A 56,017-nucleotide genomic window follows, 5' to 3' on the forward strand; every position below is an offset into this window, starting at 1 on the left:
TGGCGTCGCTGATCTCCGCGACGCTGGCATCGACCTCGTCGCTGGCGGTATCGACGCGCTCGGCGAACGCGACGACGTCACCGAGCGTCTCCGCGAGCGTCGTGACCAGCGCGTTGTAGTTGTCGACGACGTCCCGGTAGGCGTCGTCTTCGAGCTGGAGGGCGGCTTCGTCGATCGTCGCGGTCAGATCGCCGTCACGGGCACGCTCGGCGGCGTCGCCGAACGCCGAGACGAGGTCGTCGAGTCGATCCGAGCGCCGCTCCAGGCGCTCGGTCATCTCCTGAAGCTCCGTCGTGTACTCGGTGAGGCTGTCGTTCATCTCCCGGAGCGACGCGCCGAAATCGCCGGGCACGTCCCGATCGAGCACCTCGGCGTCGAACTCCTGGCGAGCGAGGGCGTCGGCCTGGTCCGCGACGACGTGCAGGTACGCCTGCATCTCGGCGAACTCGTCAGTGAGATCGCCGAGTTCGTCGTCCTGCTCGAGTCGCCGGACGTCCGTCGAGAAGTCGCCCTCCGCGATGGCGGTCGCGTGTTCTTCGAGACGCTCGATCGGTTCGATCATGTCCCAGCGCGTGATGATGACCGTGTTGATAAACGCCACGACAGCCACACCCAGGAGGACGAGCGCCAGCCCGATCCGGACCACACCACTGAAAAACAGCGAAACGAGAACCAGCGTTACCGAGATCGAAAACTGGATGACGACCGCAGCCAGCACCTTCCGCTCGACTGACTGCGTGACGCCGATCCGGTCCATCATCCACCAGAGAGTGTCCGTATACAGGTCGACAAGTGATGGTGCCATATCCGGATCTCTCGAGGCATTTTAATAGGTTTGGCGTCCCGTTTTCGAGAATTGAAAATCGAAGTTGTGGTCACCACTTCGACCGCCTTTATTGACCGTGATAGATATTATTTCCCTTATTTGGACTTAATAGTCCCTTTCTCCTTGTAGGTCAGCCTCTTATCCCCTCAGTCGTCATGGAGTATCACATGACCCGAAATAGCACACACGGCGCACAGGGGCAACACTGCTGTGGGCCGGGGTCCGACGCACGCGCTAACTGCGGCGTCGGGGTCGTCATGGACCTCGACGACGGCGGCGGCTCGTGGGTCGTACAGGACGCACTGGAGCTGCTCGAGAACCTCGAACACCGGGGTACGACCGGGGCAGAGGAAAACACCGGCGACGGGGCCGGGATCAAGCTCCGGATTCCGCACGCGTTCTTCAGCGACATCGTCGACACGGCACTGCCCGAACCGGGCGCGTACGCGGTCGGGACGGTCTTCTTTCCGACGGCGAACGAAGAACGAGACCGCCTCATGGACATCGTCGAGGAACAACTCGCCGACGAGGGGCTGGACGTGCTGGCATGGCGGCGGGTCCCGACGAACAACGACGGACTGGGCGCGACGGCGCTGGAAAGCGAGCCGGACGTCTGGCAGGTCTTCGTCGAGTCCGCGACGGGCCGGACCGGCGACGCGTTCGGTCGACAGCTGTACGTCGCCCGTCGCGTGCTGGAAAACCACGTCGCGCAAGCAGACCTCCCGGGCAGCGACCGGTTTTACGTCGTCTCGCTCGATCACGAGACCGTCGACTACAAGGGCCTGCTGAAGGCCGAACAGTTGCCCGACTACTACCCCGATCTCACCGACGAGCGCGTCGAGTCGACGTTCGCGATGGTCCACGCCCGGTTCTCGACGAACACGCTCGGCGCGTGGCATCTCGCCCATCCCTACCGGCGGATCGTCCACAACGGCGAGTTCAACACCATCCGGGGCAACATCAACTGGATGCGCGCCCGCGAGACCGATCTCGCGACCGACGCGTTCGACGACGTGACGCCCGGAGAGGGGTCGGCGATCGAGAAACTCCTGCCGGTGATCGACGACCCCGACCAGTCCGACACTGCAAGCGTCGACAACGCTCTGGAACTGCTCCTGCAATCGGGACGGGACCTCCCGCACGCGCTTCGGCTGTTGATTCCCGAGGCCTGGCGACACGAGGACAACGACCTCTCCCGGGCGCGTCGGGAATTCTACGACTACCACGCGTCGCTGGTCGAACCCTGGGACGGGCCGGCACTCGTCGCCGCGACCGACGGCGACCGTGTCGGGGCCGTGCTCGATCGCAACGGGCTGCGACCCGCTCGCTACGATGTGCTCGAAAACGGGACGCTGGTGATGGCGAGCGAGGCCGGCGCGCTCGATTACGAGCCCGAGGAGATCCGCGAACGCGGCCGTCTCCAGCCCGGACAGTGTTTCCTCGCCGATCCCGAGGAGGGGCGGGTCATACCTGACGAGGAGGTCTTCGACGACCTCGTCGACGAAAAGTACGGCGAGTGGGTCGAAAACGAGCAGGTACGACTGTCCGATCTCACGGGCGAGGAATACGACACCCGCCACGGGGTCGACGAACTTCGCAACCAGCAGGCGCTGTTCGGGTACACCTACGACGAGGTCGATCACCTGCTCGAGCCGATGGCCGAGTCCGGTAAGGACCCGGTCGGTTCGATGGGCGACGACACGCCGCTGTCGGTGCTCGCCCAGCACAACCGGCCGCTGGCCAGCTACTTCAAGCAGCTGTTCGCACAGGTGACGAACCCGCCGCTGGACTACATCCGCGAGGAGATCGTCACCTCCCTGGAGACCCGCATCGGCAACCAGCGAAACCTGCTTGCGGAGACCCCGGCCCACGCCCGCCAGCTGGTCGCCGACTCGCCGATCCTCACTGACGCCGAAACGGCCGCGATCAAGTCACTCGACGCCAACGGTCTGTCGTCGCGGGCGCTCGACACCACGTTCGATCCCGACAGCGATCTGGAGACGGCGGTCGAAGACCTCCGGGACGCGGCGACCGACGCGGCCCGGGCCGGGACGGACGTGCTCGTGCTCTCGGACGCGGCCGCCGGCGACGACCGGATACCGATTCCGAGTTTACTCGCGGTCGGCGGCGTTCACCACCACCTCGTTCGCAACGGACTGCGAAACCGGGTCGGGCTGGTCGTCGAGTCGGCCGACCCCCGGACGGTCCACCAGCACGCGACGCTGGTCGGCTACGGTGCGGACGCGATCAACCCCTACCTCGCCTACCGGACGATCGAGGATCTGGTCGCCGGACCGGAAGGAGCCGATCGGCGGGAGGCGATCGAGGCGTACGTTACGGCGCTTGAAGACGGTCTGCTCAAGACGATGGCCAAGATGGGCATCTCGACGCTTGAGAGCTATCAGGGCGCACAGATCTTCGAGGCCGTCGGACTGGCCTCGGACTTCGTCGCCGAGTACTTCGAGGGGACGACTACCCGCACCGAAGGGATTGGAATCGACGAACTGGACGGCGATCTTCGCGATCGGTTTGCGGTCGCCTTCGAGGGGGACGCCGACATGGAGCGCCAGGGCGAGTTCGAGTTCCGCTCCGGGGGGATCCACCACCAGTGGAACCCCGAGACGACGGGCAAACTCCAGCAGGCCGTCCGGGCGGGCGACTACGACACGTACCGGGAGTTCGCCGCCGCGATCAACGAACAGGACGAGACGCTGCAGACCCTGCGCGGCTTGCTGGAGTTCGAGACTGACGCCCGCGAGTCGATCCCGATCGAGGCGGTCGAACCGGTCGAGGAGATCGTTACGCGCTTCGAGACGGCGGCGATGTCGCTGGGCTCGCTCTCGCCGGAGGCCCACGAGAACCTCGCGAAGGCGATGAACCGCATCGGCGCACACTCGAACACCGGCGAGGGCGGCGAGCCGCCGGAACGGTTCCACACCGAGACCGAATCGAAGACCAAGCAGGTCGCCTCCGGCCGGTTCGGCGTCACCTCGGCGTACCTCTCAGCGGCCGAGGAGCTCCAGATCAAGATGGCTCAGGGGTCGAAACCCGGAGAGGGCGGCCATCTCCCGGGCGAGAAAGTCAACGAGATGATCGCGGAGGTCCGTCACGCGACGCCGGGGGTCGGGCTCATCTCGCCGCCGCCCCTGCACGACATCTACTCCATCGAAGACCTCAAACAGTTGATCCACGACCTCAAGGCGAGCAACCCCGAGGCGGACGTCAACGTCAAGCTCGTCGCCGAGGACGGCATCGGGACCATCGCGGCCGGCGTCGCGAAGGCCAACGCCGACGTGGTTCACATCTCGGGTCGCTCGGGCGGCACCGGCGCCTCGCCAAAGACGTCGATCAAGAACGCCGGCCTGCCCTGGGAACTCGGGCTCGCGGAGGCCAACCGCACTCTCCGGGCGACGGGACTGCGCTCGCGGATCAAGGTCACGACCGACGGCGGACTCAAGACCGGGCGCGACGTGGCCGTCGCGGCGTTGCTCGGCGCGGAGGGCTACGCCTTCGGGACTGCGCCGCTCGTCACGGAGGGCTGTGTGATGGCCCGGCAGTGTCACCAGAACACCTGTCCGGTCGGCGTGGCGACCCAGAAAGAGGAGCTCCGCGAGCGCTTCCCCGGCGAGCCCGACCACGTCATCAACTACATGACCTTCGTCGCTCGGGAGCTCCGGGAGATCATGGCCGAGCTCGGCTTCGCCGAACTGGACGAGATGATCGGCCGCGTCGAGTTGCTCTCCCAGCGCGAGGACGTCGATCACCCGAAGGCAAAGAGGCTCGACCTCTCGGCGATCACCGAACCGCCCGTCGAGAGCGACGACCGGATCAAGACCCGCGAGCAGACCCACGACGTCGACGACCAGCTCGACTGGGGGCTACTCGAGGAGATCGGCGACGCGATCGAGGCTGGCGAGCCGGTCGCGCTGGCCGGGGCCGTCGACAACGTCGACCGGGCGGTCGGGGCGACGATCTCGAGCCGCGTCTCCCGGGCGCACGGACCGGACGGGCTGCCCGAGGACACGATCCAGCTCGATTTCGACGGGACCGCCGGACAGAGCTTCGGCGCGTTCCTCGCCAGTGGCGTGACGATGCGGCTGACCGGATCCGGCAACGATTACGTCGGCAAGGGTCTGTCGGGCGGCAAGCTCATCGTCGACACGCCGGAGGGTGCGGCCTACGACCCCGCCGAGAACGTCGTCGTCGGTAACGTCGCGCTGTACGGCGCGACCGGTGGTGAGATGTACGTCAACGGTCGGGGCGGCGAGCGCTTCGCCGTCCGCAACTCCGGGGTGAAAGGCGTCGTCGAGGGCGTCGGCGACCACGGCTGTGAGTACATGACCGGCGGCGCGATCGCCGTGCTCGGCGAGACGGGCAAGAACTTCGCCGCGGGGATGTCCGGCGGCATCGCGTACGTCTACGATCCCGAGGGGACGCTCGCCGAGCGGGCCAACGCGGGGATGGTCACGCTGTCCGATCAGCTCGATCCCGCGGACCGTCGGCTGCTCCGGCGACTCCTCGAGAATCACGCCGAATACACCGACTCGGCACGCGCGAAGGAACTCCTCGCGGACTGGGAGTCGGCACTCGGGGCGTTCGTTCGCGTGCTCCCGGAGGCGTACGCCGAAGCCATCGAAGCACGACCCGACGCCGACGTCCGGTCCGATCTGCCTGCGCCGGCGGCTGCCGACGTCGACTCGGAGTCCGGCGAATTCCCGGCCTCGACCGACGACTGATCGTCGCTCGTCCCTCCGCGCAGCCGCTCTGGCTCCCTTCCACTCGGGGCGTCCGTACTGCGAACCTCGCGTCCGGGATCGGCAGGGACTAGTGTCCCGAACACGTTCGATCGGGCGATGCCACGGGCGAAGCTCACGCTGACGGTGCCGGAGGAGGTGTGGCTGGGCGAACTCGCTCGCCTGTACCCGGACGCGACGTTCAGAGTGCTCGCGGCGCTGAGCGACGACGTCGACGCCGGGGTCGGGCTCGCGGAGGTCGTCGCCGAGGACACGTCGGCGGTGCTCTCGAAGATGGCGGGCTACGAGGACGTGACCGACATCGACCGCCTGCAGGAAGAGGACGGGAAGGTCCTCATCCGGTTCCGGACGACGATGCCGCTGTTGCTCTTCCCGGCCCGCGACTCGGGGATCCCGCTGGAGATGCCCTTCGAAATCAGCGACGGCGAGGCCGTCTGGGAGGTGACGGCTCCGCAGGACCGGCTGTCGGCACTGGGCGAGCAACTGGATCAGTTCGACATCGGCTACACGGTCGATTACATCCACCAGCACGTCACCGAGGAACCGCTGTTGACCGACCGCCAGCGCCGACTCGTCGTCGAGGCCGTCGAGGCCGGCTACTACGACACGCCGCGCGAGAGCTCGCTGACCGAACTGGCGGAGGAAGTCGACATCGCGAAATCGACCGCCAGCGAGACGCTCCACCGCGCCGAGGAACAGATCGTCAAGGAGTACGTCACGCAACTCGAATCTGAGTAGCGGCTACGTTCCGCCTGCTCCGGAGGAGCGGCTACGATCCGTCTGCTTCCGGACGCGGCACAGTCACGTCGGCCAGTTCCGACTCGATCTCGTCGCGTCGCGTTTCGAACTCGCCGGGGAGGACGAGTCGCTCGCCCAGCGACTCGAGCGGTTCGTCGCTGGTGTAACCCGGATCGCTGGTCGCTAACTCGAAGAGGACGCCGCCGAACGCCCGGAAGTACACCGACCGGAACCAGTGGCGGTCGATCTGTCTGGTCGGGTTCAGCCCGGCCTCCCGGACGGCCGACCGCATCGCCAGCTGGTCGTCGTCGGTCGGCGTCTGGAAGGCGACGTGATGGACCGTCCCGTGGCCCTGCCGCCCGCGGTCGGTCGTCCGGACGAGGTCGACGTACGTCCCGACGGGACCCGTCGCCGCGAACCGCCTGCTATCTGAGTCGCTCGCTGTGGACATGACCGATCCCAGTTCGTCGAACCCCATCGTCCGGAGGAGTCCGGCCGTCGGGTCGGGGTCGGACAGCGCCAGCGTCACCGAGTGAAAGCCCCGGATCGCCGCGTCTTCGGGAACGAAGCCCGTCCACGGCACGGTCGGGTCGTCGTCGGGGATCGGCACGGCGACCAGTTCGAGCGCCAGCCCGTCCGGATCGCGGAACGGCAGGACGGTCTCGCTGCGGCCGTCGCCACTCGCGTCGGCCCTCTCGCCCGCGTCGACGGATCGCTCGAACCGATCGCCGTGTTCGACGCCGCGGTCCTCGAAGCGTCGCTCCCAGTACTCGAGGCTTCCTTCCGGGACGCGAAACGCCGTCCGGGAGGCCTGTCCGGCACCGGCCTGACCGGCCGGGAGGTCCTTCCACGGGAAAAACGTCATGCTCGTGCCGGGCGTGCCCTCGGCGTCGGCGAAAAAGAAATGATACGTTCCGGGATCGTCCTGGTTGACCGAGCGCTTGACCAGCCGGAGGCCGAGCGTCTCGACCCAGAAGTCGAGGTTCCGCTGGGGATCGCTCGCGATGCAGGTGACGTGGTGGATGCCGGGCGTCGGATCTGTCATTGCATCCAGTAGGATACGGGGGGACTTGAATTCGTGCTGATACTGCCGGCTATCCGTTCGTCGAGATAGTCGCCACACTGGGGTGGCGAATTCCAGTGAAATGGGATAGCCGGCAGTATGCCGTGCGTGTCACCGGGCCGTCAATAGCGGGACCGTGGCTACTGGGGAGCAACGGCCGCGCCGTCGTCACTGGAGCGGTAGATCGCCTCGACGAGTCGCTGGACCGTCAGCGCCTGCTCGACGGTGTTGCGATCGGGGTCCTCGCCGGCCGTGACGGCCTCGAAAAACGCCTGTTGTTCCGCCGCGTGGCCGTCGTACTCGGCGGTCTCGACGGTCGTCGTGCGGTGCTGATCGACGCCGTGATCGACCGACTCGTACAGCGTCAGGTCTCCGTTCATGTCCAGATACGCACCGCCGTCGGTCCCGCGGAGTCGGAACGCCGTCTCGTCGGTTCGGTTGGCGGCCCACGCGACGTCGAGCGAGATCGTCGCGTCGTCGGCGGTTCGGAGCTGTGCCGTGACCGAGTCCTCGACGCTGACGGTCCCGTCGTCGCCGCCCCAGCCCTCGACGTCGACGTAGTCCTCGCGCTGTCCGAACGTCGACCGGGCGACACCGCTGACCTCCTCGACGTCCGGGAACGCGAGCAGCGAGAGCACGAGATCCAGCGCGTGCACGCCGATGTCGATCAGCGCACCGCCGCCGGCGACGTCGGCGTCGGTGAACCACGTCCCCTGCCCGGGGACGCCCCGGCGACGGACGTAGGTCGCGTCGACGTGCTGGATCGTCCCGAAGAAGCCGTCCTCGCGGGAGGCCGCGAGCGCCTCGGCGCGCGGATCGAACCGGTTGTGGAATCCGACCATACAGACCGCGTTGGACTCCGCTGCCGCCGCCGCGATCCGCTCGGCGCTCTCGAGGGTGTGTGCCAGGGGTTTCTCGACGAGCACCGAACAGCCGGCCTGCAACGCGCCGACGGCGTATGCCTCGTGGTAGGCGTTAGGCGTCGTGACGATCACCGCATCGACCGCGTCGTAGAAGCTGGTTCGGTCGGTGTAGGTCTCGGCCCCGTACTCGGTCTCGAAGCGCGTTCGCGCGGACGGATCGACGTCCAGTCCGGCGACCAGTCGCGCGTCGTTTTCGGCCACGAGGTCGGCGTGATAGGAGCCGATCCCGCCGAGGCCGACGATCCCGACGCGCGGAGGAGTGCTGGTAGTTGCCATGTCCGATGCGGACGGGCGAGAACCCTCAAAGTGTCGATGCCGTCGCAGCCGGAGGCAACGGTCCCGCGGTCACTCGTCGCCGTCGCTGACGGCGACCTGCGCGGTGCGGATGACTTTCCCGCCCATCTCGTAGCCCGGTCGGTGGACGTCCGCGATCGTTCCCTCCGGCTGGTCGCTGTCCATGCGGACGAGTACCTCGTGGCGTTCGGGGTCGACCTCGTCGCCGCGTTCGGGCTCGATCGACTCGACGTTCTCGTCTTCGAGGACGCGGTCGAACTGCTTGAGCGTCGTCTCGATCCCGTCGCGGATGTCGGCGTCTTCGTCCTGTTCGAGCGCGCGCTTGAGGTTGTCCCGGACGTCGAGCAGGCGCGTGACCAGGTCCTCGGTCGCGCGGGCCTTCTCCTCCTCGCGTCGCTTCTGCATCCGCTTTTTGTAGTTCTCGAAGTCGGCCTGCTTGCGCTTGAGCCGGGACCGAAGCGACTCGACCTCCTCCTCGTAGTCGTCGCGCTCGGCCTCGAGCGCTTCGACCTCGAACCGGAGCGAGGCGATCTCGTCGGCGATCGCTTCCGGATCGCTCGACTCGACGTGTTCGACCAGCTCCTCGGCCACGTCGAGGTCGTCTTCGACCTCCGATTCAGTCCCCTCCAGCCCTACGTCGTCGTCCGACCCGCCGTCTTCGGAGTCGTCAATTTCCTCGGGCGTTTCGTCGTCGCTCACTCCGTCATCGGCCCCGGAGTCGGCCGCTTCGCTCCCGTCGCCTGCCGGGGCCGTTTCGCCGTTCGGGTCGCTCTCCGTCGCAACGCTGTCGTCGCCTTCCGACCGCTCGTCGTCGCGCTCGGCCACGTCTCCGTCGGACATCCCTTCCTGGTCAGTCATGTACGGACAAAGCCGATACGGCGGTAAAAGCATTGATACTGCGGTTGATACCGGTCGTGTGTCGAACATCGTACCGAACGGGTATCCAGCAGAATCGCAGCGACTCGCCGGGGACAGCCCGATCCCGATTCCGCATCAATTATTACGGCGGCGAGTAAATACTGAGGCGGTGACAACGAATGCCATTCTACGGCGGTAGCGAACTCAGTGAGGTGTACGACAGGGCGCTGGAAGAGGACTTCGGGCTAGTCGCCAGCAACGTCGCCGAGCCGGACGTGATGATGGGGCTGATGGAGGGTGCCGCCTCCGTCGATTCGGACCTGCTCATCCAGTTGAGCGCCGGCGCGTGTCGGTTCGCCGGCAACGGCGACGCCGAGGCCGGACTGCGCGCGATGGGCAACTACATCGAGACCATCGCCGAGCAGTACGACATCGGCGTGTTCCTCAACATGGACCACCAGACGGACATGGAGTTCATCGAGATGCAGGTCGAGAGCGACATCCCCTCCTCGATCATGATCGACGCCTCCCACGAGGACTTCGAGGAGAACATCCGCCAGTCCAAGAAGGTCGTCGACATGATCGAAGAGAAAGACGCCGACATCCTCGTCGAGGCCGAGCTCGGCCAGATCAAGGGCGTCGAAGACGAGATCGAGGCCGAGGAGGCCTTCTACACGGACCCCGACGACGCCGTCGAGTTCGTCGAGCGCACCGGCGCGGACCTGCTCGCGATCTCGGTCGGCACCCAGCACGGCGTCGCCAAGGGCAAGGATCTGGAACTGCGCCCGGACCTGGCCAGCGAGATCAGCGAGACGCTGGCCGATCACGGCCTGGAGATCCCGCTCGTGCTCCACGGCACCTCCGGGCTCCAGCCGGCCCAGGTCGAGGACATGATGGGTCGCGGCATCTGCAAGATGAACAAAGACACTCGCTACCAGTACGAGTACACGCGGACGCTGTTCGATCACTACCTCGACCACAAGGACGAGATCGTCCCGCCGGAAGGCGTCGAGGACCAACGCGACAGCTTCTACAACGACGTCGACTGGTCGCCTAACAAGGACCACTTCGACCCGCGCGTCGGCGGTCGACTCGTCCGCGAGCGCATCGAAGAGGTCCACGCCGACCTCGCGGAACTGTCGGGCTCGGCCGGCAACTCGATGTTCCCCAATTGAAGAAATCGAAGCGGGACACCGTTTTTGGGGACACCGGCGATATGCCGGCACTTCGCATTTTGAGTATGTGTGCGTTAGATTTATTTCAGATGCAGCAGAACAACGACATTGATGGAACGCTCACGTCGGGCTTTCATGCGACTAGGCGGGGCTACAGCTGCAACGACTGTAGCTGGACTCGCGGGCTGTTCGTCGCTGACAAATCCGTCGGGTGGTAATGGCAATGGTAATAGTGACAGTAGTGAGGTGTTAGGCTACCTTCCACAAGGAATCGCGTATGCCGGCCGTGGGGACGTCACGCGTACGCTCAACGATTCTGCAGTGACACAGTTCACGAACGATATCCTGGATCAGTTCGCCGAAAATGAGTACTATTCAGGGCCAACGAACAAACAAGAGCTCCTGACTTCCGTCTCCAACAACGCTGGCATTGAGCTCAGTGGCGCGAGTACGGCGGCCGGCTTCGGTAAATACGCGGGCTCGGAGACCGCGACGCGCGGACCCTACTACGGACTCTACTTTGAGGCAGACTGGTCGCCTGACGAAGTTGTAAATGCGCTGGAATCTGGCGGCCTCCAGTTCACCGAGGGGGAGTACAGCGGGCAGACACTTTATGAAGCAGGCAGGGAGTATCAGCCGCTCTGGCTAGGGGTGGCTGGTGACGATGCCTACGTGCTGGCCACCGAAATAGCCACAAAAGACACGCTTGACGTGTCTGCGGGCAATATGGATAGCGTCGGGGGAGAGATGAGCAATGCATTTAGCGCTATCCGTGACGCGCCGTTCAAATTTGTCGCGGAGATGCCAACGAATCAACTCCCCGAGTCGGGGATCGAAGTCGGTGGCTCCTCAATCGACCCAAAGCGCTTCGCCACAGTCACCCACGTGACGGGCATTGCGTACCACGAAGACGACACCGCGGGTATTACGCTTACCTTTTTGACTGGGGGTTCAGGCGATGCTGAAGACGTTGCGAACGCTCTCCGAGGCGTGATCGCCGCAGCCGCAGAGAGGACTCAGAACGAGACGGTCGCGAACGCAATGAATGACACGTCGATAAATACTGATAAATCGACTGTCGTCGTGGAGGCGTCTGGTTCGGTTGATCGCGCAACGCGAGTTATAACAGCCATCTTCGGTCTGCTCTTCGGGCTGTGATCCGCCGCGACGAATCCAAATACCGCCGACCTCTAAATGAACATTCCCACCTTTCTGCGGAAGGAACTGACGTGGAGCAGACACCGGCTGCTTACCATTGCCATCCTGTTCCTGGTGGTGCCCGGTGTATTCGCTGCAGGGACTGTCTTCTTCGAGCACACGCTCCCCGAGAACGCCCCTGTTGCAGTCGTCCCGGCTTCGGATAACGTCTCTCAGAACAGCCTTGACATTGCTCGCGCTGGCGTGACGTTCACCTCCGACCCGCGCATCGTTAACTCATTCGAGACGGCGTCGCGCCAGTTACAGCGGGAGCAGGTGTATGCCATCATTGAAGTGCCACCGAACATCGGCGCACCAAATGCCACGGCGACAATTGACGTGTACATTGATGGTCGGATCACCATCTTCCGCTTACCCTCCCGGGCAATCGTCTCCGGGCTCTCAACGTCGCTTGATCAGGTGGTTGCGGGCGAAGTCGATACTGATCGGCACGTCATCGGACAGAAAGCATCCCTCTCTGAGTATATGCTGCCGACGTTTCTGATGCTAGTAGTGATGCTCGCAGCGTTCGTCTACCTGCCAACGCTTCTCGCACGCGAAGCACACGTCCTAGATCGACTCCGCACGAAGTCTTCAATCCAGTCAGTCGTCGCGGCGAAGCTGCTCTTTGTATCCGTATTGATAGTGGTGAGTATTGGGGTTATGTATCTGGTCGGAGTGTTACTCGGGTACTCACTGGAGCCACTTTCTCTGATCGCTGTTGGGGTATATCTTCTCACGTTCCTCACACTCGCGTCTCTCGCGAGCGCTGTCTCGTTCGTGACACGCTTCTCGACGGCAGGCCGTGTGAGTAGCGTCGCTATCTTTCTCGCGCTCATCCCACTGTCGAATCTCGCCTATCCCGCCGGCTTCTTCTCGCCGCTGAGCAAGACCATCGCTCGGTTAAATCCGTTACACTACTCGATGATCATCGCGCGGACAGCGTTGCTAAAGGAATCTCGTGTGGCGGTGTTCGCCGACTGGCTTGGGGTCCTCCTTGCCATCACACTCGCGTGTATTGGTATCCTCACACTATCCATCCGGTACTACGAATGGGAAAGCTAATGGAGCCGATCACACTCACGAACGTCCGGAAAGAGTATGGGCCAACGAGCGCGCTTGCTGACGTCTCGCTCAGGTTCGAACCGGGAACTGTTCATGTGCTTGTTGGGCCAAACGGATCAGGAAAGACGACGCTGTTCCGCGTACTACTGGGGTTAACACGGCCAGATGAAGGGCAAATTTCGGTACCCGACGTCACGATCGGGTGTGGGTTTCAAACTCCACGGGTGTATCCCGGACTGACAACCGGCGAGAACCTCTCGCTTTTCGCTGAGCTTGTAGACGCACGTGAGGAGTGGGTCGAAACCCTCATTACGGACTTCGGGCTGGCTCGTGTCCGCCACCGGGAGGCACACGCACTCTCGGCGGGCTTCGCCAAGCGCCTAGACATCGCGATCGCATTGGTTGGCGAGCCTGACGTGGTGTTACTTGACGAGCCCGTTGCTGATATCGACAGGGAGTACCGAACACGTATTCGAGGCCTGTTGGGCGAGTATGTCTCCGACGAACGCGTGGTGATTCTCGCGACGCATCGACTGGCTGAGTTCGAGCCCCTTATAGATATATTGACAATTCTGAAAGGGGGGAAAGTAATCGCGTCCGACTCCATAGAGCGTCTCTCTACCGATCTGCCCGCCCACTACGCAGCGCTGATCTCGGAGTGACGATGCGCAGGACGTTCACTTCTGACGTCGATCCCTACTCGTGTTTAGTAAAAGCGCTACGCACGGTGGCACGGTCATCCGTCTTTAGCTAAGAGAAGAACCGCAGTACAGCAGTAGCTTATCGAGGCTTCTTTTCGAGAGGAATGAGGAGGTGTCGGTTGTGCACACCAAAACCTCCTCATCGAGAGTTATGCGTCGGCTCACTACACTGTTTCCCTCCGAGTTCCTCAAAGAGCACGCCGAGGAACTCGGCGTGGTCGAACGAGAGGGAAAACTCCAGGTTCCAGTCCTCGTGTGGGCGCTCGTGTTCGGCTTCGCCGCAGGCGAGAGCCGAACACTCGCTGGGTTCAGACGCAGCTACAACTCCACAGCTGACGAAACGATCTCGCCCGGTGGCTTCTATCACCGGTTGACACCGACGCTGGCGGAGTACCTCCGCGACCTCGTTGAGCGCGGTCTCGACGAGGTCGCTGTTCCCGACGCTGTTGACGCTGATATCGACCGATTCAGGGACGTGATGATTGCTGATGGAACGGTGTTGCGGCTCCACGAGTTCCTCTCTGATGAGTTCCAAGCCCGTCACGAGGAGCAGGCTGGAGCGACGCTCCACCTGCTCCATAACGCCACCGACAAGACAATTGAACGGATCGACGTAACAGACGAGAAAACGCACGACAGCACGTTGTTCAATACAGGTTCGTGGCTGCAAGGACGGCTCGTTTTGCTCGATCTAGCGTACTTCAAGTACCGCCGCTTCGCGTTAATCGACGAGAACGACGGCTACTTCGTGAGTCGGCTGAAGAAGAGCGCGAACCCGGTGATAACAGAGGAATTACGGGAATGGCGCGGGCGCGCCATTCCCTTGGAGGGCAAGCAGATCCACGATGTGGTCGATGACCTCTCGCGGAAGTACATCGACGTAGAGGTCGAGGCGGAGTTCAAGCGAGGACCGTACGAAGGGACGCGCTCGCTGGATACGAAGCGGTTCCGCGTCGTCGGCGTCCGCGACGAGGACGCCGACGACTACCATCTCTACATCACGAATCTGCCGAGAGAGGAGTTTCTCCCGGCAGATCTAGCAACGCTGTATCGGTGTCGCTGGGAAGTAGAAACGTTGTTCCGTGAGCTGAAGACACAGTACGAACTGGATGAATTCGACACAAGCGACCCGGATGTCGTGGAGATTCTGCTGTATGCGGCGTTGCTGTCACTGCTGGTGAGTCGTGAGCTGTTGGATCTGGTCACCGAGCAGGCTGACGATGAGATCGTGTTTCCGCCGGAACGCTGGGCGGCGACCTTCCGGTCGCACGCCCAGCTCATCCTCCACGAACTCGGTGAGTACCTTGGCTACTCGCCACCGCCGCTGTTGGAGCGGCTGATCGAAGACGCACAGAAGATCCACCAGCAACGACCGATCTTACAAGAGACGCTCGCTACCGCCACGCAACCGAGGTGTGAGTCTTAGCTAAAGACGAATGGTGGCACGGTAAAGTACCTCGGGTCAAGTGGTTCGAGAATCCCCGATTCTCGTCATCTGCTCACGGCGCTTGCGCCGTTCGAAGGTTCGTGAGACTTCGTCCCGCTCCTATCACGGGAATCTTCGGTTTCCGAACGGCCCCGAGGCACTCGGTCTATGTTTTCTGTAACGACCTAGAAGAACTCCCGCAACTGGACTTTTTCGGACGGAAACAGCTTCGAGAGCGTCCCACCAGTCGCTTGGTCACAGTCCAGGCCGCGCCCGCACACGTCTGACACATCTCGATACCCGACGAGCAACTGTGCCAGCGTCCCCACGTCGACAATCGCGTCCGGCTGGGTCTGCGTCGGCTCGCACGTCCCAGTGGTGTCCTCGACACCGAGTTCGAGCCGGTGATCGTCCCCGACCGGATCAGTGACCTCGAAGCTAACGCGCGCGTCGACGCCGTCGGGATAGGGAAGCGACTTCAGCGCGAGCGCCGGATCCGTGACCCGAATCATCGGCCCGGCGTGAATCGAACACGAAACGGCATCGGGATCCACGACCCTGTCGAGCAACGCGGCTTCCTCGGCGAGCGTGAGTTCGACGCGATCGACTTGCGAGTCGTGGGTGCCGAGCAGGCCGAGCAGGTGATCCCGCGCGTCTCGATCAGCCGCCGAGAAGTCCTCGGTGCGGAGCACGTCGTCTTCGCCCGCCGTTTCGAAAGTGTAGGTGACGTACCCGCGAGGCTCTCCGCCGTCGAGCCATGCGTAGGCCCAGGGCGACTCGTCGCCGAAGGTGCGGTCGCGCCACCACTGTTCGCTCCGGCGGATCGACAGCGTCGTTCCCTCGCCGTGGGCGCGCTGGACGGCTTCGAGTCGCTCCCAGTCGTCGGGGCCGACGCGCTCGTAGGTGCCGCGCTCGGTCGTGGCTGCGGCCGCGAGTTGCTTGGGTGGCAGTTCGTAGGTGGTGTAGCGGTTTGCGACCGCCCAGCCGAACTGCCGGTAGAAAGCGTGTTCGAATGGCCACAGCGCCGCCAGTCCGAGCTCGCGATCGCGCGCTTCCGCGAGTAGCCCGTCGAGCAGTCGCTCGACGTTGCCCGACCGGCGGTGTTCCGGCGGCGAGGAGACGGCGGCGATCCCGCCGATCGTCGTCCAGGACCCGCGGAGCCGCGCGTCGAGTTCGTACAGCGCGCCCGTCGCGATGAGTCGGTCACCCTCGTAGAGGCCATACCGATCCGCGATCCGCTCGGGAACGGTCAGTTCCGACTGGGGCCCGTCTTCCGGATGGAAGGCGTACTGGACGAGCCGGCGATACCGCTCGATATCGGAGTCGGGAACGCGTCGAACGCTCGGCATGCGACTGCGATGGAGTGGCTCCTACAAGACGCTTCCCAACGGCCGGAGGAAGAACGCGATCGCCCCGCCGATCGTCGGGACGGCACTCGCGGCCCACACCGGCCGACTCCAGCGCATGACCTTCTTGCCGTCCAGGGGCCCGAACGGGAGCATGTTGAACCCGGCCAGCAGGACGTTGATGATCATGCCGAGATAGCCGATCGTTCTCAGCAGATCGAACCCGGCGGCCTCACCGCCGATCCAGACTCCGGCGAAGACGGCAACCAGCGCGACGTTGACGGCCGGGCCGGCCAGCGCGATCAGACCCTGCTCGCGGGCCGTGATCCGCCCGCGGTGATAGACCGCGCCAGGCGCGGCGAACAGAAAGCCCGCGAGACCCGCCATCACAGCCAGAAAGAGCATGCTGTAGTCGGCGCGGAACTCCGCGAGCTGGCCGTAATGGACCGCGACGACCTTGTGGGCAAGTTCGTGCAGGAGAAAGCCGATCCCGGCGGTGAGCATGCTGAGGACGAACCCGACACCCAGAATCGAGAGCGCGCCCGTAGACGGGACCCCGCCGAACAGCGACCGGACAACGCCGTTGAAGTAAAAGGCCGTGAACGCTACGCCGAGCGCGACCCAGGCGACGGCGAGATCGCGGCGTTCGCGCCGACTGAAACGGATATCCATCACGAGATCACGTCCAGCACGATGCGCGCACCGTTTTCGACGCCGTCCAGCATCAGGTCGACGATCCCAGCGATTCCACCGACGTCCGCGGACATGTACGGGAGTACGACGAACACGAAGCCGTAGCTTGCGATCATGCTGCCGACGTTGGTCATCGCGACGATCGCGATCAACCGGAAGAGCGGGACATCGGTCAGCCGGCTGTAGAGTTCGCCGAGCGGGGCCTCCTCGTCGCTGACGATCTCGTTGAGCGTGGAGATGTCGGCGATGTTGACGTCGATGTAGCGCAACTCGACGTAGCCGGCGAACCAGCCCGGCGCGAGCAGGGGATTGACGCTGGTCAGCCAGGCGATACCGCCCCCGACCAGCGCAGAGGGCCAGTGAGCCCCTGCAAGTTTCGCCAGACTCAGCGCGGCGATCCCGTTGACCAGGAACCACGCGACGAGCAGTCGGATCACCCACCCCTCTCTCGCGCCGCCGAGGACGAGAAGTCCGAAGAAGACGGCGAACCCGACCGTGAACAGGTAGCCGAAGAGCTTGTACAGCGAGAACCGCTTCTGCTTGAGCGTCCCTGTGATCGACTCCATCGACGGGAGCCGTTCGGGGTTGTCGAGATACGACTGGATGCCAGCGCGGTGGCCCGCGCCGACGACGGCGACGACGTCGTAGCCCGCCTCGCGCAGGGCGACCAGCCGGTGGGCGATGAAGGCGTCGCGCTCGTCAATCAGCGCCTCCGCGCCGCCGGGCGAGAACTGGCGGAACTCCTCCATCATCGCTGAGACGACGTCCGTGTCGGTCAGTTCCTCGATATCGAACTCCTCGTACTCGGTGTCGGTATCGAGCGCGTACGCCAGCAGCGCGGCGATCGGGAGCCCGACCAGCAGCGCGACCGCTGCCGCGAGCAACGCGCCGTCGAGCAACACCAGCAGCGACCCGCCGACCAGCGGGACAGCGTCGGCGAGGCCGGGCGTCAACAGGAGCGGGCCGGCGATGAGTTCCGCCCCGAGCGCGAGGAAGACCCCGAGGAACGCGCCGACTCCGAGCCCCGCCTCCAGCGTTCCGAACATTCCGGCCAGCAGGCCGCCGAACATCGTCGCCTTCTCCCGGGTCGAGAGACGCCGCCAGAAACGCTGGATCGTCGTCTGGATGTCCCGATCGACCAGCGCGACGCCGAGACCGTGTTCCTCGGCGGTCTCGACGGCGGCCATCATGTCCGCGCCGGGTTTGATGTCGAACCGTTCGCCCAGCCGCGTCTGGACGTACGACAGCATCCAGTAGGCCAGAAACTGAAAGACCGTGTTGCCGTGCAGGAGATCGCTCGCGTCGAGGTCCTCGGGCGTCTCGCCTTTCATCTGGCGGTAGCGACCCTCGTCGAGTTCGACGGCCACGACGTCCGGCCGGCGCTCGGCGATCGTCCCCTCGACCTCCTCGACGCTCTTCGAGGAGACGTGGGCCGTCCCGACGAGTTCGACGCTCCCCTCGCCTTCGGACGGTTCAAGTCGCTGAACGGTGGTCTCACCGCCCGGTGACGGCGGCCGCTCCGACGCCACCCCCTCGGGATCGCCCCCCGAGTTACCGTGATCACTCATCGGCCCCTAGTAGCAGGCCTGACTCTCTTACGGTTGTCGGAGTGGATGAACCGATCGTCCGCGAGACGATACGCCACAGCGACTGACGAGACGACAGCCTGTGAAAAGACGCTTACCTGTGCGCCCGATCACTCCCGCGCGACGGCGATGTTCTGCATCCTGCTCCCGCAGGTCGGGCACACGAAGTAGCTCTCCGTCGTCGAGATTCGCTTTCCGCACTCGAGACATTCGTAGCGCGATTCAGTCGGTGTGTAGGGATCTCTCCCGAGCATGGTTGTGAACACCACTCACACAGTAATAACGGTTTTGTGGAAACGCTTGCCCAGTATATGAGGAAATATTAGGAGTATATAGCTATTCGAGGCGCGCGGACAGGACGAACGTTTCACGGCGGTCGTCAGCCCGGTCGACATCGAATCCGGCAGATTCGAGGGCGCTCGCGGCCTCGGCGGCGTCGAATCGCTCACTCAGTGGCGGGCCGCGCTCGCCTGCCCCTGCGCCACCCCAGTCGGCGATCCCGACGCGTGCGCCGGGTCGGCAGACGCGTGCCAGTTCCGCCAGCGACTCCTCGCTCGCGAACTCGTGGTAGGTCATCGTCGAGTACGCGCCGTCGAGCGCGTCGTCCTCGAAGGGCAAATCGCCGACTTCGGCAGTCACCGGCTCGACGTTTTCCGGCAGCCCCTTCTGGCGGTAATGGCTGTGCATCTCTTCCTGCACGTCGACTGCATACACGTGTCCGACATACGGTGCGATCTCGTCCGTATAAAAGCCCGTACCGCTCCCGAGATCGGCGACCGTCGACTCCCCGTCCGGATCGAACAGGGCGAGCAACTCGTCGATCGAGACGTACTTGAACCGCTCTTGGTCTTCCAGTCCGGCCGCCTGACTGCTGTCGAACGTGTGAAATCCCATGTCAGGTATACGGAGACGAACGCGTTTATACTGGCGGGAGGCGGACAATTTCGAGACTGTCGGCCGATGTCGTCCCTGAAGTAACCATATTTATTTACTCTATTTTGCTTTAGAAACGCTTATGGATTGATGCGGCAAATATTGCTTCAATGAGTCCGAACGACCGCGACGGACAGGCGAAGTGGGCGACCGCCACACGACGGAAGGTCATCGGTTCCATCGGAGCACTCGGCGTCGCCGGCGTCGCCGGCTGCACGAGCAGCGGGACTGAGGACGAAGCCCCGAGCAGCGGGACCGACGACGAGAGTCCGGGCGGGGGGACTGAAAGCACAAACACGGTCGAAGACGCGACGAGCCGGACAGTGACGGTGCCATCGACCGTCGAGGACGTGGTCGCCGTCGGGCCCGGGATGCTCAACCTCGTCGCGATGCTCGACGCTGTCGAGATGGTCGCCGGCGTCGAAAAGCCCGAACACACCTGGGCACGAAACATTCCGTACAACATCGCAAACCCCGAGTTACGCGAACGGCAAGTCATCGGTCCGCACAAGGGCGGCGACGCGGAACTCATCGCCGAGGCCGACCCGGACGTGGTCGTCGCGACGTATTTCACGGCCGGGACGGCCAATCAGCTTCAGGGGAAAATCGACTGCCCGGTCGTCGTCATCAAGGCCGACAGTCGGCCGTTGCACCGTCTCGACGGGGCTTACGAGGACCTTCGTTTCCTGGCGGACATGCTCGGACGGAGCGACCGGGCTGAAGCGGTCGTTGAGTTCTTCGAGTCTCGGCGCGAGGACCTCCGACAGCGCAGCGAGGGCGTCTCCCAGGCACGGCGTCCGGTGGCGTACTACGCCGGACGGAGCTCCGAGGGCGGTGCGGGTGCGACCTCCACCCAGCACCCGTTCGCGCCTTTCGCGTTCGTGGGGGCGGACAACGCCGCCGACGCCATCGAGGGTCACAAGACGGTCAGCGAAGAGGAACTGCTCCGGTGGGATCCCGACGTGGTCTTCGTCGCCGGTTCGAACCGTGATCGGGTCCTCGAGGCGTTCGATTCCGGCAAATACGCGACGCTCAGTGCCGTGGAGTCCGGCGACCTGTACGGGCTCTTGCCGACCCGATTCTACGGGAACCTCTACGGAAATACGCTCGCTGATGCCTATTACGTCGGTTCCGTGCTCTACCCGGACGCCTTCAGCGACGTCGATCCGATCGAGCAGGCAAACGAGATCCACCGGACGCTGTTCGGGACCGCTGTCTACGACCAGTTGGCCGAACAGTTCGGTGGCTTCGAGCAGCTGACGGTGTGAGATGGCCGGGTCCGACGAATCGGCCCAGGCGTCCGAGGGGACGACCCGGCAGGCCGAGGGGGCGGCTCAGCGGTATCTCTCCCGGGTTGACAGGCGACGACAGTTCCTCGTGGGGTCGGGCATCGCGCTGGCGATCGCCTCGCTGGCCGCGGTCGCACTCGGGCCGACGACGATCGCGCCCGGAGACGTGGTCCGGATCGTCCTCGCCGGACCGAACGTTGAGACGGTCGACGCGACGATCGTCTGGAACATCCGACTGCCGCGGGTCGTCGGGGCGATCGTCATCGGTGTGGGCCTGTCGCTCGCGGGCACAGTCATGCAGAGCGTCCTCAACAATCCCCTCGGATCGCCGTACACGCTGGGGCTATCCCACGCCGCGATGTTCGGCGCGGCGGTCGCAATCGTCGGCCTCGACGGAGGCACGATGGCGGCCGAATCGCTCGGACTCGGCGCATTCGACCCGTACGTGGTGACTGCCAGTGCCTTTCTCGCGTCGATGGCGTCGGCCGGCATCATCCTGGCGCTGGCGAAGTACCGCGGCGCGTCGCCGGAGACGATGATCCTGACCGGGATCGCGATCGGCTCGCTGTGTACCGCGGCCACGACTGCGATCCAGTATTTCGCCTCGCAGAGCGATCTGGCCTCGATCGTGTTCTGGTCGTTCGGCGACGTCGGTCGGATGACCTGGCGCACTGTGGGGATCCTGACGGTCGTCGTCGTCCTCGGTCTGGGCTACACGCTCCGGCACAGCTGGACGTACAACGCGCTGGACGCGGGCGACGAAACCGCCCGGAGCGTCGGCGTGAACGTCGACGCGGCCCGCAACCGCGGGATGGTCCTCGCGTCGCTGATCACGGCCCTTGCGGTAGCGTTCGTCGGCATCGTCGGGTTCGTCGGGCTGGTGGTCCCGCACCTCGTCCGGAAAGTGATCGGCAACGACAAAGCCTTCCTGTTGCCGGCGTCGGCGTCCGTCGGGGCGCTGTTGCTCGTCGTCTCCGATACCGCCGCCCGGACGGCACTGGCACCGACGGTGTTGCCGGTCGGGATCGTCACCTCGTTCGTCGGTGCACCGTTTTTCATCTACCTCGTCGTCCGCGGCAAGGAGTACTGGAGCCAATGACCGGGAGGAACCACAGATGACGATCACGGTCCGAGACGCGACGCTCGCGTACGACACGACACCGGTCCTCGAGGACGTGAGCCTCCGGGTCGAGGACGGCCAGCTCCTGGGATTGCTCGGTCCCAACGGCGTGGGCAAGACCTCGCTGTTGCGGGCGATCGACGGCCTGCTCGAACCCGAGCGCGGACAGATAACCCTCGACGGCGTCGAGGTCGACGATCTGTCCCGAAAGGAAATAGCCAGACAGATCGGCTATCTCCCGCAGGTCGAGCGCGCCGAGACCCATTCGACCGTCTTCGAGACGGTGTTGCTCGGGCGGACGCCGCACTTCGGCTGGCGGCCCGACGAGACCGACAGGCAGGCCGTCCAGCGAGCGCTGGAGCGTCTCGGGATCGCGGATCTCGCAACGCGACCGATGGCGACGCTCAGCGGGGGCCAGCGCCGCACGGCCCTGCTCGCACGGGCGCTGGTTGGCGGGCCCGAGGCGCTGTTGCTCGACGAACCGACCAGCGGGCTCGATCTCAAACACCAGCACGAGGTCATGGGTCGGCTCCGCTCGGCCGTACACGAGTCCGATCGGGCCGGCGTCGTCGCGATCCACGACCTCGATCTCGCGACCCGGTTCTGTGACCGCTACGCGCTGCTGTCGGACGGCGGCGTGTTCGCGGCCGGCGGCAAGGACGTCCTGACCGCCGAGGCCATCGAGACGGTCTACGACATCCCCGTGGAGGTCGTCACGCGGAACGGACACCGCGAGATCGTTCCGACTGAACCCGACGGCGGCTGGTAGCGGCCCCGGGCGTACCGATCGCGGTGGTCGGTCACCGCCCGAGCAACTGCGCGACGACGCGATCGGGCAGCGCCGAGCGGTTCGACGGGGTCACTTCGATTATCTCGGGAGACTGCTCGTCGGGAAACGCGTCGGCGACGAACCCGGTCAGCCCCGTCCGGACGGAAACCAATACGCCGCGGAAGCGATCGGGGCGGAGGTCATCGAGCAGCGGGGCGAACCCGCCGCCGCGCTGTTCGAGACGACCGATCTCGTCCGCGACGAGCACGTCACCGTCCTGCCGAGCGAGATTGAGCCCGCGCTTGATCGCGGCCGGGTCGATCGTGTAGCGCCCCACCTCGATACCGTCGGCGTCGTCGGCCTGCGTCGCGAAAGGGATCCGTTCGTCCGTCCCGGCGGCGACAAGTTCGAGTCGTTCGGGCCCGCCGGCGGTGTAGAACCCGACGGGCGTCACGCCACGCTGGCGGAGCCGCGAGACTGTCGCCTCGACGACGGTCGTCTTTCCGGCGTTGCGGTCGCCAGTCAGGAGCACGTGCATCGGTGTGCAGGTGTCGGCGTTGACCTATCGATAGCGTTCGGTCGTGGTGGGTCTTCCGATCGCCCGGCGTCGCCCGGCCGAGCGTCGAGACGTTCAAATGCATGCCCGACCTCGGGACACGTATGGCCACTGTCGTACCCCCCTCCCGGCGCGAGTGTGAACGGTGTGGACGCGTCGACGTCTGGGACGACGAACGAATGAACTGGACGATCCTCGAAAAAGATAGCGAAAAACTCGCCGGCGACCCACAGTGCATCCACGAGTGGGATATCAACGGATCGTACAACCCGTTCGAATCCGACGAGTGAGCAACACCGACGAGCTTCGCTCGGGTGAGCAGTCCCGATCACCCGTCAAACTGGTGGCTATACCATTTTGATCTGGCACGCCGACGTGCCGGCTTTCTTTGCGAACTTATAGCCTATCAAACGCGGAGTGTCGATTCGAAGCAGGTCAACCGCCTCGGGGTCAAGCCCCGTGGCATCCGCCTCGTACCGCCTGTGAAAACGTCCCGTCTCTTCACCCGCAGCCCTGCAGACGACTTCGTTCTCGTCGTCGCGGTCGTCTAGTCTTTCATCTGCTGGAGTTTGTCCAGCAGTTCGTCCTGGTCCGCTTCGGCTTCGAAGTCGACGCGCCCGTCGTGGTCGTTGTTGTGGACGTTGACGGCTTCGTCGTCGTCGTAATCGGCGTCGCTTTGCTGGTTCTCCTGCTCGGATTCGTCGTAACTACCGAAGCCCATTGTATCTGCTACTAGCGGCGGCGCGGGGAAAAGTCATCGGACTTCGAGACACGCGTGCCTGAAAGTCACTATCAGACGCGCAGTCGATAGCCTCAATGCGGGTGCCCGTTTCGGCCCCTGTATGAATCAGACTCTCGTCGACCTTCTGGAGCGCAACCTCGTTCACGCCGAGACGTTCGAGGGACGTTTCGACGACGTGCAGGACGGCCAGCGGCCCGACGCTGTCACCGTCTGCTGTTCGGATTCGCGGGTGCTACAGGACGGGATGTGGGACAACGACCGGCCGGGGCAGCTCTTTACGTGTGCCAACATCGGCAATCGCGTCGTTCAGCGGACGGCCGAGGGCGAGGTCGTCTCCGGCGACGTGCTCTATCCGATCGCTCACACCGGGACCGAACTCGCGATCGTCGTCGGTCACACGGGCTGTGGCGCGGTCACGGCGACGTACGATCAGTTGACCGAGGGGCTCTCGGAACCGCCCGGTATCGAACACTCGATCGGGTTGCTGGCCCCCCAACTTCAGGACGGAGTCGAGGCACTCCCGGACGGCATCGACCGCGAGACGGCGATCAACCGGCTCGTCGAGTACAACGTCGACCGACAGGTCGAACTGCTCGTCGAGAGCGACGACGTTCCGGACTCGGTCACCGCGGTCGGCGTCGTCTACGACTTTCAGGATGTCTACAGTGGGCGGCGCGGTGAAGTACACGTCGTCAACGTCGACGGGACGCGAGCGGTCGATGCCCTCCGACGGGCGTATCCCGAACTCGCGGACAGAGTCAACCGCCTCTGGGAATACGACCGGTAGCTACAGGAACCTGAACGTCTCAAGGTTCTTCGGCGCGAACGTCCGCAGGTTGTACTCGTGATACAGCGCCGAGGACAGGTCCTGCACGGACGATTCGTCGCCGTGGACACAGAGGACCTTCTCCGGACGGGGATTCATCGTCTTCACGAAGTTCTCCAGACCCTGACGGTCGGCGTGGCCGGAGAAGCCGTCGACAGTCTCGACGTCCATTCGCATTTTCATCGTGTTCGACCGGCCGGTACCGTTGCCGACGGGGATCTCGTCCCAGCCGTTCTGGATCCGCCGGCCGAGCGTCCCCTGGGCCTGATACCCGACGAACACGAGTTTCGAGTCCGCATCCGAGCCGAGGTGTTCGAGCCAGGACATGATCGGACCGCCGGTGACCATCCCCGACGTCGAGAGGATGATCGCCGGATCGCCATCGGCGACCTCCCGGCGCTCGTCTTCGCCGCCGTCGATGTGGTTGAACTGCTCGGCGAGGAACGGGTTCTCGTCCTCGTGGAAGATCCGATCCCGCAGATCGTCGCGCAGGTACTCCGGATAGGTCGTGTGGATGGCCGTCGCCTCCCAGATCATCCCGTCCAGGTGAACCGGCATCTCCGGGATATCGCCCTCCCGCATCGCCTCTTCGAGGACGAGCATGATCTCCTGGGAGCGGCCGACCGCGAACGCGGGAATCAGGATCTTCCCGTCCTTCTCGTAGGTGTCGTTGATGACCTCCTTGAGTTTGCGCTCGGAGTCTTCCTGGTCGGTCTGGTAGTCGTTGCGGCCGCCGTAGGTCGATTCGAGGACGAGCGTCTCGACGCGCGGGAACTCGTTGACCGCGCCGTTGAACAGCCGAGTGTCCTCGTAGTGGATGTCGCCGGAGAAGGCGATGTTGTACAGGCCGTCGCCGATGTGGAAGTGCGCGATCGACGAGCCGAGGATGTGCCCGGCGTTGTGCAGCGTGAGCTTGATGTCCGGGGAGATGTCGGTCACGTCGCCGTACTCGATCGGGATGGTGTGCTTGATCGCCTCCCGGACCATCTCCGAGTCGTACGGCGGGGTGCGTCCCTCCTTGGCGGCGACGTCGAGGTAATCCAGCGTGAGCAGCCCCATCAGATCGCGGGTCGGCTCCGTCGTGTAGATCGGGCCGTCGTAACCGTACTTGAACAGCAGCGGAATGAGCGCCGAGTGATCGAGGTGGGCGTGAGTCAGTACGACGGCGTCAAGCGAACTCGCGCCGGCACCGAGCGCTTCCGGCACTTGGAGGTAGGGCACTTCCCCTTCGGCGCCCGGCTTGTCGCCACAGTCGACCAGCACGCGCGTCTCGGGCGTCGAGACGATGAACGCCGCTCGGCCGACTTCCCGGCAGCAGCCGAGCGTCGTGATCCGGACCCACTGGTCGTCGGACATCTCCTCGCGGTGGATCTGGCGACCGATCCGCTCCAGGATGTCGCGGCGTTCGTCGCGCTCCTGCTTGAGGAAGTTCCGGACGTTCGCCACCGTCGAGGACTCGATCGGCGGGGTCCGAACGACCTCGGGCGTCCATCCGACCTCCTGTGTAATCTCGCGCATCGTCGCGCCGTGGCGACCGATCACGAGGCCCGGTTTCTCGGCCTCGATGACGACCTCGCCGGTGTCGGCGTGGAAGTCGAGGTCCGTGACACCTGCCTGCTCGGGGATAACCGACTCGATCTGCTCGCGTGCGTCCTCGGGTCGAGTGAGCACATCCGGGTCGGGACGGACGGTGATCCGCTTGCGCAGTTTCGAGGCGAGCCGCCGGACGAGGTCGCCGTCCTGGGCGAACTGCTTGGGATCGCGCGTGTAAACGACCAGTTCCGGCCCCTCGAACGTGACGTCCGAAATCGAGATGCCGGCCGGTACCTCGTTGCGAATCGTTTCCTCAATCTCCTCGAGTTTCTGGTCTACCCTGCTCATGGCTGGACAAGACGACGCGACACGTACGCACCGCGGCTGGTCGCCGCAGTCCTCGTGTCGTGATAACTGCTGGATAAGACTGTCATATCTGGCGAGTTGACTGCATGTCGGTGTACCACTCCGGACGCTCGCGACGCGATGGCCCGGAAAACCGATCTATACCTGTTCGTATTTCCCTCCGATTATAAAAGCCTTCGCAAAGAACTGCCGTCGATGAGACTGACACGCGAGGCCGTCCGCGCCGAATACGAGTGGGTCCGTGATCGGGGCTCGGACGTCGTGCCGATCGTCAACACGGTCCGGTCGGATCTCGGTGAAGCGTTCGGGACGACGGTCGATCCGATCGGGATCGGACAGTACGACGACGCCGTCGACGCGGTCTTCGCCGACGGCGACCGGGCCGTCAACGTCGCCGCGCTCGTGGGCCTGCTGCGAGACCTCGACGTACCGGGCGATTACCCGGGATTCGTCGTCGACGAGTTGCTCGCGCGCGAACTGGCGGCGATGATCGCCGGCGAGCAACCCCTGCGCCTGCTCGCCGAGGCGACGTTTCACTACGCGGACGTGTACACCCACGGCGACGCCGACGACCCCGCCGGCCTCGACGACCTCGACGCGGCCCTTGCTGCCGGCGTTCAGACGCGCCTGCCCGGCTGGGAGTGGCAAGCGACGGACAGTCCGTTCGGTATCGACGACTAGCAATCGGCTCTCCCCGCGACTCGCTCGGCTGTCGCTTTGCCGAGAGGTGTCTGACTGAGAGTTATGCCCGATGGAACGGTCATGTGACACATATGAGCGACGAGCGGACGATCACGGTCGCGGAGGTGAGCGACGGCCCGGGCGGTTCCGGCGAACCCGGCTCCGACGTCTCGCTCCCAGTTATCGAGTTACTGACTGGTCGAGGATTTGTCACTGGAAAAAGTGGTAGCGGTAAGAGTAACACCGCCTCGGTCATCGCCGAGAACCTGCTCGACTCCGGGTTCGGCCTGTTGATCGTCGACATCGACGGCGAGTACTACGGTCTCAAAGAGGAATACGAGATCCTCCACGTCGGGGCCGACGAGGAGTGTGACATTCAGGTAACGACCGAGCACGCCGAGAAGATCGCGGGGCTGGCCCTCGAGGAGAACGTGCCGATCATTCTGGACATCTCGTCGTTCCTGGACGACGACGAGGCCGAACAGTTGCTGACTGAGGTCTCGAAACACCTCTTCGCGAAGGCCAAGAAGCTCAAACAGCCGTTCCTGTTGCTGGTCGAGGAGGTCCACGAGTGGATCCCCGAAAACGGGTCGGTCAGCGAGGCCGGCAAGATGCTGATCAAGATCGGCAAGCGCGGGCGCAAACACGGACTCGGCGTCGTCGGGATCAGCCAGCGCCCCGCCGACGTCAAGAAAGACTACATCACTCAGTGTGACTGGCTCGTCTGGCATCGATTGACGTGGAACAACGACACGAAGGTCGTCCGGCGCGTACTCGACGGTGAGTACGCCGACGCGGTCGAGGACCTCGGCGACGGCGAGGCCTTCCTGATGACCGACTGGTCGGAGTCGATTCGGCGAGTGCAGTTCCATCGCAAGCAGACCTTCGACGCCGGGGCGACGCCCGGGCTGGACGACTTCGAGCGCCCGGAACTGAAGTCCGTCAGCGACGATCTCGTCTCGGAGCTACAGGAGATCAGCGAGGAGGAGCGCCAGCGCGAGGACACGATCGCGGAACTGCGGGAGGAACTGGACAAGAAGAACTCCCGGATCGCCGAACTCGAGCGCGAACTCCAGGACGCGCGCGACCTGAGCCGGATGGCCGACCAGTTCGTCGACGCGATGTTGGATCAGGTCGAGGGTGCCAGCCCCGGCCGGACCGAGACCGAGCGCATGCGCGCCCGTCGACAGCGCCGCGAGGAGCAGGACACGACCGACGAGGAGGCGCTCGAGTTCGAGCCGTTCGAGGCGCCCGCTGACCTCGAGGAGTCGGCCGACGCGCTGGATTTTTCCGACGCCGACATGCCGGCGTTCGGGTTCGAGACCGGATCGCACGGTTCCGAAGGCAGCGACGACGAGGCGATCGCCGAGGCGGTCGGAGCCGTCGACGGGACCGACGAATCGTCGGTCGATCGCCCGATGCCGGCCGCGGTGTCGTCGCTTCGAACGGAGATCCGGAACCTCGACGAGAAGGCTCGACGGATGCTGGCGCACTACGACGAGCAGGGGCCGGCGACGCCGCTCGACGCACATTTCGTCGCCGGGGGGACTGGCGACCGGACTGACGCCTACGCACACAACCGGCGGCTCCGGACTGCGGGGCTGATCGAACACGTCGGCCGCGGGAACTACGACGTCTGTCTCCGGAAGCGACTCGACGAGACGACGAACGGCCGACTCGCTGAGAACGAACTCGACGCGTTCCGGGACGAACTGGCTATCGCCTTCGGTCGAACCGATAGCGACCGGGACTAGCTCCCCGGAAGGATGTCGCCCAGGGCCGCACCGATCGACATGGGGACGAACGCGACCGCGACGTTCGCGAGCGCGACGGCCGGCCGACTCCAGTCGACACGCCCCCATGCAGTCAGCAGTACTACAGCCAGCAGAAACGAGATCGTGAGAACGCCGGCGAGTCGGAGTGGAACGACTCCGAACAGCCGGCGCCTGACGCGCACGTCCTGAATCTCCGCGACGTACAGCACTCCGGTCGTGATCGCCAGCGCGGACAGGGCAGTGCCGACAAGAAGCAGTGGGCGGGTCGCGAGGAACGCGCCGATCTCGCCCGTGCCGCCCTCGACGGCCATCGGGATCCCGAACAGCAGCGCACCGAGCAGTGCCTCCGTCGCATCCGCGCGATCAAACCCCCAGATGACGCGTCCGAACGCGGCGTCGGAACGGGACGCCTCCGAAGCGACTGTCATCGCCGCTTCGACCTGTTCGCGCTCCGTTTCGGAGTCGACTGTCTCGGCCAGTTCCTCGAGCCGGTCGAAGACGTCCCCGATGTCGGGGTGGTCGGAGTCTCCAGTACTCATGGTGATCGCCGTCCGGCCAGTAGGATCGATATGGCCATGGAGAACCCCGACAGCGCGCGAGCGGTTAACACTGCCGGCGGTAGGCAGTTCCCGGACGGGATTTTTCACTGGTTGTCACGAGGCAAACTTTATCACTGCTGTGCATCCCTAGTTGAAAACATGGAACGTTCCAGTCGGCAGCGCGAGCGAGTGGCCACCGACGAGGACACGACGGAACAGGACGAGCGCGAGCAGTGTCCGGAGTGTGGCTCGACATCGCTGATCGCGAGCGCGGACGGGGGCGAACTGGTGTGTGACGACTGCGGGCTGGTGGTGGAGGAAGGGACGATCGATCGGGGGCCCGAGTGGCGGGCGTTCAATCACGGCGAGCGCCAGGAGAAATCCCGCGTCGGCGCGCCGACGACGAAGACGATGCACGACAAGGGGTTGACGACGACGATCGACTGGAAGGACAAGGACGCCTACGGCCGGTCGATCTCCTCGAAAAAGCGCAGTCAGATGCACCGACTGCGTCGCTGGCAAGAGCGGATCCGGACGAAGGACGCCGGCGAGCGCAACCTGCAGTTTGCCCTCTCTGAAGTCGACCGCATGGCCTCGGCGCTGGGCGTCCCGCGATCGGTTCGGGAGGTCGCGTCGGTGATCTACCGGCGGGCGCTTGACGACGACCTCATCCGCGGCCGGTCGATCGAGGGCGTCGCCACCGCGGCGCTGTATGCCGCCTGCCGACAGGAGGACATCCCGCGCAGTCTCGAGGAGGTCTCGGACGTCTCGCGGGTCGAACAGAAAGAGATCGGCCGGACGTATCGCTACATCGCCCAGGAACTCGGGTTGAAGATGAAGCCGGTCGATCCGAAGAAGTACGTCCCGCGGTTCTGCTCGTCGCTCGAACTGACCGAAGAGGTCCAGTCGAAGGCCAACGAGATTATCGACGTGACCGCCGAGAAGGGCCTGCTCTCGGGCAAATCGCCGACCGGCTACGCCGCCGCCGCGATCTACGCCGCCTCGCTGCTCTGCAACGAGAAGAAGACCCAGCGCGAGGTCGCAGACGTCGCGCAGGTCACCGAAGTCACCATCCGAAACCGCTATCAGGAACAGATCGAAGCGATGGGACTGTAATCGCGGCGCGAAACTACTCTCGATCGGCGTGACTACTCCTCGACGACTTCGATCCCGCGGTTGTTCACGGCGGCGGGGTCGAGCCCGACTTCCTCGAGGAACTGCTTGTACTCGCGTTCGCACTTCTCTGCCTTTTGCTGGCGCTCGGAGGCGCGGTCACACAGCGCGACCAGATCCTCGGGCACGTCGTTGGTATAGACGATCCAGTGGTTGATCAGATCCGAGAGGCGGCGAATCGGCGAGGTGAAGTGGCCGTAGATCTCGAAGTTCAGCGCGTGGTGGCCGCCGAAGGGGTCGTTCATGTACTTGGCGCGGGGCATGACTTTCATCACGGCCCACTGGATCTTGTCCAGCTGGCGCGCCGGGGCCTGTTCGAGGGTGGCGTTGACGGCCTTCCGGGGGTCGTCCCACGCACTGCCGGGGATCGAGACGCCGTCCAGTTCCTGGATCTCCTGCAGGGCCTCGTCCCACTCCTCGGGCGCGGGTTGGGGGTGAACGCGGTACATCGCCTCGACGCCGCGGTCCCACATGAGTTCGTGCGTGACGGCCTTGTTGGCCTTGAGCATGCACTCCTCGATGATGGTGTGGGCGCGGTCGCGCTTGGGATTAAGGACGAGCGAGCCGTCTTCCTTGCGCTGTTCGTGCATGCTGTCGGCCAGCTCCCACACCGCCGAGAGGTCGTCGTGCAGCGGCGCGTCGGGGTCGTCGAGTCGGTTCTCGGCCTGCGTGTAGGTCAGCCGCTCGTCGCTCTGAATGACCGACTTGTAGATCTCGATGGTCTCGTAGGAGAGGGTCTCGGGATCGAGGTGCATCTCGACGGTGTGGGCCAGCCGGTCCTCCTCGGGCACCAGCGAGCAGACAGTCTCGGCGAGGATCGGCGGCAGCATGTGGACCGTGTAGGCGGGCAGATAGACCGTGTTCCCGCGCTCGACGGCCTCGCTCCACATCGCCGTCTCGGGATTGACGTAATGGGTCACGTCGGCGATGTGGACCCACAGGACGATCTCGTCGTCGCGCACGTCGATCGAGAGGGCATCGTCGAAGTCCTGTGCGTCGATCGGGTCGACGGTGAAGGCGGTCTTCTCCCGCAGGTCGCGGCGCTCGTCGACTTCGCTCTGGATCTCTTCCTGGACGTCGGTCGTCCGTTGTTCGGCCTCTTCGAGGACCTCCGGTGGGAACGCGTCGCGGATGTCGAACTTCTCGAACAGCTCCTCGCGCTTGTTCTCCAGATGGCGGGCCAGTTCCTCGTCGATCTCCACGGGGCCCTGCCCCTCGGCGGTCCCGGCCTCGGCCTGGGCGGACTCGTCGGTCATGGCTTCCGATAGGCCCACCCCGTAGGTAGGCGTTTCGACAGGCCGGCAAGCGTCAGCGACCCTCGGCACGGACAAACGGTCGTTTTAACCTCGTCGGCGGCAAGCGTCTCGTATGAACGTCAAGTCCCGACACCACCTCCGGGCGGACGCCATCGACGAGATCGTCGAGGCCGTCCGGGAGACGCTGGGGGTCGAAATCGACGCGGACAGCTTCGAGAAGGTCGAGTTCGAGGACAGCGACTGGGACGTCGTCCTCGTGGACGGCGAACCGGCCGTCCTGTATCTGGACAGCGAGGCGCAGGGTGACTCGGCGCAAAACGGCGATGTCAGACCGTTCCTCACGGTCAGGGGAGCCAACGAGTACCCGCCGGAACGGAACGTCGTCACCGTCGACGCCGGCGCGGTCTCGTTCGTCTCGGACGGGGCCGACGTGATGCGCCCCGGGATCGTCGAGGCCGACGACTCCATCGAGGCGGGCGATCTGGTCGTGATCGCCGAGGAGACCCACGGAAAGGTGCTGGCGATCGGGCGCGCCCGGGTCGACAGCGAGGAGATGCTCGGCGACGAGGGCAAGGTCGTCGACTCGATCCATCACGTCGGCGACGAACTGTACGAGTTCGTCGCGTAGGATCGCCCGATTGCATAGGCCGGTCCAGCTTGTTTCGCGAGCGGTGACGAGCGCGGCGAACCGTTCGACGCGGAAAACGGTGGTTGCAAGTGAAAACTCCTATATGATCGTTCGAGAGACGGTAATATATGCCGGACCCACCGCGCGTACTCAGCACGCAACATCCAGACAACGCGACGGTTCCGTTCTTCGCGGAGGGCGAAGTGATCGAGGGCGAAGACGAGATTCAGGAGGCCTATTACGCGTACTCGCACCTCGGCGCGGACGAACAGATGTGGGACTTCGAGGGGAAGGAGGGCGACGAGTACGCAGTCAAGAAACTCCTGTCGCGGTTCGATCAGTACTTCCTGGACTCGAAACTGGGCGAGGACGTCCGCCTGACGGTCCGCGGTCCGAATCCGGACGTCGAGAAGGCCGAGGCGAAGATCTTGCTGGAGATTCTCGAGAGCATCCCGCGGTCGTACGACGCGGCGGAGCTGTTCTACGACGAGCACGACGAAGGCGTCGTGCCGCCGATTTTCGAGGTCATCATCCCGATGGTGACCGACGCCGACCAGCTCAATGCCGTCCACGACTACTACGAGCAGTTCGTCGTCGCCAAGGGCGACGAGGAACTGCTGGACGGGCGAACGGTCTCGGAGTGGGTCGGCGACTTCCGGCCGAACTCGATCAACGTCATCCCGCTGATCGAGGACCGCGAGCACATGCTCGCCGCCGACGAGATCATCCGAGGCTATGTCGAGGGTCGTGACGTCGACGCCCAGCGGGTCTTTCTGGCGCGTTCCGACCCGGCGCTCAACTACGGGTCGCTGTCGGCGGACCTGATCAACAAGGTCTCCATGCAGCGACTGTACGACATGGCCGAGGAGGAAGACATCGACATCTACCCGATGCTTGGGGCCGGTTCGGCACCGTTCCGGGGCAACCTCTCGCCGACGACCGTCGAGGCGACGCTCGACGCGTGGCCGGAGGTCGAGACGTACACCGTCCAGTCGGCGTTCAAGTACGATTACCCGGTCGAAACGGTCCAGGGAGCTATCGAGACGCTGCGGTCGGCCCCGGAGAGCCGACACGAGGAGCGTATCGACGAGGAGCGCGCCCTGGAAGTCGTCGACGCCGTCGAGGACGTCTACGCCGAGCAGGTCGAACAGGTCGCGCCGCTGGTCAACCGGATCGCCGAGTACACGCCCAAGCGACGGGCCCGCAAGCTCCACGTCGGGCTGTTCGGCTACTCCCGGGAGGTCGGCGAGACCCAGCTCCCGCGGGCGATTACCTACACTGCGACGCTGTACAGCATCGGCTTCCCGCCGACGCTGATGGGGCTTGCCGGCCTCTCGGAGGAAGACATCGCGTTCGTCGAGGAAGCGTTCCCGCGGTTCTTCGAGACGCTTGCGGACGCGGCCCGGTACTACAACCCCCGGTCGCAACTGGTCTTGCCGCTGGACGAGGAGCGTGCGACCGCCGGCCTGGATCTGGTCGACGTCGATCCCGACCCCCAGCACCGGTCGGCGACCGACGACGTCATCGACGCGCTGAACCGCGAGGACGCCGACGCCGTGCGTGCCGGAATCGTCCGGGCCGCCCAGATCCGGCAGTTCCTCGGGTAATTTTCCTCGCCGATCACGCCGGCCGTGCGTGGAATTCGAAGCGTGCGCCGCCGGACTCGCTCTCGGTCACAGACGAGGTCCAGCCATGGGCCGCCGCGATGTCCGAGACGATCGAGAGGCCGAGCCCAGTTCCGCCGTCGTTGGTCGTGTAGCCGTGTTCGAAGACGGCGTCACGTGCGTCTTCGGGAATTCCGACACCGTCGTCGGCGACGTAGAAGCCGTCCGCCGTGGTCCCGATCCGGACGGTCACGTCTTCGCCGCCGTGTTCGACAGCGTTGCGGAAGAGATTCTCAAGTAACTGAGCCAGCCGATCGCTGTTCGCTTCGGTCGTCTCGCTGGTCTCGCAGTCGACGATCAGGTCGGCGTTGCCGGTCCGGACGTACCCCCAGCTCTCGCGAGCGACGGTCGCCAGCGAGACCACGCTCGTCTGGGTTACCGTTCCGGGCTGTCGAGCCAGCGTCAGGATGTCGTCGATCAGTTCTTCGATCCGGGTCAGCGCGTCGTCGGCCTTCCGGAAGTGTTCGTCAGCGCCGGTCTGCTGAGCGACGTCGAGCATCCCGATGGCGATCGAAAGCGGATTGCGGAGGTCGTGGGCGACGACGCTGGCGAACTCGTCGAGCCGTTCGTTCTGGCGAGCCAGTTCGCGCTCGCGCTCACGGAGTTGCTGTTCGCGCTCCGCTCGGGTCATCGCGGCCTCGACGGCCCCACCGAGTATCTGAAAGAGGTCGATGTCGATGTCGTCGAAAGCGGCGACGTCCACCGATCCGGTGGCGATGACGCCGATGTCGCCGACTGGAACCGCCATACACGACCGGAGCGGCGACAGCTCGTCTTCGGCGTGTTCGGTCGCCGTGATGTCCTCGACGACCCGCATCTCCCCGTGCTCGAAGACCCACCACGGGAGGCTGTCGTCCCGGCTGATCGTTGGCGGGGAATCGACGATGCGTTCGCCGGTCTCGGAGACTGCGGTCGGGACGAGTTCGTCCGCAGATTCGTCGTAGCGCCACAGCGTGGCGGCCGGCAACTCGAGGACGTCTTCGACTGCATCGACTGCGATCGCGGCTATCTCGGAGACTGTCTCCGCGACGGACAGCTCCTGACTGGCCCTGTGAAGGCCCCGGAGTCGCTGTTCGAGGCGCTTGCGCTCGGTCACGTCGCGCTGGATGGCCACAAACGCCTCGATTTCGCCGCTGTCGTCCTCGATGGGCGTGATCGTCTGGTCGGCGTAGTAGATCTCACCGGACTTGCGGCGGTCCTGGATTTCGGCGTGCCACGTCTCACCCGAAAGGATCGTGTTCCACATCTCCTCGTAGTACGCTTCGCCCAGCACGTCCGAGCGGATCAGACGCGGCGTCTCACCGATCGCCTCGTCGGCACTGTAACCGGTTATCTCCTCAAACGTCGAGTTCACGTATTCGATCGTCGCGTCGGTGTCGGTAATATAGATCCCGTGGCCGGCAGACTCGACAGCGTTTTCGAACGTGCGCAGCTCGCGCTCGGTCTCTTTCAGCCCCGTGATGTCCGTCGCAACGCCCAGGACCGCCCGGTCGTCTGACTCGACCGGCTCGAACGGGATCTTGCGCGTCTCCAGGACGCGTTTCTCGCCATCTGGATACGTGAGTGTCTCCTCGGGAATCGTCTTGGACTCGCCCGATTCGATCACCTCGCGGTCGTCGGCCCGGAACTGTTCGGCCTCAGTCTCGGAGTTGGCCAGTTCGGCGTCGGTGGCCCCTTCGATCGCCTCGACTGTGGTCCCGTAGGCTTGCGCGAGGCCTTCGTTTGCGAACAGGTACTCGCCGGACTCGCCTTTGGCGAACACCAGTTGCGGGAGCAGGTCAATGAGCTGGCGGAGTCGCTTCCGGCTTCGGTCTAACTGTTGCTCCAGCCGCTTGCGCTCGGTGATGTCAGTCGCGACGACGAGGGCCCGACGCTCGTCTCCGTGTGGCGTCTCAAGGGGCTGTATCTCCGTCCGGACAGTCCGTTTCTCGCCGCCGGCGTCGACGAACGTATCTTCGGGGATCGTCTTCGCCTCGCCGGACTCGATCACTGCCAAGTCGTCAGCCCGGAAGTCCCGATGATCGCTCTCTGTGGCGTACTCTTCGTCAGTCGATCCCTCGAGCTCCGCTGGTGAGGTGCCGTAGACATCGGCAGCAGCTCCGTTCGCGAGGAGATAGCGGCCGCCGCTGTCCTTGACGAACACCTGCTGGGGCAGGGCGTCGATGACTACCCGGAGGTATCGTTCGTTCGTCTGGGCCTTCTGACGGGCGGCCCGTCGACTTACTTCCCGGCCGATCCACTGCGCGAGCAGCCGCACGAATGTGCGATCGTGCTCGGAGACGGACGGGGTGTCGTCGTCGAACCCGGCAAAGCTGATCGCGCCGTACACACCGTCCGACGCGTCGATCGGAACACCGACGAACGTCTCGACCGACCGGTCACGATAGACCGGATGCGCGTCAGCGATGACATCCGAGGCGGTCCTGACGGTATCGACCGCTCCGTCCGACATCTCTGCACAGATCGTGCCGGTCATATCGAATCGTTCACCGGCCCCAACGGTCAGGTCCGGCGCATCGGCCGCGCGGACGGTATATCCGTCGTCGAACTCCGCGACGATGCCGGCGTCTGCTGCCAGCCGGTCCCGACCGAGCGCAAGCAGCTCCCGCAGCTGGTCGTCGAAAGACGCCGTTTCGTCGGTCGTTATCTCGTGTAAGCGCCGGAGATGCTCGGACCGTCGTTCAAGCGCTCGCTCGCGGTCTTTCCGGTCAGTGACCTCCCGCGAGTAAATCGAGAGGCCGTCCTCGTCGGGGAAGACACGGACCTCGATCCAGTACTCCAGCGGTTCGACGTAGGTCTGGAAAGTGACCCGCTGTTGGGTCGCCATCGCCTCGTGATACCGCTCGTAGGCTTCGGAGTCGACCATTTCGGGAAACACGTCCCAGACGACGTCACCGACGATATCCGCAGCCGACACACCGGTGCGGTCTGCCATTCGCTCGTTCCAGTAGGTGACGCGCCACTCGTCGTCGATAGCGTAAAAGGCGTCGTCGATCCGCTCGTAGACGGCGGCGAGTCGTTCGGTCGCTGCCGTGGCTCGCCGCTCGGCGCGGTATCCTTCCGCGAGGTTGACCAGTCGGGTCGCCAGGATGCGGTACTGCTCGACGCCGGGTTCGCGGACGACGTAATCGCTCACGCCCGCCGAGATGGCGTCGCTCGCAAGCGACTCACTGCCCCGCGCCGTGAACAACACGACCGGAAGATCGGGTGCCCGCTCGCGGACCCGCTCGATCGTCTCGATCGGGTCGACCCCCCGAAGCCGTGACCCGACGACGACGCAGTCGACAGCGTCGAGACTCTCGATCGTTTCCTGTGCCGTGTCGACGGTCCGCACTTCGAGTCGACGGTCTTCGCGTTCCAGTCGGTCCCGCAGAAACCCCGCAAAGTCACCGTCACGATCAGCATAGAGAACGCGATACGTCGAAGATCCCCCGCCGCCAGAGGGTCGCTGTGGCATACCTTCGGTAGTGACTACACCCCCATGAAGACACTGCTGACAGAATCAGAACTGATATACTCCGGGCGGATCCTACGAGGTCTTCAGCCCGCTTCCGGTCAGCGCTGTCACGATGTCGTCGCCGTCTTCGATCACGCCACGTTCCCGGAAGCGCTCGAGCGCGGCGGTCGCCGTCGCACAGGTCGGCTCGACGTGGAAGCCGGCCCGGGCGAGCCGGTCGTGTTCGCGCTCGGTCGCCGCCGTCGGGACTGCGACGGCGTCGCCGTCGGTCGCCTCGACCGCCTCGATGATCTGGTCGTTCCGTGCCGGCTCGGCGATCTGGATCCCGTCGGCGGCGTCGTTTCGCTCGCTCGCCGGGTCTGGATCGCCGCCGATCGCTTCGACGATCGGCGCGACGCCCGCGGCCTGTGCGCCGAGCAGCCGCGGCATCGAGTCGATCCAGCCCGCCTCCAGCAAAGCGCGAAAGCCGCGGTACGCGCCCAGAAACAGCGTCCCGTGGCCCAGCGGCGTCACGAACGCGTCGGGAGCCGACCAGCCGCGCTGGGCCGCGATCTCGAAGGCGACGGTCGCGGTGCCGGCCAGAAAGGCGGGGTCCCAGGCGTGGCTCGCGTAGTAGGCCTCGACCGGCTCGCGAGTTTTCGCCTCACTTCCTTCGTCAGCGCCCGACTCGATGGCCTCGATGCAGGCGTCGGTGACGTCCTGACGGGTGCCCTCGATCCGTCTGAGCGTCGCTCCGGTCCGTTCGATCGCCCGCAACTTCCCGGGCTTGGCCTCGGCGGGCACGAAGATCTCGGCGTCGATCCCGGCGCGGGCGGCGTAGGTCGCGACCGCCAGGCCGGCGTTGCCCGAGGAGTCTTCGACGACCCAGTCGACGCCGAGTTCGAGCGCGCGCGAAACCGTCGTCGCCGCGCCGCGGTCCTTGAAACTTCCCGTCGGGAATACCGATTCGAGTTTGAACTGCACGCCCCACTCGTCGCCCTCAACCAGCGGCGTCCAGCCCTCGCCGAGGGTGACCCGTCGCTCGACGGGGAGGAATTCAGAAAAGGCCCACAGCCCCTTGTCGCGGTCGATCGCCGCCGGGGGCTTGTCGTCAGGGACGGGCCGATCAGCGAACTCGAGCGGGTGGCCGCACTGACATCGCCAGGGGCCGTCTCCGGGGTACGTCCGGCCGCAGTCTGGACAGGCCAGATCCATGGCGGCACTACCGTGGCCGAGCACACGGATCTGTCGGTCCGCATCGCCCCGTGCCAGATCGCCGTGGAAAAACGGGTCGCTCTAGGGCGTGATGACCGCGCGTCCGTCGATCTCGCGGTGCTCGAGTTTCTCTGCGACCGTGTTGACGTCTCCGAGTTCGTAGCGACTGGTATGTAGATTCACGTCGCCCTGTTCAACCAGTGCGACCAGTTCCTGGAGTTCGGTGTACTGACCGACGATGTTGCCCACGTAGGAGAACTCGCCGTTGACGAGCGCCTGTGCGGGTTCATGGATGTGCCCGCCGTAGCCGATGATGTGGTGGTCACCGCCGGCGGCGGTGATGTCCGGGGCATACTCGGTGGTCACGTCCGCGCCGACGAAGTCAAGTACCTGTGCGGCACCCGTCCCGTCGGTGACGCTGTCGACGAACTCCCGGACGTCCTCTTTCTCAGGGTTGACGAGGTGGTCGGCTCCCCCCTCCTCGGCCAGTTCCAGCGCGGAGTCTTTGATGTCGACCGCGGTGATCTGTGCGGCGCTCATCGCGTCGACGACCTGGACGCCGATGTGGCCCAGCCCGCCGATGCCGACGATCACGGCGTGATCGCCCGGGTTCAGCTTCCGGACGGCCTTCTTGGCGGCGTGGTAGGCCGTGATCCCCGCGTCGGCGTGGGGTGCGATGTCGGTCGGGTCGACACCGTCCGGCAGCGGGATGACCGCTCGCTCGTTTGTCAGCAAGTAATCGGCGAACCCGCCGTCGGTCGTCAGCCCGTTGAACGACTGGTTCTCACAGTACATCGTCTCGCCCTGCCGGCAGGCCCGACAGGTGCCACAGGTCTGTACCGGATGGCAGATGACCGGGTCGCCCTCTTCGACGATTTCGACCTCATTGCCCGTCTCGGCGACGATCCCCGCGTTCTCGTGGCCGAGTGTCATCGGCAACGACTGCGGGACGTACTGCTCCCACATCCCCTCGATGATGTGGTTATCCGTCTGACACCATCCCGCGCCTTCTACCTCGACGATCACCTCGTCCGATCGCGTGATCTCCGGTCGGTCGATCTCCTCGACCGTCAGCCCCTCGCTCATGTCGTCGGTGTACTCGTGGAGTCGTGCTGCTCTCATGGCCCACAAACTATTATGATCTAATATGATATATAGACCGGTGGATGCAGACAGCTCCGTGATAGGTCTGAGAGCGGACGAAAACAGCGAGGGCAGTCCCGTCTACCGGACGCGCCCGGCGATCTCGTCGACGGTCTTCAGCGCGTCGCGGACCATCGGCGGCGTGACCTCGAAGGGCTGGTTGTGAATCGTCTCCTCGGGGTCGCAGGCGGCTTCAGCGACGATATCGAGCTGCTCGTCGGTCGGGTCGTCCAGCCCGATGTCCGACAGCGCGGTCGGCAGGCCGATCTCCCGGGAGAACTCGACGTAGTCCTCGATGAACTCGTCGTCGCGACCCTCGAGGACGAGCTGGGTGATCGTCCCGATATTGACCTTCTCGCCGTGTGTCGCGTCGTGGGTCGCCTCGAGCTGCGTCAGACCGTTGTGGACCGAGTGAGCGGCAGCGAGCCCGCCGCTCTCGAAGCCCAGCCCGCTCAGAAGCGTGTTCGCCTCGGTGACGGCCTCGACGCTCTCGGTGACCGCGTCGCGCTCGACCGCGTCGACCGCCGAACGGCCGTGTTCGCGCAGCGTCTCGTAACAGAGCCGCGCCAGTCGGTGCCCGGCGCGCGTCGGCTTGCCGCCGACGACGTTGTCCCCGTCCGAGCGATAGGTTGCGTCGGCCTCGAACCAGGTGGCGAGCCCGTCGGCGATTCCCGACCGGAAGAACCGCGTGGGCGCGTCCGAGACGACGTCGGTGTCGACCAGCACGAGATCCGGGTGCTCGTTGTAGAACCAGTACTCCTCGAACTCGCCGTGTTCGCTGTAGATGACTGACAGCGCGCTGGTCGGCGCGTCCGTCGAGGCGACGGTCGGCATCGAGACCATCGCACCGTCCTCGAGGTTCTCTCGAACGGCCTTCGCCGTGTCGAGGGCCTTTCCCCCGCCAGCGCCGATGACGATATCGGCACCGCGATCGCGGACAATCTCGGAGATCCGGTCGACCTCGGCCTCGGAGGCCTCTCCCTGGAACTCGACGGAACTGGCCTCCAGCCCTGCGTCTTCGAGGCTGTCCAGTACCTCGTCTTCGACCAGTCCGAGCACGATCTCGTCGGCGAGCAACAGCGCGTGCTCGCCCAGCGAGGCCGCGTGTGTGCCGATCTCCTCGGCAACGCCGCGTCCCTGTACGTACGCCGCCGGCGACTTGAATACCTGTGACATAACCACGTAAAAGTATTTACTCGAATGGCAATAACCTTTTTGTCAGTGTTCCGTCCGTCGTGTCCGCCGGCAACGCCGTCGAAAATCCGTATGATTGAGGGTGTTTGCTGCTCAAGTTCAGACGATGGAACTCGCATATGGGCCCGTCCCGTCGCGTCGGCTGGGACAGAGTCTCGGAGTCAACACGATCCCGCCCAAAACTTGCTCGTACGCGTGTGTGTACTGCCAACTCGGTCGGACGACTGACACAGTCGTCGAACGAGACGAGTTCTTCTCGCCCGAGGAGATCTTCGAGGCCGTCAGCGACCGCGTCGAAGCGGTCCGCGCGGCTGGCGAGTCGATCGACTACCTCTCGATCGTCCCCGACGGCGAGCCGACGCTCGACGCGAACCTCGGCGCGACGATCGATCGGCTGCAGGACCTCGAGATTGACGTCGCGGTCATCTCGAACGGGTCGCTGCTCGCCGACGCCGACGTCAGGGCAGCCCTCGCGACGGCGGACTGGGTGTCGTTGAAAGCCGACGCGGGGACTGCAGAGACGTGGCGCGCCGTCGACCGACCCAACAAGGCGCTCTCCTTCGAGTCGGTGGTCGAGGGAATGCGCGCGTTCGCCGACGCCTTCGAGGGGACGCTGACGACCGAGACGATGCTGGTCGACGGCCGCAACGACGACGAGTCGTCCCTGCAGGCGACCGTGGATCTGGTGGCCTCGCTCGACCCCGACACTGCCTACATCGCCGTGCCGACCCGCCCGCCGGCCGAAGAATGGGTCGAACCGGCCGGCGAGCAGGCGCTGGCCGCCGCCTATTCGATCTTCGAGGACCGGCTCAAACACGTCGAATATCTCATCGGAGCCGAGGGGTCGACCTTCGCGGCGACCGGTGACGTCCGGGCGGATATCCTCGGCGTGACCGCAGTCCACCCGATGCGGGAAACCGGCCTCAGAGAACTACTCGACCGTGATGAGGCCGACTGGGCGGTCGTCGAGGAACTCCTCGAGGAAGGGGCACTGCTGAAACGGGAGTTCGGCGACGAGACCTTCTACCTGCGCCCGATCGAAACCATGGACGAGTGATCGCCGCTGACGAAGGTAGCATCACGTCCGCAGTCTTGTGGCGTTTCGAAATACCATCGGAACGACTTTGCACCTGCAACGACGACGTAGTGGCGTTATGGCCGAAGATGTCACAGTCGATCGTATCGAGGACGCAATCGCGGACGTCACCCACCCGGAGATCGACGCGACGCTCGTCGAACTCGGGATGATCGACGACGTTCGCGTCGACGACGACGTGACCATCGACGTCGCAATTCCGATGACGGGCATCCCCGACCAGATCAAGCAGCTGCTCGCACACAGCCTCGCGGACGCGCTCGACTCGCTCGACGTCGAGTTGACCGTTCAGTTCGTCCTCATGGACGAGCAGGCACGCGAGCGGTTCTTCGAGATGGAGGAAGACAACTGGAGCGGTCTCGACGACGACGGCGGTGGCGCCCAGTCCCCGTTCTGAGACGCGTCAGCTCGCCGTCCGGCAATATTGTACCAGGAGATCACGGCTACGTGAGCGACCAGCGGAATTGTCCCGGGCGAACTGGGTGGGTGAGGTTGGGAGTCCAGCGTCCGTCAAAACCGGTCGATGACGGTGTAAGACGTGGTCCCCGGCGGCTTGTCTGTTCCATCTCGTCGGCCTGATATGTTAACAGCTGCGGAGTATCCGCACCTCACGCCGATTGCCGTGAGGGTGGTTCTCCCCGTCAGCAGATGCAGTCGTGTGCCCGACCGGCGAGTTTCGGGACGTGGTCGTGCATACACTCGGCGTACGCCAGCATCGCCTCGGCCTGCTCAGCGGTCGCTCGTTCCTGCTGGTAGTACGTCCCGTTGCGGTAGTTCTGCCAGAGCTCGACCAGTTCATCCTTCGTCGCCTCGGAGAACACGCCGGCCTGCGCCCCGTACTCGAAGGTATCCTCGTGGTTCATCAGATCGTCCGTCTCCGCCAGCTCTCGGTCGACCACGTAGAACTGCACCGTCCGCTCCAGCGCCGCGAACGACCCCTCGACCACCAGCGTGTGATGCCGATCGATGTCTCGCAACGCCCGAATGCCGTCCAAGATGCGACACGCCTTCCGCAACTGCAGGAGCGCCTCGCCCTCCACGTCCAGTCCCGGTTCGACGGTACCGCGCTGGGTGAACGCCGCCACGGCGGCGCTCAACTCGTCGCTGCACGGATCCTCGTCATTCATCGCCGATCACCTCTGCGACGTCGGCACTACCCAGCACCACGTCTTTCACGCGACCCAGTGCATCGGAGTCCTCGATCACGACGCCCTCGGCCAGCACCTCGTCGATCCCGTCCTCGGCCTCCCCGTGGCTCACTGCCGACTCCACGGACTCGACCAGCACCTCGAACTCGTACCGGTCGCCCTCGTCGCCGAACCGCTGCTCGCCGAGATCGACGGCGATGTCGGTCGCTGTGCGCCGCGCCTGCAGGAGATTGTCATCGTTGTCGACCAGTAGCCAGACGTCGATGTCGCTGCGTCGATCGGCCTCGCCGCGCGCGACGCTCCCGAATACGACCAGCGCCGAGAACGACGGTACTTCTTCGCAAGCCCGTCCGGCGAACGCCCGCACCGGTTCGCGGAACTCGTCCTGCGGCAGCGCGAACAGCGGCTCGTCCGGGATCGTCACCCGCTCGCGGTTCAGGCGTACGTGCTTGCTGCGCCCGCTCTCGTCGACGCGGACGAGTTCCAGCTGCCGGAGCAGATCGACCGCACGCGTCGTCGTCTTCGAGCCGTTGTCCGTGATCTCCCGGAGTTGGCGCACGGTGAACTCCCTGAACGGGTTTCGAATCAGGAGTTCGAGCACGTCCTCCATCGCCCCGTACCGGAACACCTGCTCCTCCCCGACGGGGAAGGGGAGGTGCAATCCAGGAGACTGGCCACTCTTAGTGTCCACATACAATTTAAGTGTCCAAAGCGCCGAAAACGTTTCGTTCGCTCGGTTTTCCATACCCGACCGAACTGCCAGGACCGCGGTCTTCTGTCGGGCGCATTCGTGCCAACAGCTGTCCTCGCGAGCAATACCTAGGTGAGTGGAAATGCACCCCACGGGTGGTGGTCTCGGGCAGACATCTCTCACGTATGTCCGTTCGCGAGAAGATAGTCCCGGGCGGATTCGAACCGCGGTCGCTCCGCGTCGCTCCGCTCCCTGCTTCGAATCTGCGGGGATATTCGCCGCTCGCGGGATTGCTCGCGGCAAAATAGTCCCGGGCGGATTCGAACCGCCGTCAGAGGCTCCAAAGGCCTCTATGATTGGCCGCTACACCACGGGACTGCGACATCCGTTTGAGTGTACGTTCCGGGAGGGAATTATATCTTCTTTTCTCGCTGTCCGCTCGCAGGCGATCAGTCTGACGCTTCGATCTCGGGCTCAAGACACTCACAGACGTCCGATTCGGGATCGAAACAGTCCGGACAGTTCTCGTTTCGGTCGACGATGGTGTCGAGTCGCTCGGCGACCGTCTCGTCGATCACGCTCTCCAGCGTCCGCGCCTCGGCCCGGAAATTCTCGACCTCCAGCACCTGCAAGAGAAACCGCTCGATGATACAGTACGTCTCCAGCGCGTCCCGCGCCTGTCGGATCCCCTCGTCGGTCAGGTCGACGCCCTTGTACTTCTCGTGCTCCAGCAGCCCCTGATCTTCGAGTTTGCCGACCATCTCGTTGGCGCTCGCAGGACTGACGTCCAGCCGGTCGGCGATCGAACCCGTCGAGGCCGGCCCGTCTTCGAGCTGCTGGATCAGATAGATCGCCTTCAGGTACTGGTCTCCAGTGTTCATCGTTCCTCCATGAGCCGGGTCACTGCTTCGACGCCTTCGGCCTCCTCCTCGCGGATCGCCTCGAGTACCGAGACCAGTCGGTCGCGGCTGACGGTAAACTCGGTGTCGCTCGCTTCGATCGCCGCGATCAGGTCGTCGTAGAACTTGTAGGTCGTCTCCTCGTTACACAGCTGGTCGTAGAGCACGTCGTCGAAGTCGCTGTCCGCCTCGTAGGTCGCCTCGACCAGCCGCTTGATCTCCTCGAACGACACCGTCTCGGCGTCCAGCTCCGCGATCAGCTCTTCGAGCTGGTCACGATGGCGGAACGACTCCTCTGCCGCCGCCTGCATGTACTCCGCGACTGCCGTCTCCTCGGCCACCGTCTCGACGTGTTTCGACGCCCGCGCTTCGACGACCTCTTCGAGGACGATCCCGATCTGTAACAACCGCGCGAGCTGGTGGTCTGACTCAAGCGACTCGCTGACGCTCACGGACTCGCCACCCCCGAGGCGTCGACGACTACGTTCATGACCATGGCTCGGGGTGGCGCGGCCTTAACTCTTACAGGCCTCTGCCGAGGAATTGGCTGAGCGCAACGCTATTTCGAGACATCGCTCGAGTGCAACATGACGAGCACCGTAACCGCCGTGACACCGATTGCGACCGCCTGACGTTCCGCACCTGTGGTGACGTGTCGTTTGAACACTATTTCGGACGGAGACCGTGAACGTTCTTAACACTCCCACACATTGGGTGAGACATGCACGCCGAGATGACGCGACTCGGGACGCACAGTCGGGGGGTCGATCGATGAGCGATCGACCGGAAATGTTCGACGGTGTCGAGGAGATCTGGCTCGACGGCGAGTTCGTGGACTTCGAGGACGCCCAGATCCACGTCCTGACCCACGCGCTCCACTACGGGACGGGCGTGTTCGAGGGCGTTCGTTGCTACGACACCGACCGAGGGCCGGCGATCTTCCGCTGGGAGGAACACCTCGATCGCCTGTACAGCTCCGCGGAGGTCTACGATATCGACATTCCGTACACGAAAGCCGAACTCGACGAGGCCACGCGCGAGCTCATCGACCGGGAGAACCTCGATTCAGGGTACATCCGGCCGATCGCCTTCTACGGGTACGGACCGCTGGGACTCAATCCACAGCAGTCGCCCGTCCAGGTCGCGCTTGCGGTCTGGCCGTGGGGCGCGTACCTCGGCGACGAAGCCCTCGAGGAGGGCGTCGACGTCGCGGTCTCCTCGTGGCGCAAGTACTCATCGAGCCAGATCCCGACCAACGCCAAGACGACGGGAACCTACGTCAACAGCGTGCTGGCAAGCCTCGAGGCCAAGGGCAACGGGTACGAGGAGGCGATCGTTCTCAACAAGGAGGGCAACGTCGCCGAAGGGCCGGGCGAGAACCTCTTTCTGGTCCGAGACGGCGAGCTGTACACGACCGGGCTCGCGGAGTCCATCCTCGACGGGATCACCCGCCGGACCGTGATCGAACTCGCCGAGGAGATGGGCTACACCGTCCACGACGACGCGACGATCTCCCGCGGCGAACTGTACACCGCCGACGAGCTGTTCTTCTCGGGGACTGCGGCGGAGATCACGCCGATCCGGACGGTCGACGACAACGAGATCGGCACGGGAACCAAGGGGCCGGTCACCGACGAGATCCAGCAGCGCTTCTTCGAGGTGGTCGAGGAAGGGCAACCCGAGGCGTGGTTCACGCCTGTCTGATCCGATTTCGCGGTCACTCGTCCGTTCGGTCGTCGGCCCTTTCGACGGGGATGTCCAGCGAGACTTCGCTGTCGTTGGCCTCGCCGAACCCGGCGCTGAGAACGCGGGTCAGCGCGTCTTCGACGTTCTCGTCGAGTTCCTCGTAGTCGTCGGGTTCGACCTCGATGACGAACCCGGTCGTGATGTTCGGCGCGGTCGGCAGAAACAGGAGTTCGCGCCCGTCAGATGCTTGCTGGCCGGTTTTGAACGCTGTCATTCGCATCCCGTTCCAGGTTTCGACCTTGACCGGGGCCTGAAGTTCGTCCGTTCCACCGACGGCCGTCTCGACGGCCATCTTCGAGGCGTTGTAGATGATGCGCAACCCCGGCAGATGGTTCATCAGGTCATCGAGTCCGGCCTCGAGGAGCGAGCCGGCGGCCGTCCGCATGAGATACCCGATCGCGAACACCAGCAATACGAACACGACGATCGTCAGCAGCACCTGCAGCGGATCCGAATCGACGACGTTCAGCGGGACCTGTCGTATCTGATTGTACAGCCAGGAGAGGACGAATATCGTCACCAGCAACGGAACCAGGACGATCAGTCCGCTGGCGAAATCTCGTTTCCACGTTGCCGACATTACGTCCAGCCACGAGCGTGCGCGTAATGATACTATCGCCTGCTGCGTGCGTTCGTGAGATCGTCTGCTGTATGTGTTCGCTATCGGCTCTCGCTACTGTCGGCCCGTCTCTGGGTGATCGCGGAGTCAACGGCCGGGACCGTCGAGTCGCGGTGGACCCGGCAGTCCTCGACGGAGTGACGGTCGTCGCCGCTCGGTCGGAAGCCGCGCCGACGGGAGGGATGGCAGGCGGCGAGAACAGTAGGTTTATCAGGCGCACGGAGCGAAGATCCAGCAAGATTACTTTCGAGATGACATCGAACAATCAACCGGAGGTGAACATCGGACTCGTCGGCCACGTCGACCACGGGAAGACGACCCTGGTCGAGGCCCTCTCAGGAGAGTGGACGGACCAGCACTCCGAGGAGATGAAGCGCGGTATCTCCATCCGGCTGGGCTACGCCGACGCGACGTTCCGGAAGTGCCCCGAATGTGACGACCAGTCGGCCTACACGGTCGCCGAGGAATGTGACGAACACGGCGTCGAAACCGAGCATCTACGGACGGTGTCGTTCGTCGACGCGCCGGGCCACGAGACGCTGATGGCGACGATGCTGTCGGGTGCGGCGATCATGGACGGCGCGGTGCTGGTCATCTCCGCGACCGAGGACGTCCCGCAGGCCCAGACCGAAGAGCACCTGATGGCGCTTGACATCATCGGGATCGAGAACATCGTCATCGCCCAGAACAAGATCGACCTCGTCGACGCCGAGCAGGCCCGCGAAAACCACCAGCAGATCCAGGAGTTCGTCGAGGGGACCGTCGCGGAGGGCGCGCCGATCGTCCCGATCAGCGCCCAGGCCGGCGCGAACGTCGACCTGCTGATCGAGACCGTCGAGGAGCACATTCCGACCCCGGAACGCGATCCCGACGCCGACCCCGAGATGCTGGTCGCGCGGAGTTTCGACATCAACCGGCCGGGGACCACCTGGGACTCGCTTCTGGGCGGCGTGCTCGGCGGCAGTCTCGCACAGGGACGGCTCGAACCCGACGACGAGATCGAACTCCGGCCCGGTCGCGAGGTCGAGGAAGGCGGCCAGAGCGAGTGGGAGCCGGTCACGACGACGATCCGCTCGCTACAGGCCGGCGGCCGGAGCGTCGAGGAGGCGACGCCCGGCGGCCTGCTCGGCGTCGGCACCGGCCTCGATCCGTCGCTGACGAAGGGCGACGGACTCGCCGGACAGATCGCCGGCCCGCCCGGGACGCTTCCGCCGGTCCACCAGCAGTTCACGATGGACGTTCAGTTGCTCGACCGGATCGTCGGCGACGAGGCCGACGAGGTCGATCCCATCTCGACGAACGAGCCGCTCATGTTGACCGTCGGGACGGCCACGACCGTCGGGACGGTCACCAGCGCCCGCGATCAGGAGGCCGAGGTCGCGCTCAAGCGCCCGGTCTGCGCCCGCGAGGGTGCCAAGATCGCGATCAACCGGCGCGTCGGCACGCGCTGGCGGCTGATCGGTATCGGAACCCTGCGGGAATGACGGTCGTCCTCGACACCAACGCGCTGATGATGCCCGTCGAATGCGATATCCGCGTGTTCGAGGAACTCCAGCGACTGCTCGGAACGGTCGACCCGATCGTTCCCGAGCAGGTGCTCGCGGAACTCGACTCGCTGTCCGACGGCGCGAGCGAGGCGGCGACGGCCGCGAGCGTCGGCTTCGATCTGGCCGAGCGCTGTCGGGTCGTCGAGGCCGATCCGGACTACGCAGACGACGCCGTGCTGGCGGTCGCAAGGCGCGACGGTGTCGAGTACGCACTGACGAACGACAAACCACTTCGGGAACGTCTGCTCGCGGCGGGCGTTCCGGTAATTAGTTTACGCGGCGAGCACAAACTCGCTATCACTCACCCATAATCTATGTACAAACGTGTACGACTTCGCGACACGGTCGAGGTGCCCCCGGAATACCTCGCGGACGTGTCCCCGGAACTGGTCAAGAAGCTACTGCAAGACAAACTCGAAGGCCGCATGGACGAGGATGCCGGCTCGGTCGTCTCGGTCATCGAGGTCCACGACATCGGCGAGGGATCGGTGCTGCCCAACCAGCCCGGCGTCTACTACGAGGCCGAGTTCGACGCGCTGACGTTCGATCCCCAGATGCAGGAGATCGTCGATGGCGAGGTCGTCGAGGTCGTCAACTTCGGCGCGTTCGTCGGGATCGGCCCCGTCGACGGCCTGCTGCACGTCAGCCAGATCTCCGACGAGTACCTGGCTTACGACGAGGAGGGGCAGATGCTGGCCTCCCGAGACTCGAACCGGACGCTGGGGGTCGGCGACGCGGTCCGTGCGCGGATCGTCACGAAATCGATCGACGAGCGCAACCCCCGGGACAGCAAGATCGGGCTGACGGCCAAACAGGTCGGACTGGGCAAGCACGGCTGGCTCGAAGAGGAACGGAAGGCACGTGAGGCCCAGGCAGGTGAGGACTGATGGCGGATCGGCTGGTCTGTCGGGAGTGCCATCGCGTGCAGGATTCGGACATCTCCGAGGAAGACGCCTGTCAGGCGTGCGGTTCGACCTCGCTGACGGAAGACTGGGCGGGCTACGTCGTCATCGCCCATCCGGAGAAGTCCGAGATCGCCAGCGAGATGGAAGTCACCGAGCCCGGGCGGTACGCACTGAAGGTCCGCTAACGTGCCCGGGGACGTCGTGCTCGAGCTCCCGGCGGCGCTTCGGTCCGAACTGAAACCGCCGCTGGGCCCCGTCTACACCGACGCCGACCGATTGCTCGACGATGCGACCGAGCCGATCGTCGCGGTCGGCGATATCGTCACGTATCATCTGCTGGGAGCGGGTCACACGCCGGCCGTCGCGCTCGTCGACGAGCGAACCGAACGGGCGGCCGTCGACCGGGAAGTCAAGACGGCGGTCGTCGGCGACAACGGGCCGCCGGCGTTCGACGTTCGCCGTTCGGTGTCCAATCCCGCCGGAACGCTCACCGCCGAGTTGCTGTCGACGCTCCGGCGCGCTGTCGATGCCGGCGAGTCGACGCTCGTCGTCGTCGACGGCGAAGAGGACCTGGCGGCGCTACCGGCGATTCTGGCCGTCCCGGACGGCGCGAGCGTCGTGTACGGCCAGCCCGGCGAGGGGATGGTACTCGTCACCACCGGCCCGGAGGTCCGCGATCACGCCCGCTCGCTGCTGGAACGGATGACCGGAGAATACAGTCGCGCCCGGAGCGCGCTCGCGCTAGAATTGTAGGCGGCTGCTATCCACTACCGAAGCATTACCACGTGTCTGACGAGCGACCGGTGAACCCGCCGCGCGAACGTCGCCTCGACCGTCCAGCCGGCGGCTTCGGCGGCCGCCGCCCACGACCGGTCACCGACGACGACCCCGCGATCGGCCACACGGCGCGCCTCTGTGAGCGCGTCGGCGACGAGCCCCTCCAGATCGCCCTCGATCCTCGACTGGCGACCGTACGGTGCGTCGAAGACCACGCCGTCGACGCTGTCGTCGGCCAGCGGGATCCGCCTCGCGTCGCCCCGGTAGAGGTGCCACGGGCCCGCGAGCAGCGCCCGCAGGTTCTCTCTGGTTCCGCGGACCATCTTCGCCTGCACGTCGCCGCCGATCGGCGTCGCCCCGACGCGTCCGGCCTCCAGCAGGAGTCCGCCGGTCCCGCACATCGGGTCGAGAACCGTCGCACCCGGCTCCCCGCCGGCGAGGTTGACGAGCGCGCGGGCGAGCGCCGGGTCCATGCTCCCGGGCTGGAAGAACGGCCGGTCGGTCGGCTGGCGGTCGGCGAAATCGCGATCGGTCTCGGCGGCGAGCCATCCCAGTGCGCAGACGCCGGCGTCCGGGTCGGCTGAGCGATCGATACCGGGATCGCCGTCCGGCCCGACGGCGCTCGCCCCGTCGCGGCCGGCGAACAGCGCCTGCAGGACGTGATCTGGGTCGTCCAGATCGACCGCGAAGCCGCGCTCGACAAGCACGTCGCCGAGCGCACGCTCGGCGGCCTGCGTGTCGATCCCCGTCGTCGAGCGAACGTCTCGCGCGCGAACCGCGACAGTCCCGCTCCGATCGACGGTTGCCGCCTCCAGCAGCGCGACCGCGCTCTCGACGCTGGCGTCAGTTCGACCGATCGCTTCGGCCGCCCGATGGGTGAACGAAAGCGTCTCGAACCCGTCGTCGAGTCCGCGTGCCGTGGCTAGCCCCGCGGCGATCGGGGTGACGTCGCTCGCAGCCGTGGCTGCCTCGGCGGCGGCGAACCTGTCGTCCTGTCCCGCGAGTTCGAGGACGTACACACCGGGACAACCGCCCGAGGCGGGTATAAACCGACCGATACGTCCCGGGGTCCTTTCAGCGGCGTTGTACGTTGCACGTCACCCGACCAGCCGACCCTGGCTTATAAATATTAAGTACTAACCTTTATAAGCCTTAAATACGACTGTTAGCCCGAGACAATGGTTGACCCCAAGGAAACCATCAACATCGAAAACGTCGTTGCCTCGACGGGTATCGGTCAGGAACTCGACCTCCAGAGCGTGGCCATGGACCTCGAGGGGGCGGATTACGATCCCGAGCAGTTCCCGGGACTCGTCTACCGAACGCAGGAACCCAAGTCCGCGGCGCTGATCTTCCGGTCCGGCAAGATCGTCTGCACGGGCGCGAAGAGTACCGACGACGTCCACGAGAGTCTGCGGATCGTCTTCGACAAGCTGCGCGATCTGGAGATTCAGGTCGACGAAGACCCCGAGATCGTCGTCCAGAACATCGTCACGTCGGCCGATCTCGGTCGGAACCTCAACCTCAACGCGATCGCGATCGGGCTGGGGCTGGAGAACATCGAATACGAGCCCGAGCAGTTCCCCGGACTCGTCTACCGCCTCGAGGACCCCGACGTCGTCGCGCTGCTGTTCGGCTCCGGGAAGCTCGTCATCACCGGCGGCAAGGAGCCCAAGGACGCCGAGGAAGCCGTCGACAAGATCGTCTCCCGACTCGAAGAACTCGGTCTGCTCGAGTAACTTCGCCGTCGCCACTGCATGTGGGAACTCGTATCGGACACGGTCGCCTCGTTAGCGTTGTCGAGCGGGGTTGGCACGTCCGCGCTGGCGGATTCGTCCGTTCTCCAGGCGTCTCCCGGTCGCGGTCTCGTCGCCCTGCTCGCGGCGTTCGTGGTGGCAACGCTGTTCTACGCCGTCACGTTGCATCTCGCGGCGACGTTCTTTCTCGGGACAGTGCCGACACAGAAAGCTGCGACCGTCGCTCCCGCGCCGGCGCTCGTCTCGGTGTTGCTCGGCCGGTACGGTCTCGAACGTGTGGGGTTCATCAGTCAGAGACTCGGCGTGCTGATCGTCGTCGTCGCGACGCTGTCGGCCGACGCGCTTGTGATCAGTCGCGTCTATGACCTCGACGTGGTGCCGACGGCGATCCTGACGCTGCTTCACTTCGCGTTCGCCGCCGTCCTGGGGATCGCACTGGCGAACCTATTCGGGCAGGTATAATATCAGTCGTCGATCGACTCGACGTCAGGCGGGAAGACGAACACGTCACGTCTGTCGTCTTCGCCTTCCACGTGGTACTGCTCGCCGGTCCCGGCCCGGATCTGCCTGTTCCAGCGTGCCTCCAGCACGTCGAGAACCCGGTCCGTGACGATTTCGTCGACGATCTCGACGAGTGGTCGTTCGTCGGCTTCGAAGCCCGTCGCCTCGAAGCTCCCGGTTTCGATCTGTGCGCCGGCCATGTCGGCGTGGCCGCCCGCGCTGCCGATCGCCCCGAACGCGTCCCGCAGCGCTTCGCCGATGTCCAGATCCGCACCGCGCGTTCGTGCCGAGACGTGGATCATCCCGTCCGTGATCCCGTAGACGAGCGTCGTGGTCACGTCTTCGATGTTCAGGAGTCGATCGGCGGCCTGGGCCAGCGCGTCGCGGTCCTGAATATCGTCGACACCGGTGATCACGACCGGCCCGTGACGGGTCCGATTGCGGATCGCGTGACCGATCGTCTCGACGGTCTCCGGCGACATGCTCGGGTTCTCGATGCGCTGGAGCGTCCCCAGATTCGCCGCCGGAAGCAAGGCCGCGGCCGCCTCGAAATCGGCCTGACAGACTTCGCGCCGGAACTCGTCGGTATCGATCCTGATCCCGAACAGCAGTGCCGTCGCGACTGTCTCGTCGATCTCGATCGCGGACTGCTGGAGATACTCGACGAGGAGCGTGCTCGTCGCACCGACGTCGCTTCGCAGGTCGACGTGCGCCGCCTCGACCGGCTCCCGGGGCGGGTGGTGATCGATCACGACGTCGACTGGCGTCTCGACCGGTAACTGGTCGTTGACGCCCGGCCGGGAGTGATCGACCAGTGCGAACCCGCCGAATGGCGAGAGGTCGTCGCCGGCCTCGAGGTTGGTCAGCTCGATATCGAGCAGGTTGACGAACGCCCGGTTTTCCTGGTGGGCGATCGATCCGTAGTAACACAGCTCCGCCGAGAGCCCGGCCAGGTTCGCAAGCCGCGCGAGGGCGAGCGCGCTTGCGATCGCGTCCGGATCGGGGTTGTCGTGCATGACGATCGAAAGCGGGCTCTCGATCCCGGCGAACACGTGCCGCAAGTTTCGAAAGCGGCTCCCGGCCTCGCTCAGCCGGTCCGTGATCGCTGCTTTCGTGGCTGTCGCCGGGTCGACGACCCGGTCGGCGTCCCGCTCGATCGCTGCTCGCGCGTCCGCATCCCCCGATCCGAGATACGCGATCCGCAACGCGTCTGGAAACGCCTCAGCGGTCGCGGGTACGATTCCGGCCGTCCTCGCGGGATCGTCCGCGAACGCGAGAACGCTCTCGATCTCGGTTTCGACCACCCCGAATGTACTGGGTTCGGTCGGATCGCCGTGATGCACGGTCGCATCCGGGACGTTCTCGGTGACCGCCTCCAGCCACTCCGCCTCGTCGCTGACGGCGACGACCGGTCGATCACCCTCACTCAGCCGTGTGAGGAGGTCGTAGGCGAGTGCGCCGGATCCAGCCACCAGCCGCGCGCGCATAACACGGAACTGCCACCTACAGCGTCAAAAGTGCGTCGTTGCCGTCCTCGCCGGAGCGTGTCGTTGCTGCTCCCCTCGGAGGGAGACGAAACCGCCGTCGTTCACTTGAGCCGTTCCTGCAGGAACGACGGGTGGGCGGCCGTCACGCCCTCGATACTCAGAATCGACTCCTCGATGATGTCCCCCAGTTCGTCACCGTCCCGGCCCCGGACTTCGGCCATCAACATGTGATCGCCGCTTGAGGTGTACAGCGCTTCGACCTCCGGGAGGTCTCGCAGTTTGCGCGTCGCTTCGACGTAGCGCTCGCTCTCGACGTCGATGCCGACCATCGCGATCGACTGACTCGAGAGCTTCTTCGGGTCGACGTCGGCGGAGTAGCCGACGATGACGCCTTCCTCTTCGAGTTTGTCGATGTACTTCCTGACCGTGGGTTTCGATACGTCCGCCCGTTCGGCGATCTCCGCGTACGACGCCTGGGCGTCTTCTTCGAGGACGGAGAGGATACGATCCGCCGTGGACTCAGCGCTCATGGACGTTTCTTTCCGGTGCTCGAAAAAATACCTTGCGAAGGGGGAAACGGGGTTCGGTTCGTCGAACTCTTACTTGTGCTTTTCGAGGAGGTCGTAGGAACGGTCCCACTCGGCGTCCTCGTCGAAGTACCGCTCGGCCAGCGGCTGTTCGGGCATCTCGCCGATCGCCTGTTTCTCCGCGGTGTAGGAGGGGCGTTCGTCGTCGACGTAGAAGCGCCCGGTGAGGATCTCGCCCTCGTGGAGTTTCGACTCGGCGTCGTACATGGCCTGTGCGGCCTCGGCGCGGTCGTTGATGTCGTGGCCGTACTCGTCGGATTCTTGGATGTCCGTGTAGGGGACGTACTGTTTGGCGTCCTTGTTCCAGGTCGGACATTGGGTCAGGAAATCGACGTGAGCGAACCCGTCGTGCTGGATGGCTTCCGCGAGGATCTCCGCGGCCTGGTTGGGGTTGACCGCAGCCGTGCGAGCGATGTAGGACGCGCCGGCCGAAAGCGAGAGGCTGAGTGGCCGGAGCGGGTCCTTCGCGCTACCCGAAGGCTGGGTCTTGGACTTGTGGCCTTTCGGCGAGGTCGGGGACGTCTGGCCCTTCGTCAGCCCGAAGATCTCGTTGTTGAACACGATGTAGGTCATGTCGTGGTTCTCGCGGGCCGTGTGGATGAAGTGATTGCCACCGATCCCGTAGCCGTCACCGTCGCCGCCGGCGGCGATCACTTCGACGCCGGGGTTGGCGAGCTTGGTCGCGCGTGCGACCGGCAGCGACCGGCCGTGGATCGTGTGGAAGCCGTAGCTCTCGAAGTAGCTGTTCAGTTTGCCGGAACAGCCGATTCCGGT

54 protein-coding genes and 1 tRNA gene (2 of these 55 only partly in view) are annotated in these 56,017 nt (G+C 64.8%); 27 read left to right on the forward strand and 28 right to left on the reverse strand.

The genetic code is table 11. The features are described 5' to 3' along the window. A protein-coding gene (locus HSR122_RS10890) for a methyl-accepting chemotaxis protein (RefSeq protein ID WP_229109836.1) crosses the window boundary here: on the reverse strand, window positions 1-805 show its 5' portion. Its footprint begins 896 nt before the window's first position; only the first 805 of its 1,701 coding nucleotides appear in the window; its start codon is at window positions 803-805; the stop codon falls past the left edge of the window. A 188-nt stretch (window positions 806-993) separates the two neighbouring features. Between HSR122_RS10890 and gltB the strand changes: the two genes are divergently transcribed. Both gltB and HSR122_RS10900 read left to right on the forward strand, forming a co-directional pair. Beyond that, complete coding sequence (gltB, locus tag HSR122_RS10895) at window positions 994-5,562, forward strand: glutamate synthase large subunit (RefSeq protein WP_229109837.1); 4,569 nt, start codon at window positions 994-996, stop codon at window positions 5,560-5,562. A gap of 117 nt (window positions 5,563-5,679) precedes the next feature. After that, complete coding sequence (locus HSR122_RS10900; protein WP_229109838.1) at window positions 5,680-6,318, forward strand: helix-turn-helix domain-containing protein; 639 nt, start codon at window positions 5,680-5,682, stop codon at window positions 6,316-6,318. 31 nt (window positions 6,319-6,349) lie between these two features. Here the strand turns inward: HSR122_RS10900 and HSR122_RS10905 are convergent, their stop codons facing one another. The 3 genes from HSR122_RS10905 to HSR122_RS10915 form a co-directional block, all read right to left on the reverse strand. Further along, a complete protein-coding gene (locus HSR122_RS10905; RefSeq protein ID WP_229109839.1) occupies window positions 6,350-7,363 on the reverse strand; it encodes a VOC family protein in 1,014 nt (337 codons plus the stop codon). A 158-nt stretch (window positions 7,364-7,521) separates the two neighbouring features. Then, window positions 7,522-8,580 (reverse strand): Gfo/Idh/MocA family protein, encoded by a 1,059-nt coding sequence (locus tag HSR122_RS10910; protein WP_229109840.1) that lies wholly within the window; start codon window positions 8,578-8,580, stop codon window positions 7,522-7,524. Window positions 8,581-8,649: 69 nt separating this feature from the next. Next, on the reverse strand, window positions 8,650-9,456 hold the full coding sequence (locus tag HSR122_RS10915) for a nucleotide exchange factor GrpE (protein WP_229109841.1): 807 nt from the start codon (window positions 9,454-9,456) through the stop codon (window positions 8,650-8,652). A 179-nt stretch (window positions 9,457-9,635) separates the two neighbouring features. On the opposite strand from HSR122_RS10915, the gene fba reads away from it, so the two are divergent. The 5 genes from fba (at window position 9,636) to HSR122_RS10940 (ending at window position 15,020) form a co-directional block, all read left to right on the forward strand. Then, window positions 9,636-10,631, forward strand: coding sequence for a class II fructose-bisphosphate aldolase (gene fba, locus HSR122_RS10920; protein WP_229109842.1), 996 nt, complete (start codon window positions 9,636-9,638; stop codon window positions 10,629-10,631). A 321-nt stretch (window positions 10,632-10,952) separates the two neighbouring features. Further along, window positions 10,953-11,789, forward strand: a complete 837-nt coding sequence (locus tag HSR122_RS10925; protein ID WP_229109843.1) for a hypothetical protein — start codon at window positions 10,953-10,955, stop codon at window positions 11,787-11,789. Between the two features lie 36 nt (window positions 11,790-11,825). Next, window positions 11,826-12,893, forward strand: coding sequence for an ABC transporter permease (locus HSR122_RS10930; protein ID WP_229109844.1), 1,068 nt, complete (start codon window positions 11,826-11,828; stop codon window positions 12,891-12,893). After that, window positions 12,893-13,555: an ABC transporter ATP-binding protein gene (locus tag HSR122_RS10935; RefSeq protein WP_229109845.1), complete on the forward strand. Its 663-nt coding sequence runs from the start codon at window positions 12,893-12,895 to the stop codon at window positions 13,553-13,555. The genes HSR122_RS10930 and HSR122_RS10935 overlap by 1 nt, the downstream gene beginning before the upstream one ends. A 190-nt stretch (window positions 13,556-13,745) precedes the next feature. Next, window positions 13,746-15,020 carry an IS4 family transposase gene (locus tag HSR122_RS10940; RefSeq protein WP_229109846.1) on the forward strand — a complete coding sequence of 425 codons (1,275 nt, stop codon included), beginning with the start codon at window positions 13,746-13,748 and terminating at the stop codon, window positions 15,018-15,020. Between the two features lie 185 nt (window positions 15,021-15,205). Here the strand turns inward: HSR122_RS10940 and HSR122_RS10945 are convergent, their stop codons facing one another. The 5 genes from HSR122_RS10945 to HSR122_RS10965 all read right to left on the reverse strand — a co-directional run bounded on the left by HSR122_RS10945 (window position 15,206) and on the right by HSR122_RS10965 (window position 19,539). Beyond that, window positions 15,206-16,369 carry a GNAT family N-acetyltransferase gene (locus tag HSR122_RS10945; RefSeq protein WP_229109847.1) on the reverse strand — a complete coding sequence of 388 codons (1,164 nt, stop codon included), beginning with the start codon at window positions 16,367-16,369 and terminating at the stop codon, window positions 15,206-15,208. Window positions 16,370-16,390: 21 nt separating this feature from the next. Further along, entirely contained in the window at window positions 16,391-17,038 is a 648-nt protein-coding gene (locus HSR122_RS10950; RefSeq protein ID WP_229109848.1) for a zinc metalloprotease, read from the reverse strand. Continuing rightward, window positions 17,038-18,627, reverse strand: coding sequence for a TraB/GumN family protein (locus tag HSR122_RS10955; RefSeq protein ID WP_229109849.1), 1,590 nt, complete (start codon window positions 18,625-18,627; stop codon window positions 17,038-17,040). Before HSR122_RS10955 ends, HSR122_RS10950 begins: the two co-directional genes overlap by 1 nt. A gap of 128 nt (window positions 18,628-18,755) precedes the next feature. Next, a complete protein-coding gene (locus HSR122_RS10960; RefSeq protein WP_229109850.1) occupies window positions 18,756-18,899 on the reverse strand; it encodes a rubrerythrin-like domain-containing protein in 144 nt (47 codons plus the stop codon). Between the two features lie 82 nt (window positions 18,900-18,981). Next, window positions 18,982-19,539: a class I SAM-dependent methyltransferase gene (locus HSR122_RS10965; protein WP_229109851.1), complete on the reverse strand. Its 558-nt coding sequence runs from the start codon at window positions 19,537-19,539 to the stop codon at window positions 18,982-18,984. A gap of 149 nt (window positions 19,540-19,688) precedes the next feature. On the opposite strand from HSR122_RS10965, the gene HSR122_RS10970 reads away from it, so the two are divergent. Genes HSR122_RS10970 through HSR122_RS10980 form a run of 3 tightly spaced genes read left to right on the forward strand, consistent with a single transcriptional unit; the run spans window position 19,689 to window position 22,756 of the window. Beyond that, entirely contained in the window at window positions 19,689-20,846 is a 1,158-nt protein-coding gene (locus tag HSR122_RS10970) for an ABC transporter substrate-binding protein (RefSeq protein ID WP_229109852.1), read from the forward strand. A 1-nt stretch (window position 20,847) separates the two neighbouring features. Beyond that, window positions 20,848-21,966, forward strand: coding sequence for a FecCD family ABC transporter permease (locus HSR122_RS10975; protein WP_229109853.1), 1,119 nt, complete (start codon window positions 20,848-20,850; stop codon window positions 21,964-21,966). Window positions 21,967-21,982: 16 nt separating this feature from the next. Next, window positions 21,983-22,756, forward strand: a complete 774-nt coding sequence (locus HSR122_RS10980; protein ID WP_229109854.1) for an ABC transporter ATP-binding protein — start codon at window positions 21,983-21,985, stop codon at window positions 22,754-22,756. 31 nt (window positions 22,757-22,787) lie between these two features. On the opposite strand, the gene HSR122_RS10985 is transcribed toward HSR122_RS10980, so the two are convergent. Next, a complete protein-coding gene (locus tag HSR122_RS10985; protein ID WP_229109855.1) occupies window positions 22,788-23,294 on the reverse strand; it encodes a nucleoside-triphosphatase in 507 nt (168 codons plus the stop codon). A gap of 122 nt (window positions 23,295-23,416) precedes the next feature. Here HSR122_RS10985 and HSR122_RS10990 point away from each other — a divergent pair, with 122 nt between their 5' ends. Further along, window positions 23,417-23,602: an HEWD family protein gene (locus tag HSR122_RS10990; RefSeq protein WP_229109856.1), complete on the forward strand. Its 186-nt coding sequence runs from the start codon at window positions 23,417-23,419 to the stop codon at window positions 23,600-23,602. 257 nt (window positions 23,603-23,859) lie between these two features. Here HSR122_RS10990 and HSR122_RS10995 read toward each other — a convergent pair whose 3' ends face one another. Continuing rightward, window positions 23,860-24,033, reverse strand: coding sequence for a DUF5786 family protein (locus HSR122_RS10995; protein WP_229109857.1), 174 nt, complete (start codon window positions 24,031-24,033; stop codon window positions 23,860-23,862). A 121-nt stretch (window positions 24,034-24,154) separates the two neighbouring features. On the opposite strand from HSR122_RS10995, the gene HSR122_RS11000 reads away from it, so the two are divergent. Continuing rightward, on the forward strand, window positions 24,155-24,841 hold the full coding sequence (locus HSR122_RS11000) for a carbonic anhydrase (RefSeq protein WP_229109858.1): 687 nt from the start codon (window positions 24,155-24,157) through the stop codon (window positions 24,839-24,841). Here HSR122_RS11000 and HSR122_RS11005 read toward each other — a convergent pair whose 3' ends face one another. Continuing rightward, entirely contained in the window at window positions 24,842-26,761 is a 1,920-nt protein-coding gene (locus HSR122_RS11005; protein WP_229109859.1) for a beta-CASP ribonuclease aCPSF1, read from the reverse strand. A gap of 213 nt (window positions 26,762-26,974) precedes the next feature. On the opposite strand from HSR122_RS11005, the gene HSR122_RS11010 reads away from it, so the two are divergent. Beyond that, window positions 26,975-27,460 carry a hypothetical protein gene (locus HSR122_RS11010; protein WP_229109860.1) on the forward strand — a complete coding sequence of 162 codons (486 nt, stop codon included), beginning with the start codon at window positions 26,975-26,977 and terminating at the stop codon, window positions 27,458-27,460. A gap of 92 nt (window positions 27,461-27,552) precedes the next feature. Beyond that, the gene (locus tag HSR122_RS11015; RefSeq protein WP_229109861.1) at window positions 27,553-29,214 is read left to right on the forward strand and encodes an ATP-binding protein; all 1,662 of its coding nucleotides are present in this window, start codon (window positions 27,553-27,555) and stop codon (window positions 29,212-29,214) included. On the opposite strand, the gene HSR122_RS11020 is transcribed toward HSR122_RS11015, so the two are convergent. After that, window positions 29,211-29,774 (reverse strand): DUF2391 family protein, encoded by a 564-nt coding sequence (locus tag HSR122_RS11020; RefSeq protein ID WP_229109862.1) that lies wholly within the window; start codon window positions 29,772-29,774, stop codon window positions 29,211-29,213. The genes HSR122_RS11015 and HSR122_RS11020 overlap by 4 nt on opposite strands. 159 nt (window positions 29,775-29,933) lie before the next feature. Here HSR122_RS11020 and HSR122_RS11025 point away from each other — a divergent pair, with 159 nt between their 5' ends. Next, window positions 29,934-30,890 carry a transcription initiation factor IIB gene (locus tag HSR122_RS11025; RefSeq protein ID WP_229109863.1) on the forward strand — a complete coding sequence of 319 codons (957 nt, stop codon included), beginning with the start codon at window positions 29,934-29,936 and terminating at the stop codon, window positions 30,888-30,890. A 32-nt stretch (window positions 30,891-30,922) separates the two neighbouring features. Here HSR122_RS11025 and HSR122_RS11030 read toward each other — a convergent pair whose 3' ends face one another. Continuing rightward, complete coding sequence (locus HSR122_RS11030; protein ID WP_229109864.1) at window positions 30,923-32,203, reverse strand: RNB domain-containing ribonuclease; 1,281 nt, start codon at window positions 32,201-32,203, stop codon at window positions 30,923-30,925. 112 nt (window positions 32,204-32,315) lie between these two features. Here HSR122_RS11030 and HSR122_RS11035 point away from each other — a divergent pair, with 112 nt between their 5' ends. Both HSR122_RS11035 and ppcA read left to right on the forward strand, forming a co-directional pair. Further along, entirely contained in the window at window positions 32,316-32,831 is a 516-nt protein-coding gene (locus tag HSR122_RS11035) for an RNA-binding protein (RefSeq protein WP_229109865.1), read from the forward strand. A 128-nt stretch (window positions 32,832-32,959) separates the two neighbouring features. Continuing rightward, a complete protein-coding gene (gene ppcA / locus HSR122_RS11040) occupies window positions 32,960-34,438 on the forward strand; it encodes a phosphoenolpyruvate carboxylase (RefSeq protein WP_229109866.1) in 1,479 nt (492 codons plus the stop codon). 13 nt (window positions 34,439-34,451) lie between these two features. Here the strand turns inward: ppcA and HSR122_RS11045 are convergent, their stop codons facing one another. The 4 genes from HSR122_RS11045 to HSR122_RS11060 form a co-directional block, all read right to left on the reverse strand. Further along, complete coding sequence (locus tag HSR122_RS11045) at window positions 34,452-37,952, reverse strand: PAS domain-containing protein (RefSeq protein WP_229109867.1); 3,501 nt, start codon at window positions 37,950-37,952, stop codon at window positions 34,452-34,454. Window positions 37,953-38,024: 72 nt separating this feature from the next. Beyond that, complete coding sequence (locus tag HSR122_RS11050) at window positions 38,025-39,146, reverse strand: threonine synthase (RefSeq protein WP_229109868.1); 1,122 nt, start codon at window positions 39,144-39,146, stop codon at window positions 38,025-38,027. A gap of 81 nt (window positions 39,147-39,227) precedes the next feature. Further along, entirely contained in the window at window positions 39,228-40,268 is a 1,041-nt protein-coding gene (locus HSR122_RS11055; protein WP_229109869.1) for an NAD(P)-dependent alcohol dehydrogenase, read from the reverse strand. A gap of 102 nt (window positions 40,269-40,370) precedes the next feature. Then, entirely contained in the window at window positions 40,371-41,465 is a 1,095-nt protein-coding gene (locus HSR122_RS11060; RefSeq protein ID WP_229109870.1) for a glycerol dehydrogenase, read from the reverse strand. Window positions 41,466-41,589: 124 nt separating this feature from the next. Here HSR122_RS11060 and HSR122_RS11065 point away from each other — a divergent pair, with 124 nt between their 5' ends. Together HSR122_RS11065 and HSR122_RS11070 are read left to right on the forward strand one after the other, a co-directional pair. Then, window positions 41,590-42,540 carry a radical SAM protein gene (locus tag HSR122_RS11065; RefSeq protein WP_267491200.1) on the forward strand — a complete coding sequence of 317 codons (951 nt, stop codon included), beginning with the start codon at window positions 41,590-41,592 and terminating at the stop codon, window positions 42,538-42,540. A gap of 97 nt (window positions 42,541-42,637) precedes the next feature. Then, window positions 42,638-42,976 (forward strand): iron-sulfur cluster assembly protein, encoded by a 339-nt coding sequence (locus HSR122_RS11070; protein WP_229109872.1) that lies wholly within the window; start codon window positions 42,638-42,640, stop codon window positions 42,974-42,976. 244 nt (window positions 42,977-43,220) lie between these two features. Here HSR122_RS11070 and HSR122_RS11075 read toward each other — a convergent pair whose 3' ends face one another. The 5 genes from HSR122_RS11075 to HSR122_RS11095 form a co-directional block, all read right to left on the reverse strand. Further along, complete coding sequence (locus HSR122_RS11075; RefSeq protein ID WP_229109873.1) at window positions 43,221-43,706, reverse strand: hypothetical protein; 486 nt, start codon at window positions 43,704-43,706, stop codon at window positions 43,221-43,223. Next, on the reverse strand, window positions 43,699-44,418 hold the full coding sequence (locus tag HSR122_RS11080) for a nucleotidyltransferase domain-containing protein (RefSeq protein WP_229109874.1): 720 nt from the start codon (window positions 44,416-44,418) through the stop codon (window positions 43,699-43,701). Before HSR122_RS11080 ends, HSR122_RS11075 begins: the two co-directional genes overlap by 8 nt. A 305-nt stretch (window positions 44,419-44,723) precedes the next feature. After that, window positions 44,724-44,796 (reverse strand) — tRNA-Gln (locus HSR122_RS11085). 71 nt (window positions 44,797-44,867) lie between these two features. Next, a complete protein-coding gene (locus HSR122_RS11090; protein WP_229109875.1) occupies window positions 44,868-45,299 on the reverse strand; it encodes a metal-dependent transcriptional regulator in 432 nt (143 codons plus the stop codon). After that, on the reverse strand, window positions 45,296-45,769 hold the full coding sequence (locus HSR122_RS11095) for a ferritin-like domain-containing protein (RefSeq protein WP_229109876.1): 474 nt from the start codon (window positions 45,767-45,769) through the stop codon (window positions 45,296-45,298). The genes HSR122_RS11090 and HSR122_RS11095 overlap by 4 nt, the downstream gene beginning before the upstream one ends. 319 nt (window positions 45,770-46,088) lie before the next feature. On the opposite strand from HSR122_RS11095, the gene HSR122_RS11100 reads away from it, so the two are divergent. After that, window positions 46,089-47,021: a branched-chain amino acid transaminase gene (locus HSR122_RS11100; protein ID WP_229109877.1), complete on the forward strand. Its 933-nt coding sequence runs from the start codon at window positions 46,089-46,091 to the stop codon at window positions 47,019-47,021. 13 nt (window positions 47,022-47,034) lie between these two features. Here the strand turns inward: HSR122_RS11100 and HSR122_RS11105 are convergent, their stop codons facing one another. Then, entirely contained in the window at window positions 47,035-47,643 is a 609-nt protein-coding gene (locus HSR122_RS11105) for a DUF502 domain-containing protein (RefSeq protein ID WP_229109878.1), read from the reverse strand. Window positions 47,644-47,933: 290 nt separating this feature from the next. Between HSR122_RS11105 and HSR122_RS11110 the strand changes: the two genes are divergently transcribed. The 5 genes from HSR122_RS11110 to HSR122_RS11130 are packed head-to-tail and all read left to right on the forward strand — an operon-like array spanning window position 47,934 to window position 50,887. After that, a complete protein-coding gene (locus tag HSR122_RS11110) occupies window positions 47,934-49,166 on the forward strand; it encodes a translation initiation factor IF-2 subunit gamma (protein ID WP_229109879.1) in 1,233 nt (410 codons plus the stop codon). Continuing rightward, window positions 49,163-49,540: a PIN domain-containing protein gene (locus HSR122_RS11115; protein WP_229109880.1), complete on the forward strand. Its 378-nt coding sequence runs from the start codon at window positions 49,163-49,165 to the stop codon at window positions 49,538-49,540. Before HSR122_RS11110 ends, HSR122_RS11115 begins: the two co-directional genes overlap by 4 nt. 3 nt (window positions 49,541-49,543) lie before the next feature. Beyond that, a complete protein-coding gene (locus tag HSR122_RS11120) occupies window positions 49,544-50,116 on the forward strand; it encodes a DNA-directed RNA polymerase (protein ID WP_229109881.1) in 573 nt (190 codons plus the stop codon). Beyond that, on the forward strand, window positions 50,113-50,319 hold the full coding sequence (spt4, locus tag HSR122_RS11125; RefSeq protein WP_394355566.1) for a transcription elongation factor subunit Spt4: 207 nt from the start codon (window positions 50,113-50,115) through the stop codon (window positions 50,317-50,319). Before HSR122_RS11120 ends, spt4 begins: the two co-directional genes overlap by 4 nt. A 1-nt stretch (window position 50,320) precedes the next feature. Further along, window positions 50,321-50,887: a GTP-dependent dephospho-CoA kinase family protein gene (locus tag HSR122_RS11130; protein WP_229109883.1), complete on the forward strand. Its 567-nt coding sequence runs from the start codon at window positions 50,321-50,323 to the stop codon at window positions 50,885-50,887. Window positions 50,888-50,901: 14 nt separating this feature from the next. Here HSR122_RS11130 and HSR122_RS11135 read toward each other — a convergent pair whose 3' ends face one another. Continuing rightward, entirely contained in the window at window positions 50,902-51,930 is a 1,029-nt protein-coding gene (locus HSR122_RS11135) for a methyltransferase domain-containing protein (RefSeq protein ID WP_229109884.1), read from the reverse strand. Between the two features lie 159 nt (window positions 51,931-52,089). On the opposite strand from HSR122_RS11135, the gene HSR122_RS11140 reads away from it, so the two are divergent. Further along, window positions 52,090-52,650, forward strand: a complete 561-nt coding sequence (locus HSR122_RS11140; RefSeq protein WP_229109885.1) for a TATA-box-binding protein — start codon at window positions 52,090-52,092, stop codon at window positions 52,648-52,650. Window positions 52,651-52,668: 18 nt separating this feature from the next. Then, a complete protein-coding gene (locus tag HSR122_RS11145) occupies window positions 52,669-53,130 on the forward strand; it encodes a DUF7473 family protein (protein WP_229109886.1) in 462 nt (153 codons plus the stop codon). A gap of 2 nt (window positions 53,131-53,132) precedes the next feature. Here HSR122_RS11145 and HSR122_RS11150 read toward each other — a convergent pair whose 3' ends face one another. The 3 genes from HSR122_RS11150 to HSR122_RS11160 form a co-directional block, all read right to left on the reverse strand. After that, complete coding sequence (locus tag HSR122_RS11150; RefSeq protein WP_229109887.1) at window positions 53,133-54,656, reverse strand: DHH family phosphoesterase; 1,524 nt, start codon at window positions 54,654-54,656, stop codon at window positions 53,133-53,135. Window positions 54,657-54,757: 101 nt separating this feature from the next. Beyond that, on the reverse strand, window positions 54,758-55,186 hold the full coding sequence (gene lrpA1 / locus HSR122_RS11155; protein WP_229109888.1) for an HTH-type transcriptional regulator LrpA1: 429 nt from the start codon (window positions 55,184-55,186) through the stop codon (window positions 54,758-54,760). A gap of 69 nt (window positions 55,187-55,255) precedes the next feature. Then, on the reverse strand, window positions 55,256-56,017 hold the 3' portion of the coding sequence (locus tag HSR122_RS11160) for a thiamine pyrophosphate-dependent enzyme (protein ID WP_229109889.1). It continues 174 nt past the right edge of the window; 762 of the gene's 936 nt are visible here — the last part of the coding sequence; its start codon lies off the right edge, out of view; the stop codon is at window positions 55,256-55,258.

Origin of the sequence: Halapricum desulfuricans (assembly GCF_017094525.1) — an archaeon.
GTDB lineage: Archaea > Halobacteriota > Halobacteria > Halobacteriales > Haloarculaceae > Halapricum > Halapricum desulfuricans.

What these genes read in the sequence shown, in the direction of transcription:
- HSR122_RS11055 (WP_229109869.1), bottom strand. Translation starts at nt 40,268, where the DNA reads ATGAGAGCAGCACGACTCCACGAGTACACCGACGACATGAGCGAGGGG.
- HSR122_RS11020 (WP_229109862.1), bottom strand. Translation starts at nt 29,774, where the DNA reads ATGAGTACTGGAGACTCCGACCACCCCGACATCGGGGACGTCTTCGAC.
- HSR122_RS10940 (WP_229109846.1), top strand. Translation starts at nt 13,746, where the DNA reads ATGCGTCGGCTCACTACACTGTTTCCCTCCGAGTTCCTCAAAGAGCAC.
- HSR122_RS10955 (WP_229109849.1), bottom strand. Translation starts at nt 18,627, where the DNA reads ATGAGTGATCACGGTAACTCGGGGGGCGATCCCGAGGGGGTGGCGTCG.
- HSR122_RS11060 (WP_229109870.1), bottom strand. Translation starts at nt 41,465, where the DNA reads ATGTCACAGGTATTCAAGTCGCCGGCGGCGTACGTACAGGGACGCGGC.
- HSR122_RS11030 (WP_229109864.1), bottom strand. Translation starts at nt 32,203, where the DNA reads ATGACCGACGAGTCCGCCCAGGCCGAGGCCGGGACCGCCGAGGGGCAG.
- HSR122_RS11100 (WP_229109877.1), top strand. Translation starts at nt 46,089, where the DNA reads ATGAGCGATCGACCGGAAATGTTCGACGGTGTCGAGGAGATCTGGCTC.
- HSR122_RS11105 (WP_229109878.1), bottom strand. Translation starts at nt 47,643, where the DNA reads ATGTCGGCAACGTGGAAACGAGATTTCGCCAGCGGACTGATCGTCCTG.
- HSR122_RS10945 (WP_229109847.1), bottom strand. Translation starts at nt 16,369, where the DNA reads ATGCCGAGCGTTCGACGCGTTCCCGACTCCGATATCGAGCGGTATCGC.
- HSR122_RS11070 (WP_229109872.1), top strand. Translation starts at nt 42,638, where the DNA reads ATGGCCGAAGATGTCACAGTCGATCGTATCGAGGACGCAATCGCGGAC.
- HSR122_RS10900 (WP_229109838.1), top strand. Translation starts at nt 5,680, where the DNA reads ATGCCACGGGCGAAGCTCACGCTGACGGTGCCGGAGGAGGTGTGGCTG.
- HSR122_RS10935 (WP_229109845.1), top strand. Translation starts at nt 12,893, where the DNA reads ATGGAGCCGATCACACTCACGAACGTCCGGAAAGAGTATGGGCCAACG.
- HSR122_RS10950 (WP_229109848.1), bottom strand. Translation starts at nt 17,038, where the DNA reads ATGGATATCCGTTTCAGTCGGCGCGAACGCCGCGATCTCGCCGTCGCC.
- HSR122_RS10975 (WP_229109853.1), top strand. Translation starts at nt 20,848, where the DNA reads ATGGCCGGGTCCGACGAATCGGCCCAGGCGTCCGAGGGGACGACCCGG.
- HSR122_RS10930 (WP_229109844.1), top strand. Translation starts at nt 11,826, where the DNA reads ATGAACATTCCCACCTTTCTGCGGAAGGAACTGACGTGGAGCAGACAC.
- HSR122_RS11000 (WP_229109858.1), top strand. Translation starts at nt 24,155, where the DNA reads ATGAATCAGACTCTCGTCGACCTTCTGGAGCGCAACCTCGTTCACGCC.
- HSR122_RS11045 (WP_229109867.1), bottom strand. Translation starts at nt 37,952, where the DNA reads ATGCCACAGCGACCCTCTGGCGGCGGGGGATCTTCGACGTATCGCGTT.
- HSR122_RS10980 (WP_229109854.1), top strand. Translation starts at nt 21,983, where the DNA reads ATGACGATCACGGTCCGAGACGCGACGCTCGCGTACGACACGACACCG.
- HSR122_RS11010 (WP_229109860.1), top strand. Translation starts at nt 26,975, where the DNA reads ATGAGACTGACACGCGAGGCCGTCCGCGCCGAATACGAGTGGGTCCGT.
- HSR122_RS10965 (WP_229109851.1), bottom strand. Translation starts at nt 19,539, where the DNA reads ATGGGATTTCACACGTTCGACAGCAGTCAGGCGGCCGGACTGGAAGAC.
- lrpA1 (WP_229109888.1), bottom strand. Translation starts at nt 55,186, where the DNA reads ATGAGCGCTGAGTCCACGGCGGATCGTATCCTCTCCGTCCTCGAAGAA.
- HSR122_RS11090 (WP_229109875.1), bottom strand. Translation starts at nt 45,299, where the DNA reads ATGAACACTGGAGACCAGTACCTGAAGGCGATCTATCTGATCCAGCAG.
- HSR122_RS11015 (WP_229109861.1), top strand. Translation starts at nt 27,553, where the DNA reads ATGAGCGACGAGCGGACGATCACGGTCGCGGAGGTGAGCGACGGCCCG.
- HSR122_RS10990 (WP_229109856.1), top strand. Translation starts at nt 23,417, where the DNA reads ATGGCCACTGTCGTACCCCCCTCCCGGCGCGAGTGTGAACGGTGTGGA.
- HSR122_RS10960 (WP_229109850.1), bottom strand. Translation starts at nt 18,899, where the DNA reads ATGCTCGGGAGAGATCCCTACACACCGACTGAATCGCGCTACGAATGT.
- HSR122_RS11115 (WP_229109880.1), top strand. Translation starts at nt 49,163, where the DNA reads ATGACGGTCGTCCTCGACACCAACGCGCTGATGATGCCCGTCGAATGC.
- ppcA (WP_229109866.1), top strand. Translation starts at nt 32,960, where the DNA reads ATGCCGGACCCACCGCGCGTACTCAGCACGCAACATCCAGACAACGCG.
- HSR122_RS10970 (WP_229109852.1), top strand. Translation starts at nt 19,689, where the DNA reads ATGAGTCCGAACGACCGCGACGGACAGGCGAAGTGGGCGACCGCCACA.
- HSR122_RS11140 (WP_229109885.1), top strand. Translation starts at nt 52,090, where the DNA reads ATGGTTGACCCCAAGGAAACCATCAACATCGAAAACGTCGTTGCCTCG.
- HSR122_RS10985 (WP_229109855.1), bottom strand. Translation starts at nt 23,294, where the DNA reads ATGCACGTGCTCCTGACTGGCGACCGCAACGCCGGAAAGACGACCGTC.
- fba (WP_229109842.1), top strand. Translation starts at nt 9,636, where the DNA reads ATGCCATTCTACGGCGGTAGCGAACTCAGTGAGGTGTACGACAGGGCG.
- HSR122_RS11150 (WP_229109887.1), bottom strand. Translation starts at nt 54,656, where the DNA reads ATGCGCGCGCGGCTGGTGGCTGGATCCGGCGCACTCGCCTACGACCTC.
- HSR122_RS11075 (WP_229109873.1), bottom strand. Translation starts at nt 43,706, where the DNA reads ATGAATGACGAGGATCCGTGCAGCGACGAGTTGAGCGCCGCCGTGGCG.
- HSR122_RS11065 (WP_267491200.1), top strand. Translation starts at nt 41,590, where the DNA reads ATGGAACTCGCATATGGGCCCGTCCCGTCGCGTCGGCTGGGACAGAGT.
- HSR122_RS11145 (WP_229109886.1), top strand. Translation starts at nt 52,669, where the DNA reads ATGTGGGAACTCGTATCGGACACGGTCGCCTCGTTAGCGTTGTCGAGC.
- HSR122_RS11050 (WP_229109868.1), bottom strand. Translation starts at nt 39,146, where the DNA reads ATGGATCTGGCCTGTCCAGACTGCGGCCGGACGTACCCCGGAGACGGC.
- HSR122_RS11035 (WP_229109865.1), top strand. Translation starts at nt 32,316, where the DNA reads ATGAACGTCAAGTCCCGACACCACCTCCGGGCGGACGCCATCGACGAG.
- gltB (WP_229109837.1), top strand. Translation starts at nt 994, where the DNA reads ATGACCCGAAATAGCACACACGGCGCACAGGGGCAACACTGCTGTGGG.
- HSR122_RS10995 (WP_229109857.1), bottom strand. Translation starts at nt 24,033, where the DNA reads ATGGGCTTCGGTAGTTACGACGAATCCGAGCAGGAGAACCAGCAAAGC.
- HSR122_RS11120 (WP_229109881.1), top strand. Translation starts at nt 49,544, where the DNA reads ATGTACAAACGTGTACGACTTCGCGACACGGTCGAGGTGCCCCCGGAA.
- HSR122_RS11025 (WP_229109863.1), top strand. Translation starts at nt 29,934, where the DNA reads ATGGAACGTTCCAGTCGGCAGCGCGAGCGAGTGGCCACCGACGAGGAC.
- HSR122_RS10905 (WP_229109839.1), bottom strand. Translation starts at nt 7,363, where the DNA reads ATGACAGATCCGACGCCCGGCATCCACCACGTCACCTGCATCGCGAGC.
- HSR122_RS11005 (WP_229109859.1), bottom strand. Translation starts at nt 26,761, where the DNA reads ATGAGCAGGGTAGACCAGAAACTCGAGGAGATTGAGGAAACGATTCGC.
- HSR122_RS10915 (WP_229109841.1), bottom strand. Translation starts at nt 9,456, where the DNA reads ATGACTGACCAGGAAGGGATGTCCGACGGAGACGTGGCCGAGCGCGAC.
- HSR122_RS10910 (WP_229109840.1), bottom strand. Translation starts at nt 8,580, where the DNA reads ATGGCAACTACCAGCACTCCTCCGCGCGTCGGGATCGTCGGCCTCGGC.
- HSR122_RS11110 (WP_229109879.1), top strand. Translation starts at nt 47,934, where the DNA reads ATGACATCGAACAATCAACCGGAGGTGAACATCGGACTCGTCGGCCAC.